Here is a 56264-nt window from a genome sequence, read left to right as displayed (position 1 = left end):
ACCCCCGGCAGCCCTTCCGCGCCGGACGTGACGGTCCTGGGGGCCGGGATCGTCGGCATCTGCTCGGCACTCTCCCTGGCCGAGCGGGGCCTCAGGGTCCGGCTGATCGACCGCGACGCGCCGGGCCAGGCAACCTCATACGGCAATGCCGGCATCATCTCGCCCTGGTCGGTGGTGCCGCAGTCGATGCCTGGCTTGTGGAAGAAAGTGCCGGGCTGGCTCCTGGACCCGCTGGGGCCGGTCTCGGTCAAGCCCGGCTACCTGCCCAAGGTCGCGCCTTGGGGCCTGCGGTTCCTGTCCGAAGGGCGCGAAGGGCGGATCCAGCAGATCTCAGATGCGATGGACACGCTGAACCGCAACTGTGTGGAGATGTACCGGCTGCATCTGGCCGGCACCGGCCACGAGGATCTGGTGCAGGACAGCTATTACGTTCATGCCTTCCGCAATGCGGAAGGTGCCGATCTGGACGCAGTCGACTACCGGATGCGCCGTGAACGCGGCGCGGAGCTGGAGCGGATTGGCGCGGCGGAACTGCGCAAACTGGAGCCGGCGCTGACGCAGGAATTCGAGGCCGCGGTCCTGATCAAGGGCCAGGCGCGGGCAACCTCGCCGGGCCGGATCGGCACTGTTCTGGCAGAGAAGTTCCAATCAATGGGCGGCGAGATCCTGGCCCAAACCGTGCGGGGCATCCTGCCCGCCGAGCGCGGCGGCTGGACCTATACCACCGACGCAGGCCAGGAATGGACGCCCAAGCTGGTCCTGGCCATGGGTGTCTGGTCCGGAGAGCTGCTTAAGCCCCTTGGCATTAAAATCCCGATGGAATCAGAGCGCGGCTACCATGTGTCTTTCAAGAACCCGGGCGTTGCGCTGAACAACTCGATCATGGATATGGACATGAAATTCGTGGCTTCCTCGATGGAGGAAGGGCTGCGGGTCGCGGGTACTGCCGAGTTTGCGGGCCTTGATCAGCCGCTCAATCAGAAACGGCTCGACGGGCTGGTGGAACTGGCCAAGGCACTTTTGCCGGACCTGCAAGCCGGCGACATGGACACCTGGTCCGGCCAGCGACCCAGCCTGCCCGACAGCTTACCCTGCATTGGCGAGGTCGAGGGCTTCCCGGACCTGATCGCCGCCTTTGGCCACAGCCATTACGGGCTGATGATGGCGCCGAAAACCGGGCGGCTGGTGGCGGATATCGTGAGCCAAACCCCGATGAACGAAGACCTCGCGCCGTTTCGCGCGCGGCGGTATGAAAGGATCAAGACATGACCATCCACCCCGGCGGGCAAAACATCTGCGGCGTCTCCATCGGCGTCCTGGCGCTGGAGAGCTATTTCCCCAAACCCCCCGGCCATATCAAGAACCCCTCCAGCCTGGGGTTTACCACGCTTTATGAAATGCTGGACGGGATCACCGTGCCGAAACTGCTGGCCAACCCCACCGGCGAAATGAAGGACCGGCTGATCGACGCCGCCAAGCGGCTGGAGGCCAAGGGTGTGCGGGCGATCACCGGTTCCTGCGGGTTCCTGGCGATTTTCCAACGGGAGATCGCGGCGGCGGTGAATGTGCCGGTGTTTGTCTCCTCACTGATCCAGGTGCCGCTGGCGCATCAGATGACCGGGCGCACGGTGGGGGTGATCACCGCCTCCGCCGGCAGCCTGACCGACGCGCATCTGCAAGGTGTCGGCGCCGAACACACCCCGATTGTGGTGCAGGGGCTGGATGACGCGGAGGAGTTCTCCACCGTGATCCTGCGCAATGAACGCACCTCGATGGATCTGGCCAAGGTCGAGGCCGAGCTGCTGGCCGCCGCCAAGGGCATGATCGCCCGCAACCCGGAGATCGGCCCAATCGTGCTGGAATGCACCGACCTGCCGCCTTATGCCCATGCGCTGCAGGCAAAGCTGAACCGGCCAGTGTTCGACATCATCACCTTGTCGGAAATGGTACATAGGGCGGCCTTGCGCGCGCCGTTTGGCGGCTTCATCACCTAACCTCGAATTAGGTCACCAGCCCGTCACGCAAGTGGCAGGCACGCGTCCGCCCGCCCCACGGCGGGCGCGTTCCGCTCCCGCCCAGGCGAAAGCGTATCGTGAAAAACTACCGTGTCCCACAGCGGTAATTGGCTTTCACCCACCATTCTCCCACAGAGATTTCCGGCTCTCAGCCCCTAAATCTTTTGCATGTGATGCGCAGCTCTGGCCCTTAATCTGACGCGGAAACGCAATTTCCGCCTGATAGGACCGTCATGAGCCAGATCACCGAAACCCTGCTAGAACAAATCCGGGACCGCTTTGCCCAGGTCGACAGCTGCCCGCAGCAGGGCAGCCGCATCTTCTTTGAAAACGCCGGCGGCGCGCTGACGCTGAAATCGGTGGTCGACACCTCGGCCCAATATGCCGCCATCGCCGACAACCAGGGCCGCGACAACCCCGGCAGCCATGAGCTGGTGCGGGTGATCACCAAGGCCAAGGACGACATGCGCGTCTTCATGAACGCCCCTGGTGGCCAGTTCTTTGCCGGCGAAAGCGGCACCGAACTGCTGTTCCGCCTGATCATGAACGCTTGCCTCGGCTCGGCCGAGGGCGGCACCGTTCTGGGCTCGACGCTGGAACACCCGGCCACCCGCTCTGCTTGCGCCCGCTGGGCCGGGGTGGCGCGGCAGAAGCATGTGCTGATCGAACATGACAACGCCAGCGGCACCCTGACTGCCGATGCCTATGCCAAGGCCGTGACCCCGGATACCGTGGTCGCGACCATCGTCCATACCTCGCCAGTCACCGGCATGGGCGTGGACCTGGCCGCCTGCGCCGCCGCCATCCGCGAGGTGGCGCCGGACTGCCTGATTATTGTCGACGGCATCCAGCACGCCGCCCACGGGCGCATCGACCTCGAGGCCTACGGCGTCGACGGCTATGTGATCTCCCCCTACAAGATGTTTTCGCGCCATGGCTACGGGCTGGCCTGGATCTCGGACCGGCTGACGCATGTGCCGCATAACGCGCTGATCGACGGGCCGGAGGACAACTGGGAGATGGGCACCCGCGACACCGGCAGCTATGCGACGCTCTCCGATGTGGCGGATTACCTGGAGTGGCTGGGCGGTGAGGTCAGCGGTGCCACGGACCGGCGCGCGAAATTCGTGGCGGCGGGCGAGGCGATCCACGCGCACGAAAAGGCCCTGACCGATGCGATGATCCATGGCACCGGCAACCTGCCCGGTCTGGCCGAGATGGAGGGCGTGACCATCCTGGGCGGCGCGGACAACCCCGCGCGCGAGGGGCTGGTGTCGCTAACCGTGGACGGTGTGCCCTCGGTGGATGTGGTGAAGCGGCTGAACGAACAGGGCATCCGCACCCATCTGCGCAAGGCGGACCATTACTCCGGCAATATCCTGACGCCCCTGGGCATGGACAGCTGCGTCCGTGTCTCCATGTGCCACTACAACAGCATCGGCGAAGTGGCGAAATTCCTCGGCGTGATGAAAGAAATCACTGGGTAACTATGCGTTCTCCGTACCGCTCAGGCCTAAGCCGGTGTTCGAACGAGAGACTTACTGTTTGAATTCGCAGTGGCGCTCACAGATAGTACTGTGGGCGCCGCATACTTTACTTTTACTGCCCACGGTGACTAACGTCCTGCATGAAGTAAAAGAGCATTTTTTTAACGTTGCTGTTTATTGCAACCCTTGGGGCTTTTGCCAGCTTAAAAGCGATGATCTCAGTAGCTTTGTTCGATGGGCTGCCTGGCACAGAAGAAAAGTTCCGCCATCCGAATTGGCACCCTTTTGCGATGGATGGCGATGCAGGCCGGATTGTTGGTTAGATCTACAATCGCTGTCAGCAGCTTTGCTTTTTCTTCTCTATCGAGGCCACTTAAAAACTGCCGTTTTTGCCCACACCTACCTTGTAAGTCATCGATTTGAATTGGATCATTTCTGCACAAAACCAGCCGGGGCGGCTTTTTGCCACTTTCCACGGAATTATCTTCTATCAAAAGTTCCAAAAGGTGCCGCCCGAAGGCGGCAATCTGGATTGTGCATATGTTGGCAGGTCGGATTTCCCAGGATTTCGGCAGGTCGGCCCTTCGAAAAAGAATCGCGCCCAGGGTCTTCGGGTCGAAAGCCGGCTCAACTTCTTGAGCAGCCAGAATTTGTTTCAACTGCCTTTCCTTGCATTTCGCCTCGATCAGAAGATCCTTGCAGGCCACGTACTTGCTGCCGAAGCAGGCCATGGCTTCAGGCGTGACCCGCTGCTCGGCCTCACCCGGTACGGAAACCGTTTCCAGAACAGCTTCGCCTTTTTTGCCGCAATCAGCCGCCTACCCAATACCCTGTATTATAAATGCACAGCTTACAGTCATTCCAGGCCGGCCGCGAGATGTAAGAGCCTTGATCTCTTTCGGATCGACCAGCAGGCTGCCATCGCGCAACGGGGTCAAGATCCCCCCTTCCAAAAGCGCTGCAACCATATTTTTGGATGCATTGAACATTTGGTGCAGCAGGGTAACCGCAACCGCCCGTTTCACTTCCTCTGAGACGGTTTTACCGGCCTCACAGTTCACCAGGACGTGGGAACCAGGCAGCTCTGCGTCGGCTTATGTGATCAAGCCTTTGTTCAGAACAGCATTTTTCAAAGTGGCACCATGCACGCCTTCTGAAGCGGCCAAGGAGGCAATGGCACTCCGGAGCGGATTCACCACGACCGTTCCAAGCAGCCGGGCAACCTGCACGTCCATGCTGTCCAGAATATGCTCTCGAAGGGTGTCTCTTAAAGAGCCAGGGTCTTTTGGCAGCTTTTAGGACCCGAGCCAAGAGTACAACGTGCCATACGCCCGCATTCGCCGCAGGGGCCATCCGCCGGCATCCGGGCACGTTCCAATAGCTGCTTCAATGCGTTCCTGACACCGTTCTCCCCGTCGGCTGCATATCTCCAGCCTGCATGCCCTGCCGCATCTCAGCCCAGCCCCCTTCAGTACGGAGGCCGGCGGCTGCAAGGCTCTGACTCGGGGATTTCAGCCGCATTTCACTGCAGCCGAAAACACGCGCGAGCCCTGCTCTCATTTGATTGACCGTTGCCATGCTGCTGCCTCTGCCTGTGGTTGGAAGTTTTCCAGCCACCACGCCTCATGCCGTCAGTATTTTCCGGAAATATTTTTCCGTTAAGTTTGACGTGGCCTGTTCAGCCCTTCCAAGTAGGTGAGGCCGACCAATCTGCATCGGCAAAAGCAGTGTCCTAAAGAACCAGACCCACGCTCACAGGGCACCATGTTCCTCAAGCCGCATCGAGCCCCGACTTCTTCAGCGGTCTGCTAGATCTTTTCCACGAGCATGCCGGCAAGGCCAAGACCGTTTCCAGCTCCAATCATCAGCACACGGTCATGCTTGCGAAGCACTTGCTTCCGGTCGAGCTCCCACAGGCCCAGAAACTGGTCAGCGGTCCCCGTATGCCCGATGCTGCGGCCGAAGCCCCACAGATCCTGCCGCGCCAGATCCGCAAAGGCGCCTGCGTACAACTGGGCGCTCAATCCGGCGCCGACATTGGGATAGATCACATAGTCCGCGGGACGCGATTCAAGGTCTGCACTGTCCAGCAGCCTGCGGCGCAACCGCTGCAAGGCCGGGATGAACAGCGCGTTGAACCCGTCCCGGCCATACGCCTCCAGATACGCTTTCTTGGCGGATTTGACATCGTGGTCACCCGGCCCCTCCGGCTCTGGCCTGGCGGCCCGGTACATCGGTTCAAGCGCCGGTTCGGACTCCAGCTCCAGGCTTACAATCCGGTAGGAACCAGGATCAGCACTCAGACGCAGCGCAAATGCGGCGTCACCATAGAGCGTTCCCAGGTCCGAATTGAACCGGTCGAACGCCGAACCCGAAAACCGGTCCGCGCCAAGAACCAGCTGGTCGCCCGGCAGCCCGCACCGGATCAAATCATAAGCCAGCGAAACCGCTGTGAACCCGCCATTGCACCCCTGGTTCACCGACATGGCACGGGTGCGGCTGTCCAGCTCCAGCACCCGGTGCAAATAGCTGGCCGGCGGCCACAGCAGCTTGTGGCCATGCCGGTGAATGCTGCAGAGGTACAGCGAATTGATGGCGTTTGCATCCTCTGGGCGCAGCAGCCGCCGCGCCGCCCCCCCCGCCATTTCCGGCGGGCTCAGATGCTGTTCGATACAAACCGAGGTGAACCCGTCCGTAGCGGCCCGGGCCGCGTCATAGCAGCCCTGCGAAATGGCCTCCTCCACGGTGAAAACGGTGTCCGGCAGCCAGGCGCTCACGCCGGAGACATAGACCTCTGCTGTCATGCTGCCACCTTGCGGACTTGATCCAGCGCCTGAGCGGCATCGGCAATGATATCGTCCTCATGCTCGCAGCCGACACTGAGACGCACCAGATCGCCGGGGATGCCGCCAAGCTTCTTCTCCGCCTTGCTGAGCTGGGAATGGGTCGAAATCGAAGGGATAGTTGCTGTGCTCTTGATGCGCCCCAGATCATTTGCCCGCCAGAAGATCTGCAGCCCGTCAAGAAAGGCCCGGGCCGCCGGAATGCCGCCGCGCATACGCACCGACATTAGATAGCCAAAGCAGTTCTGCTGCCCGCCCGGCTCCATTTCACTGTCCACCAGCACCATGTCACGCCGGGCGATCTCATGGCCGGGCATGTCCGGCAACCCGGGATAGAAGGTCTCTGCGACCGCCGGATGCGCCGCCAGCACCTCCGCCAGCCGCCGGGCTGAACGCCCCATGGTCTGCATCCGGCTGCGCAGGCTGCGCAGATCCGCAAGGCTTTGCAGAGCGTTGAACGGGCTGAGGATGACCCCGGTGTCGCGCTGCGGCCCGCGCTTGAGGAACCCGGCAAAGTCGTCGCGCATCTCCTGCCGCGGGTGCGGGCAGCAGATACCGGGCCGCGACACCACGGCACCGGCAATGCTCAGCCCGCTCGCCGACATGGATTTGCTGACCGAATGCACCACGATATCGGCCCCCAGGACCAGCGGCCGTATCACTGCCGGGCTGGACAGGGTGGCATCCACCATCAGCGGCACGCCCTGGGCCGCGGTGATGCGCGCCAGCGCGGGGATGTCAGTCATGCGCAGCAGCGGGTTGCACGGCACCTCGCACAGCGCGAACCGGGTGTTGCCGTCAATCGCGCGCTCCCATTCGCCCAGATCCAGCGTGTCCTGGATCCAGCGCAGCTCAATCCCGCGGTCCTGCTGGAACCGTTCCCGGAACAGCATGAAGCTGCCGCCATAGCAGGCCGCGGGCAGCACGATGTTCGCCATGGGCCGGGCCGGGTCATCGGCAACCAGCGCGGTGGCCGCCATGAACAGCGCCGCCATGCCAGAGGAGAACACCGTGGCGGTGGCGCTGAACCCGCCGCCATAGGCCTCAAGCGCCGCGATTGTGGTCTCCAGCTGGCGCACGGTCGGATTGTCGATCCGGGTATAGACCCAGCCGTCCGCCTCGCCGCTCAGCGCCTGCCGCATGTGTTCGGAAGAGGCGAAATGCTGGGCAGGCGACAGATAGGCCGGCTCGCAGATCGCACCTTCGTTTGCCAGCGCCGACGGCTCGCCATAGCCGCCGCGCACCGCGATTGTATCAAAACGCATGTTGAAAGGCCCTTCCGCCTATTGGGCCGCAACGCCGCCCGCCACGCCGGCAGCCGCATCGTGATCCTGCTGCAGCAGCGCATTGGCGATGGTCTGCGCCCTCGGCGCCAGCAGCGACAGGGAACCCGCATCCCCCATGCCGTGGGTCGCTTCGCACAGCCCGTTCAGCACCAGTGCGCCGGCGCCGGCATATTTGGGCTGCAGCTGCGCGCGGTAAGAGCGGTCCACCTGAACGCAGCCTTCCTCGTCCAGCGCAAGCTGCGCCTGCACCCCTTCCAGAATGCCCGGTACCCGTACCGATCGGCTGTCGCTGCCGATATTGCGGAACCCGGTCGCCAGCACCACCCCGTCAAACACCTCGCTGCGGGTTTCGCCGGTCTCGCCGTCGCGGACTGTCAGACGGACCCCCTCTGCAGCCTCTTCGGCGCCAAGAATATCGGTCAGCCGGTTGATGGTGATCCGGTTCACCCCGTGCATCCGGTCATAGTACAGCTGGCGGTAAAGCTCTTCGAGCACATCCATGTCGCAGGCGCCGTAATTGGTACGGTAGACATCCCGGTCGATCCGCCCCTTCAGCTCCTTTCCGGCCCCGAAATACATGTCGGTGAAGGACGGGAAGTAGATCTCGCTCATGAACGGATTGGTGTCCTTCAGCGGGAAGGCAAAGCGGCGCATGAAGCTCTGCAGTTCCAGGCGCGGCTCATGTTTGGACAGATGCAGCAGAATTTCCACCGCGCTTTGGCTGCTGCCGACAACAGCGAACTTCCGGGCACCCTTGTTCAGCAGCGCCTTATGCGCGCTGTTGTAGCGGCTGAGGTGGAACACCCGTCCGGAGGCAGTCAGCTTGTCAAAGGCAGGCGGGATATACGGCTCCCGGCCGGTGCCCACCACGACATGGCGGGCAAAGACGGGGTCGCCCGATTGCATGTCGATCCGGTAGACATGCTGGTGCGCCTCGTCCAGCATGGTGATCCGCTCCACCCCGCATCCGGTCTGCAAATTGCCGGACAGCTGCTCTGCAGCCCAGCCGACATAGGCGGCAAAGTCCGGCCGCATCGGCATCAGCAGATCCATGTTCAGATGGCTCAGCAGCTTTCCGCTGCTGTGCAGGTAATTCATGAACGTGTATTTGCTGCGCGGCGACCGGAGCGTGGCCAGATCCCGGTGCGGGATGTTCTGAATATTCGAATGAATGTCCAGCGCGTTTTCAAACAGCATTTCCTGCTGCCAGACCGGATTGGGCGACTTATCCAGGAACACTGCATTCGGATACAGGCCTTCTTCGTCAAACAGCGCTGCCAGCGCGATATTTGCAGGGCCAAAGCCGATACCGGCGACATCAAAAGTTTTTGCCATTTCAGGACTCATTTCTGTCTGGGCAAAGCAGGTCCGCCCTGCCTTGCGTTGAAAAAATCTTTAAAAAATAAAGGAGTTATGCCGGTTCCAGCTCCGGCGCATGAGGCTGGGCGGTACAATCCTTTCCCCCCAGCACCGCACTCAGCGCCTGCCGGACAATCGCAAACCCTTCGTCCAGTTGTTCCGGCCTGAGCGTCAGCGGCGGCAGGAACTTCAGCACTTCGTCATGCGGCCCGCAGCGTTCGATAATCAGGCCACGGCGAACGCAATCCGCCTGCACCGCCGCCGCCTGGCTGTCAGCGGCGAACTCCAGCCCCATCATCATCCCGCGCCCTTTGACACGCAGGCCAAAGCTCTCAGCCAGCTGTGCGCAGTGGCGCTGCATTTCAGTACACCGTTCTGCCAAGGCCAGAGCAAATTCAGGATCCGCCCAGAAATGCTCCAGCGCAGCAGCAGCGGTGACAAAGGCGTGGCTGTTGCCGCGGAAGGTGCCGTTGTGCTCGCCCGGCTCCCAGCAATCCAGTTCCGGCTTCAGCAGCAGCAGCGACATCGGCAGCCCGTAGCCGGACAGCGCCTTGGCCAGGCAAACCATATCCGGAACGATGCCCAGCGGCTCGAACGAGAAGAATGTGCCGGTCCTGCCGCATCCCGCCTGGATGTCATCAACAATCAGCAGCGCCCCGTGCTTGCGCGCTATCTCCTGGAGGCGCCGGAGCCAGGCTGCGGATGCGGTTTGCAGACCGCCCTCGCCCTGCACCAGCTCCACCACAAAGGCCGCAGGCGCATCAATGCCGCTGCTTGGGTCATCCAGCAGCCGGCCGATATAATCCGCGGTGTCCAGCCCGTTGCCAAGATAGCCTTCATAGGGCATCCGGCTCACCTGCTGCAGCAAGGCCGCCGAACCGGAACGGTGATGGCTGCTGCCGGTCAGCGACAGCGCCCCCAGCGAACAGCCGTGAAACCCGTTGGTAAAGCTGATGACGTTGCTGCGCCCGGTCGCCTTGCGGGCCAGCTTGATTGCAGCCTCCACACAGTTGGCCCCGGTGGGGCCAGGAAACTGCAGCAGATAATCCAGCCCCCGCGGTGCCAGCACAATGCGCTCGAACCGCTCAAGGAACACCGACCGCGCGGTAGAGTTCAGATCCAGCGACATGGATAATCCGTCACGCGCCACATAGTCGATCAGCGCCGCCTTGAGCACCGGGTGGTTGTGGCCGTAATTCAGCGACCCGCAGCCTGCGAGAAAATCCAGATGCCTGCCACCGGTTTCGTCGAACATCTCAGCGCCTGCCGCCCGGTCAAATGTACTCCCGAACGCCCTGTTGTAGCTGCGCACATTTGATTCCATTGCCCTGTTTCCAATCATTTCCCCTGCGCTCCAAAATCGCAAAAACGTGATAAACCCTCCGCTTTCCTAGGCGGGAGCTTTTGGGAATTCCGGCCAAGTTCACGATAGATTAAGACACTTTCTAGCGGATTAATTAACCAATTAAACAGCTAAGAGGTTAGTTTCAGGATCCATTCATTCCGCAGCCGGGAACAGCAATATCCCAGCCCGCGGGCAGCAGGTTTTCTGCATTGGCCGTTCTGACAGCAACTTTGGCCGCCATTGCCAATCGGGCGCATTAACTTTGGAAAAGATCCCCCAGGCCGCCTTCACAGGCAGGCCAATTCCGGACCAACTGGCGGCAGCGTGACAGCTGCCGCTTTTTTCAGCCGGAGTCCGCGTCCGCCGCGTCCTTTTGAACCGCCTTCATGCACTGGCGCATAACATCGACCGAGGAAAAACCTGCCAGTGCCGCGATCCGTTTCTGGCTGTAATCGGTGTTCTTCATGTAAAACGCCGCCCGTGCGGCTCTTATTTCCCGCACCATCGCCGCCGGGGTCTTGCCCAGGGCGGACTTGAACTTCCGCGTGAAGCTGCGGGTGCTCATGTTGCAGCGCTCCGCCATACGGTTCACGTCATGATTGGCGGCCGGGTTGGTGCGTATGTACATGACCAGCTCGTTGAGCTTTTCCTCAAGTGTCGGCACATTGCGCAGGAATTCCGAGATCTGCTCCAAATGCCCCGGCCGCGCCATGTAAAGAACAAGGTTCCGGGCCACCTGCTGAGAAATGTCCGGTCCGAAATCTTCTGCGACGACGGCCAGCGCCATGTCAATCCCGGTGGCCACCCCGGCTGAGGTCCATATGTTGTCCTCAGTGTGGTAAATCACGTCGGTCAGGACGGTTATTCCGGGAAACAGGCGCCGGAAGTTGCCAATCTCGGCCCAATGCGTCGTGCATTTGCGGTTATCCAGGATACCCGCCTCCGCCAGCACAAAGGCTCCGGTGCATATGGACATGATGCGGATCTTCTTGCCATTGGCGCGCTGAACCAGCCGCCGCAAACCCGGATCCCGCATCGCCTGCGGCGTGCCCTTGCTGCCGCCCGGGATCAGCAGCGTGTCCACCCCTTGCAGATCCTCAGAGTCGATGCTGCCGTGCGCCTGGATCGCGATACAGCCGTTTGTCGCAACCGGCCCGCCGCCCGGCGAGATCAGCGAGACATCATACCCCAGCTCCGGCGGCAGCAGCTTGTTTGCGCCTTCAAAAACCGTCACCGGGCCGGAAATATCCAGCACCTGGGAATCGGAAAACATGACCACTTTGATCTTCCTGCGTTCCTGAGCCGCCATCCGCCTGCCCCCCTTTCCGCTTGCCTTTGGTTCCGCATAGCAAATTGTGACGCCACGTAACGTCTCTTTTGCGGCGCCATAGCGCAACTTTACCATCAGTAGAGAGAGTTTCTTCGAAATCCCCTCAGGTTGCAGGTCTCCGCTGGCGTCAGCGATCCGCGGTCTGGCCGGAATCACCGTGCCGTTGACATAAAATCCAGTGCCTGAAGCTGTATCCTCTCTGCATTTAAACCTGTGGACGGACCCATGCAGCTGATCAAAAGCCCAAACTTCCTGCTCGTGCTTCTTGGCGCAACAGTTCTGACGATTCCGATGCCGATGCTCATCATCCTCGGCGGGCTGGCAGGCCTGCAGCTGTCGCCGGGCGAAGGCCTGGCCACGCTGCCTGTATCGGTCCAGCTGCTGGCCGGACTGTTCACCGCAACGCCAATGTCCATTCTGATGGGCGCGCGCGGACGCAAGGCCGGGTTCCTGCTGGCCGCGCTGTTTGCGGTGCTGGGCGGGGCGCTTGCGGCCTACAGTCTGATCAACGGGTTGTTTGTGCTGCTGTGCCTTGCCCACGCGCTGCTTGGCGCTGCGGTTGTCAGCTTCGGGCTGTTCCGCTTTGCCGCGGCAGAGCTGGTTGACGCCCCGCACCAGGCCAAGGCGATCTCCCTCACGCTTGGCTCCGGGCTGGTCGCCGCGCTGCTGGCGCCCGAGGTTTTCCGCCTGTTCAAGGATGCGCTGGCCCCGGTCCCGCTGGCGGGCGCCTATCTGGCGGTCTCCGCCATTGCCCTGGCCGGCATGCTGCCAATTGCGGCCGCCCGCTTCGCACCACCGCAGACCAAGGCCGCAAAAGACACTTCCCCTGGCAGGTCCGCGCCGCTCTGGCACCGCCCGCGGCTGCTGTGGGCGATGCTGTGCGGGGTCGGCAGCTTCGCCGGCATGATGCTGCTGATGACACCCACCCCGCTGGCGATGGTCGGCTGCGGGTTCAGCGACGTTCAGGCCGGCGATGTCATCCGCTGGCACGTGGTCGCCATGTTTGCCCCCAGCTTCTTCACCGGCTCCTTGATTACGCGCTTTGGGGCCAATACAATCGTCGTCACCGGCGCTGTCCTGCTAGCCCTCTCTGGCCTGGCCGCCCTTGCCGGGATTGAACTAGTGCATTTCTACGTATCCCTGATCCTGCTTGGGGTGGGCTGGAACTTCGGCTTCGTCGGCGCAACGACGCTGCTGAACTCTGAGCTTCTGGACAGCGAAAAATCCCTGTTCCAGGGCATCAACGACACCGGCATCGCGCTTGGCGCGGCGCTCGCCTCCTTCAGCTCCGGCCTGATGATCGCTTCCGTTGGCTGGGCGATGATCGCAGCGGTTCTGCTGGGCTTCGCAGCCGTGGTTGCCTTCTCCAGCTTCAAACAGCGCCAGGCGGTGTCAAACACCTCGACTCTCGTGCAACACTAAACTCACAGGACTTTGCCATGGCTTTGGATGCCACCCATGCCCCCGCCGGGCTTACCCAGGCTGTTACCCGGTATTTCGACGCGCTCTACTATTGCGACACAGACCTGCTGCAGCGGGTCTTTCACCCCGCTGCCAGCCTGTTCGACGCCGATGACGGCCGTATCTTTGCTGACCCAATCAGCTGCTACAGCGACACCATTCTGCGCCGGTCTCCGCCCGCCTCCCTGAACGCCCCGCGCGAGGACGAAATCCTGTTCGTGGATATGCTGTCAGACGCCGCCGCAACCGTGAAAGTGCGGGTCAGGATCCACAACAACCGGTTCTCCGACCATCTGATGTTTGCTCATGACGGCTCCGAATGGCGGATCGTCGCCAAGCTGTGGCACCTGGATGAGGTCGCCGCAGACAGCTGACGCGCAGGCGGAACCGGGCACCGCGCACCCGGTTCCGTTCACTGGTTTACGGGCGCTGATATTTGATGAAGGGCGTTTCCACGCCAATGCGCTCATACAGCTGCCGGGCCTGGCTGTTGAAATGCTGCGTCATCCAGTAGACGCCGCTGGCGCCTGCGCCATCCGCCGCCGCGTAAACCCCCTCGATGAGCCGCCGGCCAAGCCCCTGCCCCCGCGATTGCGGGTCCACATAGAGATCCTGCAGATAACAGACCGGTGATGGTTTCCAGCAATGGGCGTGATACAGGAAATGCACCAGCCCTGCGAGCGGCTGCGCCCCCTCGCCGCCGTCAGCGGATGCCAGCACCAGCGCCGACGGCTCCCAGGCATCCCCCGACATCAGCCGTGCAAAAGTTCCCTTGTAGATATCCTCGCCCAGCACGGTCCCGTAAAACGCCAGATATGCGGTCCATAGCCGCGACCATTCCGCCCTGTCGCCTTCCCGCAGCGGGCGCAGTTCCAGATCTTTTGCTGTCATGTCTTCTGTTCCTTTTGTGTTTCCTGGCCCTGCCCGCCTCAAGCCGCCGCAAGCACGCTCTCGCAGGTGGCCTGCACCGTTTGGATCCCGATTGCACACAGTGCCTTCGGGAAAATGGAGGAAAGAACCCGGCCAGGTTTGAGCTTCAGTCCTGCTCAATACGGCCATTTCAGTCAACAAGTGGCGCTGATCACCAAGGGGGAAACGTGTCCCCGCAACAGGTATAACGTGACAATCACCTAAGTCATTGTTTTAAAACAGAACCACCGGCCGAAGATCGGCCGGTGGAAAACAACCTCGTGTCGGAATGGCAGAAAACCCCCATCAATGGCAGTTATTTCACGGGTCCGACACCAACTTGATCTTGGACATAGTCGGCCCTTTACCGCCCGCCTCCGATGACCCAACAAATCCGGGGCCATTGGGTCTGAATTCTTCACGGGTCATCCAGCCGCGCCGCCGATAGGGTCGCCGGGAAGAAATTGACGGCCCGCCCCGGCCTGCAGGGCGCGCTGTTTCAGGCACGCAGGCAAGGGAATATGACGCATGAAAACCCATGCACAGGCAGTTGTCATCGGCGGCGGGCTGGTCGGCTGCTCGATCCTCTACCACCTGGCCAAGCTTGGCTGGACCGACGTGGTGCTGCTGGAGCGCGACGAGCTGACGGCCGGCTCCACCTGGCACGCGGCGGCCAACATCCACGGGCTGCACGACAACAACAACGTGACCCGTATCCAGCACTATACGATGAACCTGTATAAGGAGCTGGAGAAGGAAACCGGTCAGGGCTGCGGCGTGTTCCAGCCGGGCTCGCTGTATCTGGCCAAGACCGAAGAGCGCGAGCACCAGCTGCGCCTGCAGGAGGCCAAGGCGAAATACTATGGCCTGAACTTCCACGAGGTCAGCCGCGAGCAGGCCAAGGAATTGCACCCGCTGGCGCAGTTCGACGACATCCGCTGCATCATGTATGAACCCGACGGCGGCAACGTCGATCCCTCGGGCGTGACCATGGCCTATGCCGCCGGGGCCCGCGCCATGGGTGCCCAGGTCGAACGCTTCTGCCCGGTGATCGGCACCGAACAGCAGCCGGACGGCTCTTGGATCGTGAAGACCGAAAAGGGCGACATCCACACCCAGTGGGTGGTGAACGCAGGCGGCCTCTGGGGCCGCGAGGTGGCGGCGATGGCCGGCCTCACCCTGCCGCTGCAGCCGACCGAGCACCAGTATTTCGTGACTGAGACCATCGACGAGGTCGCCAACCTGGGCCGCCGCCTGCCCTCGATCGCAGACCGCGACGGCGAGTATTATTTCCGCCAGGAGGGCAATGGCTTCCTGATCGGCGCCTATGAAAAGGACATGCGGTTCTGGGCCGAAAACGGCACCCCCCTGGATTTTGCCCACGAACTGTTCCCCGACGATCTGGACCGGATCATGGAGAACGTAATCCGCGCCACCGAACGTGTTCCCTGCGCCGAGACCGCAGGCGTCAAGCGGGTGATCAACGGCCCGATGATCTGGTCGCCGGATTCCAACGCCATCTGGGGCCCGGTGCCGGAGCTGAAGAACTATTTCTGCTGCACCGGCATCATCCCCGGCTTCTCGCAGTCCGGCGGCCTCGGCCTGCTGGCGGCGCAGTGGATGATCGAGGGCGAGCCGCAATACGACATGTTCGCCTGGGATCTGGCACGCTTCGGCGACTGGGCCGACAAGAAGTTCACAAAGGCCCGCGTCGAGGACCAGTACGCGCACCGCTTTGCCATCCATTTCCCGAACGAGGAACGCAGCGCCGGCCGCCCGGCCCGCGTGCGCCCCACCTATGAGATGCAAAAAGAAATGGGCTGCGTCTTCGGCCTCAACTGCGGCTGGGAACATCCTCTGTGGTTCTCCGGCGTGCCCGGCACCACCGACACCAACAGCTTCACCCGCCAGAACTGGTGGGAACCGGTTGGCCGCGAAGTGAACATGCTGCGCGAAAACGTCGGCGTCATCGACATCTCGAACTTCGCAAACTACGTGATCAAGGGTGCGGGCGCCTATGACTGGCTGGATCAGCTGGTGGCCAACAAGGTGCCGACCGAGGTGGGCCGCAGCTGCCTGACCCCGCTGATTTCCGTGCGCGGCGGTGTGGCTGGTGACTTTACCATCACCAAGGTCGCAGATGACGAATACATGATGGTCGGCTCCGGCATGGCGGAACGCTATCACCAGCGTTTCTTCAACATGGTTGAGCTGCCGGAAGGCACCACTTTCGAGGTCGCCACCAACCGTATCGCAGGCTTCAACGTGGCCGGCCCGAAATCGCGCGACATGCTGCAGCGGATGACCAATGCGGACTTGTCGAACGAGAACTTCCGCTTCATGCGCTCGCGCACCATCGACGTGGCTGGCGTGGAATGCCTGGCGATCCGCGTGTCCTTCACCGGCGATCTGGGCTGGGAGCTGCATTGCGCCGAAGAGGACCAGGTCAAGCTCTACTCCGCGCTGCTGGCAGCCGCCGCAGAGTTCGACGGCGGCCCGGTCGGCGGCCGTGCGCTTGGCTCCCTGCGGATCGAGAAGGGCTACGGCTCCTGGGGCCGCGAGTACAGCCAGGAGTACTGGCCGCAGGAGGTTGGCCTGGCCGGTCTTATCAAGCTGGACAAGGATTTCCTCAACAAGGAAGCCTACCTCAAGATCAAGGACAACGCCCCGCGCGAAATGCTGGTCGGGTTCGAGATCGACGCCGTGAACAACGCCGATGCATCGGGCGGCGAACCGATCTTCACCACCGACGGCAAGCCGGTGGGCCGGGTCACCTCGGGCGCCTATGGCTATTCGGTCGGCAAATCGCTGGCGCTGGGATATGCCAATCCCGAAACCGCCAAGCCGGGGGATGAAGTCGAGGTCTATATCCTGGGCAAGCCGCACAAGGCGCGCATTCTGGAATCCGCCGCCTTCGACCCTTCGGGCGCACGCCTGCGGGCCTGAACTTCAATTGAACCTAATCAACACGCAGCCCCGGCCCGACGGCCGGGGCTGCCGTGCTTTGGCCCGTCGGTAAGGCTGACTATATTAACAGCCAGGGGAGCACAGCATGACCGAAAAGATCGAAATCATCCACTGCGATACACTGCCGTCAGAGCAGGAGTTGAACGGCATTTTAACCCAGTACTACGATCTCATCGTCCAGAGGATGGGCAGCATGGGGTTCACCATCGACCCGGCTGCCCCGCAAAGCGCGCTGGCGGAGTTCTGGGCCAACGCCGGCGATTACCTGCCCCCGAACGGCTGCCTGCTGCTGGCGCGGGATGAAACAGGGCAAATCATTGGATGCGGCATGCTGAAACGGCTGGACCCGGAAACCGGAGAGCTGAAACGGGTCTTTGTTGTCGAGGCCGCGCGCGGCACCGGGACCGGGCGGCGACTGATCGAAGCGCGCGAGGATGCGGCACGTGCCATGGGCCTCAAACGGCTGGTGGCCGACACGCTGACACCTAATGTCGAAATGCGCAGCCTCTATCCCAAACTGGGCTTTACAGAACTTAAGACACCGCTGGAGACAACCACCTATCTCGACCAGCCAATGCTGCGCCCGCATCTGCATTTCTTTGTGAAAAACATCGGGTAGCACAGCACGTGTCCCGGCACGCGGGCATCAGAGCGGCTGCATTCCCTTGCTCAGCCATTCGGCAAATGCAGCCTCATCCACATCGCCGGTGGCCAGATCCTCCATCATCCGCACCCCCTCAACAGGGTCAGGACGGAACTGAAAACCGTTCAGGCGCAGAAAGGTGACGGCGGTCACAAAAGCCGTGCGTTTGTTGCCATCCACAAAAGCATGCGCCTTGGCGATGCCAAAGGCATAGGCCGCCGCAACCTCCGCCACACCCGCGTCAGAATAGGCCGCCAGGTTCATTGCCCGGGCACAGCCCATCTCCAAGAGCGCCTTGTCACGCATCCCCGCCGCGCCGCCGTGGCGGGCAATCTGGCGGTCATGTATGACAGTAACAGCTGCCAGCGGCACCCATGTGTAACGGCTCACGCCAGCGCCTGCAGCAGATCCCGGTTCTCATCCATCACAATTTCGGCCGCGGCCAGCGCCTCAGCCACCGAGGGGTCATGCGCCATCACCCTCAGGCTGCCGTCATCGCCGCGCACCACAAACAGCGTGTCGCCTTCCTTGGCGTCCAGCATCGTCAGCATCTCTGTCGTCAGCGTGATAACGGCAGAATTTCCAACTTTCCTGATCTTGGTCTCAATCATGGGCAGGCCTCGCGTATATATCTTCGTATATACGCTGGAAGCCGCGGAATTTCAATGCCCGCCTCGTTCTGCGTCAGAGTTCCATATCCGCCGCCGCTTTCAGCAGCCAGGCCTTGAAATGCTTGACCGAAGGCGTGGCGGCCTTGTCCTTGAAGGTGGCGAAATAGGTCCAGGGGCAGTCGAGGTCGAAATCAAACGGCTCCACCAGCCGCCCGTCCGCCACATGCGCCCGCACCAACGATTTCGGCAGCACCACGCAGCCAAGCGATTGCACTGCAAACTCCAGCCCCATGTTGGAGGAGTTGGTCTGCAGTCCGCCCTTATGCTCAATCCCCGTAAGCCCGTAATGCTTGGCGATTTTCTCCCAATAGATCGGGCGGCCCAGGATGTGGATCAGCTTGGCATCGGCCAGCTGCTCGGGCCGGGTCACCGGCTCGCCGCCAACCCGGTAGTCCGGCGAGCACACCAGCGCCAGCTTCTCGTCCCACAGCTTCACCGCCGGGCCCATCACATCATCCACGTGGTTGATGGTGATCGAAATGTCCGAGACATTGGTCTCCACATCCACCCAGATGGTGCTGTGGATGGTCAGATCGATATCCGGGTGGGTCTTGGTGAAGTCTTCAACCACATTGATCAGCCATTTCTCCGCCAGGCTGACCGGGCAGGAGATCACCACCTCCCGCTTGTGGCTTTGCGAGATCAGCAGCTGCGTAGCTGAATCAATCTCCTGCAGCGCATGGCGCACGGACGGCAGATAGGCTTCCCCCACATCGGTCAGCGACAGCGACCGCGGGTGGCGCACAAACAGCGGTCGGCCGATGAACTCCTCCAGGCTGCGCACATGGTTGGAGACCGCCGACTGGGTGCAATTCAGCTCATCCGCCGCCGAGGTAAAGCTCAGATACCGCGCGGCGGCCTCAAACGAACGGAGAAAGGTCAGATGGGGGAGATTCTTCATCATGGGTCCGGCAGCGGTTTCGGGGGCCATGTTCCCATGCTTTGGATTGGCCCGCAATTCCCAATGGTTAGCGGCCCGCAATTGTCAGAAAACGACGTCTATCACCGCTTTCACGAAATAATCCAAGGCTATGACCCGCTTTAATTTGTGTGTCACTTGCGGCCTCTCCCCCTACCCTGACGCGTGAAAACTGCCCCTGAACGCCTCAGCGAGAGAGCCGCCATGACCGCCACCTTCGACCGCGCCGCCGATTTCACCTTTGACCTCGCCCCCGGCGACCTGCCGGAAACCACCCGCGAGGCGGCGGCGCTGATGTTCCTCGATACCATCGGCATCACCATCGGCGCAGGCCCCATGGAGGCCGGCCGCATCGCCCGCGAAACCGCAGTGGCGCTTTACGGCTGCGGCGAGGAAGGCCTGGCTGCGCGGATGATGTTCGACGGCCGCAAGGTCAGCGTCGCCGGCGCCGCCTATGCCTCGGCCACTGCCACCGACAACCTGGACGGCCACGACGGCTATTACCCGACCAAGGGCCACATCGGCGTGGTGGTGATCCCGGCGATTGCGGCATTGGCGGAAACCGTGCCGGATTTTTCCGGCCCCGAGGCGCTGGCCATCACCACGCTGGGGTATGAGCTGGCAGGCCGCGCCGCGCTGTCGCTGCACAACACCGTCAGCGACTACCACACTTCCGGCGCCTGGAACGCGCTGGGGGTCGCCGCCATGGCCGCCCGGATGCGCGGCCTTTCCCGTGATCAGCTGCGTCAGGCGCTGGGAATCGCCGAATACCACGGCCCCCGCAGCCAGATGATGCGCGAGATCGCCAACCCCTCGATGCTGCATGACGGCTCCGGCTGGGGCGCGATGGTGGGCATGTCCTCGGCAATCCTGGCCGAAAAGGGCTTCACCGGCGCCCCCGCCATCACCCTCGAGGAAGACCGGGTGGCGGAATACTGGGAGGACCTGGGCAGCTTCTGGCAGATGGAGCACCAGTATGTGAAGCCCTACCCGATCTGCCGCTGGGCCCATGCCCCGATCGACGCGGTGCGCCAGGTGATGCTCGACAACAACCTGGCCCACGAGCAGATCGCCAAGATCCACATCAACACCTTCCACGAAAGCGCCTGCCTCTACCCGGGCATCCCAACCACCACCAGCCAGGCGCAGTACTCGCTGCCCTTCGCGGTTGCGACCCAGGCCGCTTATGGCCGCATCGGGGTTGAGCACATCTCGGGCGAAGGCCTGAACGATCCGCTGGTCGCCTCGATCCACGAGCGTATCTCGGTGTCCGAGGCCGCCCGCCACTCGGTCCGTTTCCCGATGTGCCGGGTTGCCGATGTGGTGGTCACCCTGACCGACGGCCGGGTGATCGAAAGCGGCGACGTCCATGCCCGCGGCGGCCCCGAGGCGCCGCTCAGCCGCGATCAGGTGGTCCAGAAATTCATGGAGTTCGCTTCGCCGTCCTTGGGTGAATCGCGCGCCGGCGAAATCCGCGACGCGGTGCTGGGTTTCACCAGCGAAGGCAGCAAGTTCTCTGATCTCGGCCGCCTGATCTACGACGCGCCTGCCAACTGATAACAACAGCGCCCGGGCAACGGGCGCGGCATTTGAAGGACCGGCTATGCCCCTCCGGCTATTGAAATACGGGTTGTCCAAGGACTACCCGGTCACCGGCGATATTCCGGCGACCCCCGATCTTAAACCCTCATATGACGTGGTCATCGTCGGCGGCGGCGGCCATGGCCTCGCCTGCGCCCACTACCTGTCGAAATACCACGGCATCACCAATGTGGCGGTGCTGGAAAAGGGCTATCTGGCCGGCGGCAACACCGCCCGCAACACCACCACCATCCGCTCCAACTACATCACCAAGGAGGGCATCGCCTTCTACAAGGAAGGCGTGCAGCTTTACGAGGAGATGAGCGGGGAGCTGGACTTCAACGTGATGTTCAGCCAGCGCGGCCAGCTGACTCTGGCGCATACCGAGGCGACCCTGCGCTCCTTCCATCTGCGCGCCGAGATGGGCAAACACGCAGGGACGAACATCGAGGTGGTCGACGCCCAAACCGTCAAGGAACTGTCGCCGCATCTGAACATGGACGAAGGCGGCCCGCTGGAGATCATCGGCGGCCTCTGGCACTCCGACGGCGGCACCGCCCGCCATGATGCGGTGGCCTGGGGCTATGCCGCACAAGCGTCGCGCCGGGGTGTCGAGATCCACCAGCGCACCGAGGTTGAAGGCTTCGACATTGAGGCTGGAAACATCACCAAAGTCCGCACCAACCGCGGCACCATCAGCGCAGGGCAAGTAATGATCGCCGTCGGCGGTATGAACTACGACATGGCGCTGAAGGCCGGTGTCGAGCTGCCGATCCGCTGCTTCCCCTTGCAGGCGATGGTCACCCAGCCGCTGAAACCCTGGCTGCACACGCTGGTCAGCTCCGTCTCCTTGCACACCTATCTGGTGCAGTCTTCACGCGGCGAGATCGTGATCGGCGGCGGCTCAGACCCTTATCAGCTTTATTCCACCCGCTCGACGCTCGACATGAAGGAGCACCTGGCCGAGGGCGCCACCCATCTGTTCCCCTTCCTGCACGGGGTGCGGCTGCTGCGTCAGTGGGCGGGCATCACTGACATGACCCCGGACTATTCGCCGATCATGGGCGCCAGCCCCCTGAAGAACCTCTGGCTCGACTGCGGCTGGGGCACCTGGGGGTTCAAGGCCACGCCGGTGGCCGGCAAATACATGGCCCAGACCATCGCCAATCAGAAGGTCGCGCCGATCCTCGAACCCTTCACCATGGAGCGCTTTGCCACATTCGATCTGCTCAACGAAATGGGCGCCACGGCTGCGAGTCACTGATATGAAGATCCTGACCTGCCCGATGAACGGGCCCCGCAACATCAACGAATTCCAAAGCTTCGGTCCGCTGAAGGCCAACCCGGATCCGGAGACAACGTCGGATCAGGACTGGGCCCGCCACCTGTTCCGCGCCGACAACACACGTGGTGTGATCGTCGAATGGTGGCGCCATGTGCCGTCCAACTACTTCTTCCTGGCCGAACGCAACGCCACCACAAACGAGGTGATCCGCACTTTCGACCCGGCTGAGCTGGAGGCCACCCAATGACCCGCCTTCCCGCTCCCTATGGCTCCCGGATCAACCGCGCGAAACCGGTACGGTTCTCCTTTGAAAACAAACCTTTCGAAGGTTTCGAAGGCGATGTGATCGCCTCCGCCCTGGCGGCAGGCGGCCAATGGATGCTGTCGCGGTCCTTCAAGTACCACCGCCCGCGCGGGCTGATGTCGATGGCAGGCGCCGAGGCCGACACGCTGGTGCAGCTGCCATCTGATCCCAACGCCCAGGCCGACCTGACCCCGGTCACCAAGGGACTGCGGGTGACTGCCCAGAACGTGAACGGTTCACTGGCGAACGACCGCGACGCCTTCATGGACAAGCTCGGCCGCTTCATGCCGGTCGGCTTCTACTACCGCACCTTCATGGGGCCTTCCCGCTCCAGCTGGCTGAAACTGTGGGAGCCGCTGATCCGCAAGAAGGCGGGCCTCGGCGTCATCGACCTGAACGCGCCGCATCAGGACTACGAGAAGGCCAACCTCTACTGCGACGTGCTGGTGGTGGGCGGCGGCCATGCCGGCCTGACCGCCGCGATCGAGGCTGCGCAGGGCGGCGCCGACGTGATCCTGGCCGAGATGGAGCCTGAACTCGGCGGCGCCCTGACCTACCGGCGCGGCAGCGATGCGCTGCTGCAGGACCTGCTGGATCAAGCCGGCAAGCTCCCCAACCTCCGCTTGATGGCCTCCACCACGGTGAACGGCTGGTTCGAGGACAACTGGCTGCCGCTGATCCAGGGGCGCAAACTTTTCAAGACCCGCGCGCAGGAGGTGATCCTGGCCACCGGCTGCATCGAGCAGCCCGCGATCTTCCGCAACAACGACCTGCCCGGCGTGATGCTTGGAAGCGCAGCCCAGAGGCTGATGCGGCATTACGCGGTCAAACCCGGCAGCCGCGCCGCAGTGATGGCCGCCAACCCCGACGGCTACCGCGTGGCGCTGGACCTGCTGGAGGCCGGCGTCAACGTCGCTCTCCTCGCCGACCCGCGCCCCGGCGGCAGCGGCGGCGACCTGGCCGGCGAACTCCGCGCCAAAGGCGTCCGCATTGTCCAAGGCCAGTTCGAGGAAGCCCGTGGCAAATCCCATGTCTCTGCGGTCAAAGTGGCCGGCGAATGGATACCCTGCGATCTTGCCGTGGTCTCGGCCGGCTACGCCCCGATGTGGCAGCTGCCCTGCCACGCCGGCGCCAAGCTCGGCTATGACGAGAACACCGCGCAATTCTCACTGACCCTGCCGGATGCGCCGATTGGTGCAGCGGGCGGCGTAACCGGCCTCTTCAGCGAAGACGCCGTCACTGCCAGCGCGCAGGCCGCTGCCCAAACCGCCCTCGCCCGCCTGGGCAAGGACAGCCGCGACATCGCCCCCATCCCGGACACAGAAGCGGCGCTCGCCAATTTCGAACTCCCCATCAGCGCCCACCCCAAGGGCAAGGACTTCATCGACCGCGACGAAGACTTGCAGGTCAAGGATCTGCAGAACGCGGTCAAGGAAGGCTACAGCGAGCTGGAACTGGTCAAGCGTTTCTCCACCGTCGGCATGGGCCCCTCGCAGGGCCGCCACTCGGCGCTGGCAACCGCCCGCACTGTGGCCAAGGCGACAAACCGCAAGGTGGCAGAGGTCGGTGTCACCACTGCCCGGCCTCCGTTTGCGCCGGAAACGCTGGGCGTGCTCTCCGGCCACCACCACCCGGCCGAACGCCGCTCGGCTCTGCATCAGGAACACATCCGCCTTGGCGCCGATATGCGGCCCGTCGGAGCATGGCGCCGCCCCTATTTCTATGGCCCGAAAGAAGACGCCAAACGGCTGATCGAGGAAGAAGTCCACGCAGTCCGCAACGGTGTTGGCGTACTGGATGTCTCAACCCTCGGCGGCTTGGAAGTGCGCGGCCCCGATGCAGGTGAATTCCTCAACCGCATCTACACCATGGCCTACAAGAAACAGCCCGTAGGCCGCTGCCGCTACTGCCTGATGACCAACGAGATGGGCACGGTGATCGACGACGGCGTTGCCTACCGGATGGCCGAGGATCTGTATTACGTCACCGCCACCACCGGCGCTGTGGCGCGGGTCTATTCCGACATGCTGTTCTGGAACGCCCAGTGGCGGCTGGATGTGGATGTGCTGAACGTGACTTCCGCCTTCAGCGGCCTCAACATCACCGGCCCCAAGGCCCGCGCCGTGGTCGAGGCGCTGGAAACAGATATCGACTTCTCGCGCGACGGTTTTGCCTATCTCGACGGGCGGACCGGCACCGTGGCCGGCGTCCCGGTCCGCGCCATGCGGATCGGTTTCACCGGCGAGCTGAGCTATGAGCTGCACTGCCCCTCATCTTACGCCAAAACCCTGTGGGATGCCGTGATGCAGGCAGGTGAGGCGCACGGGCTGCGCCCCTACGGGCTGGAGGCCAGCCGCATCCTGCGTTTGGAAAAGGGCCATATCCTGATCGGCCAGGACACCGACGCGCTGACCTCACCGGATGAACTGGGCTTTGGCTGGGCGGTCTCCAAGACCAAACCGTTCTTTACCGGCAAACGCGCCATCGAGATGCGCCGCAACAAGGGGCTGCCGCGCAAGCTGGTCGGCCTCACCTTCGACGGCCCGGACATCCCGGGCGAAAGCTGCCTGGTGCTGAAGGACAACATACCCGTCGGCCACGTCACCTCGGTCCTCTGGTCGCCGACCCTCAAGACCCATATCGCGCTGGCCTACGTCCACGGTGATGACGCCGCCGAGGGCACGCCGATCACGGTGAAATGCCGCAATGGCACCCGGGTGACAACACCGGTGCGCGGCCATGCCTTCTTTGACCCCGGCAACAAACGGCAGGAGCTTTGACCATGCGCCTCTATCCGCTGGACCCGCAAGGCGCTGCCGAGGGCACCCCCCTGATCACCGGCCCCGTCAGCTTGCGCGACGACAGCCGCACGCCCCGTTTTGGCCTCAAGGGCCGCGGCAGCGTCAGCTTCCTGCAGGCGCAGGGCTTTGAGGTGCCCGGGGTGAACCGCATATCAGGCGGCGTACTGCGCCTGGGCCGCGAGGAGGCGGTGGTTCTGAACCACCCAGAGGACCTGCGCGCCCGCTGGGATGCCGCCGAAGCGCCAAAGGGCTATTATTCCTGGCGTGAGGAAACCTGGGCGATGATGCATCTGTCCGGCCCGCGCCTGTTCGACCTAATGGCCAAGATCTGCCCGGTAAACCTTGCCGAAGGCGCCTTTGCCCAAGGTGAGATCGCCCAGACCCGCGTCGGCTATGTCGAGGCGATCACTTGGCGCGACGACCGGGGCGGCCCCGGCTTCTCGGTTTTGTTCGACATCGCCGCTACCGCCTTCTTTGCCAATACTGTGGCCACCGCAGCGGGCGAGTTTGAAAGGGAGACCGCATAATGAAATCCCCTGTTGTCATCCTGCACACTGACAATCCCGCCCCGGCGCGTGCGGTGCTGGCCAAGGGCCACCCGGACCTGCAGATCCACACCTGCGACAGCTACGAGGGCCTGCCCGCCATGGTCGCCGAGACCAGTGCCGAGGTGGTCTATTCCGTGCGTTTCAACGGCACCCCCGCCTTCCCGCGCAAGGCTCTGCTCAACGCGGAAACCGTGAAATGGGTCTCGGTCGGCGGCTCCGGCACCGACCACATGAACCCCTGGGACCCGGCGGCGCTCACTGTCACCAACTCGGCCGGCGTCGCCGCCGATATGATGGCGCAATATGCGCTGGGGGCGATGTTCCATTTCACCCTCGGCCTGCCCGCCTTCCGCACCGCGCAAACCCGGCGTGAATGGCTCTCGGCGCAGGTCGAACCCATCGACGGCAAAACCGTGCTGATCATCGGCCTCGGCAAGACCGGCGAGGCCATGGCGGCACGCTCCAAGGCCCTGGGCCTCAGCACCATCGGCGTCCGCGCCCGGCCCAAGGACACCCCCAACGTGGATGAGGTCCACGGTATGGACGCCCTGCCCGGCCTCTGGATCCGCGCTGACTTCATCGTCACCTGCGTGCCGCTCCTGGACAGCACCCGCGGCATCGTCGGTGCGGAGGCCTTCGCCGCAATGAAAAACACCGCAGTAATCATCGACGTCTCCCGCGGCGGCGTGATCGACGAGGACGCCCTGCTGGCAGCCCTCGGCGCAAACCGCATCCGCGGTGCGGCGCTGGATGTCTTCACCGTCGAGCCGCTGCCCGCGGAACACCCCCTCTGGGCCTATGAAAACGTCATCATCACGCCGCATTGCTCCTCGGTCTACCAGGGCTGGGACCTGAAATCGGTGGAGATGTTCTCACAAAACCTGATGCGCTACCGCAAGGGCGAAGCGCTGAGCAATATCGTCAATCCTGAAAGGGGATACTGAACCCATGGCACGTGAACGGCGCAGCGGCGGACGCCGCGGAAAATCCACCCGTTCCGGCGGCAGCATCGAACAGCTGCCTTGGACCCAGGTGAAAAACACCTACCCGGCGTATGAGCTGCTGAACCCCGACCAGATGGACCAGCTGCACGCCACCTCAATGCGGATCCTGTCAGAGGCCGGCATAAGGGTGATGGGCGACAATGTCATGGACATCTTCGAAGGTGCGGGCGCCATCGTCGACCGGGACACCAAGACCATCCGCATGGATGAAAGCCTCGTGATGGAAGCGCTGAAGACGGTGCCGCGCACCTTCACCCTGACCGCGCGCAACCGGGCCAAGCAGATCACCATGGGCGGCAACAACGTGAACTTCGGCCTGGTGGCAGGCCCGCCCAACGTGCACGACTGCATCAATGGCCGCCGCCAGGGCAACCTCACCGACTATCAGAACTTCATCAAGCTGGCGCATCACTTCAACGCCATCCACCTGATCGGCAACCAGGTGACCGCACCGCTGGAGCTGCCCGCCAACAACCGCCATCTGGACACCTATCTGGCGAACCTGACCTATTCGGACCTGTCCTTCCACTGCACCGCCATCGGCCGCGGCCGGGCAATTGACGGCATCAACATGATGGCCATCACCCGCGGCCAGACGCCGGAGGAGATGAACGGCGATCCGGGCGTGATCACCATCATCTCGGTCAACTCGCCGCGGCTGTTCGATGATGCGATGGGTGACGGGCTGATAGCCATGGCCGAGCACGGCCAGCCGGTCTCGGTCACGCCGTTCACCCTGATGGGGGCGATGACCCCGGTGACCTTGCCCGCCGCCCTGGCGCAACAGAATGCCGAGGCGCTGTTTGGCGTGGTGCTGACCCAGCTGGTCAACCCCGGCACGCCGGTGATGTACGGCTCGTTTACCTCCAACGTCGACATGCGCTCCGGCGCGCCGGCCTTCGGCACGCCCGAGAACGCCAAGGCCAACATCGCCGGCGGCCAGCTGGCGCGGCGTTACGGCATCCCTTACCGGACCTCCAACGCCAATGCCTCTAACGCGGTCGACTTGCAGGCGGCTTATGAGACCATGATGGCGAGCTGGGGCGCGGTACTGGGCGGCGCCAATATCGTGTACCACGCGGCCGGCTGGCTGGAGGGCGGGCTGACCGCGTCATATGAGAAATTCATCATGGATGTGGAGATCATCCAGAACATGATCGAGTTTCTGAAGCCGATGAAGTTCGACGAGGATGAGCTGGGCTTTGACGCGATCCAATCGGTGCCCACCGGCGGCCATTTCTTTGGCGCCGAACACACGATGGCGCGGTACGAAACAGCGTTTTACCGGCCGATGCTGTCGGATTGGCAGAACTACGAGAACTGGGAAGCGGCAGGCGCCAAGGATGCGCTGCAGCGGGCCACCGGCCTCTGGCAGCAAGCGCTGCAGGATTACGAGGAACCGGCCATGGACCCAGGCGTAAAGGAAGAGCTAGAGGCCTATGTGGCCAAGCGCAAAGAAGAAATCGGCTCGGACGAACCTTGAGCGGGCAGGAGCGAGGGGCCAGCCCCTCGCGCTCCCCGGGGTATTTCAGACCAGAAAGAAGCAGAACCCGGCGCCCATTCAGGTGCCGGGTTTCTCATTGGAGGATTTACAGAAGATCGAACAGCCGGCCCGGCACATTGCCTTGCCGGGGCAACCCAAGCGCCCGCATAACGGCAAACATCATCGCCTGATTGGAGGTGACCACCGGCTTGCCAAGCGCCGCCTCGATCCGGTCAACCGCCTCGACCGAGCGCATGTCGGTGCAGCTGAGCACAATGGCCTGCGCCTCCGGGTTGTCTGCCTGGCAAGCCAGGTCAAAGACCTCATCCGGAGTCAGCTCGCCCTGGCCATAGTTGCCCAGCTCGCGGCCCACATCGGCGCATTTCACCGTGGCAATCTGGTTCTGGGCCAGGAAGTCCATCGCCTGTTCGTTGATCTCCCCCAGATAAGGCGAGGAAAAGCCCACCTTGGTTGCGCCCAGGGCCTTGACCGCGGCAACCAGCGCGCCGGCAGCAGTGAAAGTGAGCGCGCCGGAGCCCGCCTTGATGTCCCGTGCCAGCTGCTCGTCGAACCCCGGCCCATGGGTCAGCGTCGCGGAGGTGCAGCCGTAAAGCACCACGTCGGGGCGCACGCCGGAGATCATCCTGAGGTCATGGCTTATGTCGGACGCCCCCAGCCCCGCCATCTGGTCGGAGCCGGGGATCTCGTCCACATCATAGCCGCCCATACGCTGGAAATGCACCGTGGTATCGGGTGCCCGCATCAGCATCATGTCCGGTTCCAGGTTGGTGTTGGTGAAAGGCACCAGCACGCCGATCTTGGCGCGGGTGCGGGTCTCGTAGTTGAACCCCCGGGTCATTTCAGCACTCCTTTCAGCACCGCCAGGGCGCGGTCCATGATCTCCTGGCTGCAGATGGTGGCGCGCAGGCAGTCATGCAGGCCATAGCCGCCCATGCCGCGCATCAGCAGTTTTTCCGCCCGCAGCGCGGTGTCAGCCGCTTGCGCCTGCTCCACCGAGGCAAAACGCATCAGCACAAAGTTGGTATGGCTCTGCGGCACCTCCAGCCCCAGCGCCCGGCAGCCTTCGGCAAAGCCACCGCGGATGGCGGCGGTTTTCGCCACCACGTCCTGCATATGCGCCTGATCGCGCATCGCCGCCGCCGCCATGGCCTGCGACGATATCGAGATATTGTTGGGATTCAATAGCTTACGCACTTCGCCGGCAATCTGAGGCGGGAAATAGCCCCAGCCGGCCCGCGCGCCCGCCAGCCCATAGGCCTTGGAGAGCGTGCGCATCACCACGGTATCGCCGCGTTCCACCAGAGCAAAGATTTCGCCCGGATCGTTTTGCGCATCGGCGAACTCGGCATAGGCCTGATCCACCACCAGCAGCACATCCCCAGGCAGCCCCTGACGCAAGCGCAGGATTTCGGCGTTGGGGATCAGCGTCCCCGTCGGGTTGCCCGGGTTGCAGACAAAGACAATGCGGGTCTCAGGCGTCACCGCCGCCAGGACATCATCCACCGACACCGTCAGATCCCGCTCCCGCGCCTTGACGTAATCCGCCTGCACCTGGGCCGAGGCCGAGGACACAAAGGCATAGCCATAGTCCGTCCCCAGAACCCGGTCACCCGGACCGGCAAAAGCACGGATCAGGCAGCCGATCAGCTCCATCGAGCCGGCGCCGCACAGCACCTTGGCCGGGTCCAGCCCGTGCACCTCCGCCACCGCTGCCCGCAGATCCGGCCACTCCGGGTCGGGGTAGAGCGGCATCTGCTCCAGCACCATCTTGCCCGCCGCAATCGCCGCCGGGCTGGCGGCAAAGGCGCTTTCGTTCTGGGCGAGGGAAATGACCCCCTCGCCGCCGAGATCCGCCAGCGCATAAGGCGCCATGGCGGCAACATGGGGAACCGCGCGGATCATTTGACACCTCCATAGGCGCTTGCGCCCTCTTGCGTCACCAGCCCGCGTTTCAGGTCCAGCGCCAGGGCGTCCGGGTCGCGTTCCGATGGATCGCCAAAGCCGCCACCACCGGGGGTTTCAAAGATCAGGTAGTCACCTGCCTCCACCCGCAATTCGCCCTTGCCGGGGATGTCCTGTTCGCCGTCCCGGAAGCGGATGCGGCCCGGCGCGCCGGGCTGCCCCCCCATGCGGCCAAGCGCCGGGAACTTCAGACGCTCCACCGACAGGAACACGATGAAGGGCGCATCGTTGGAGGCCGTCATCTCGATCCGCTGGCCAAGGCCGCCACGGTATTTTCCAGCCCCGCCGCTATCGGGCCGCAGCTCGCGCCGCCACATGACAACTGGGGCCACCGCTTCGGTGATTTCCACCTGCGAGCCATAGACGCCAGACGGATAGGCCGTCGCCGACAACCCGTCCGCATGCGGCCGCGCACCGGTGCCGCCGTTGTGGACCGGCTCGATGGCAAACTCCCGGCCGCCGTCGCGGGCCACCTCCGGCGCGTGGCGCATCGGCAGGTCGAACATGCAGGACGCCCCTTCCGCGGGAACCTGATCCGGCAGCGCCTGATGCAGGCACCCGAGCACCAGATCCGGCGTCACCTGACCCAGCGTGTGGCGCATCGCCACCGGCACCGGGCGCTGCGCGTTCAGGATGCAACCCTTGGGGCCATCCACGGTGAACAGCTCCAAGCTGCCGGCATTGTTGGGAATATCCGGCCCCACGATGCAGCGCAGTGCAAACACTGTGTAAGCAGTGGCATAGTTCAAAGGCACATTGATACCCTTCCTGGAACAGCCCGACGTACCGGTGAAATCCACATGCATGCCGTCCTTGGTGACGGTCAGCGTGGCGTGCAGCTCCAGCTCATTCTCATAACCGTCCATCTTGAGGACGTTCTTGTAGACACCTTCGGGCACCTCGGCGATGGCTTCCAGCGTGCCGCGGCGGGAGGTGTCGATGATGTAGGATCCCAGCGCGTCCAGATCGTCGATGCGGAACTCCTCCATCATGTCCACCAGACGAGTCACGCCCGCCTCGCAGCAGGCAATCAGCGCATAGATGTCGCCCTCATTGGCAATCGGCTCGCGGCTGTTGGCGCGGATGATATCCATCAGAAGCGCATTGGGCTCGCCTTCTTCGACCAGCTTGCAGGGCGGAATCAAGAGCCCCTCGTCATAGATGTCAGAGCCTTCCGGCCCCATGCCAAGGCCGCCCAGATCCACCAGATGCGATGTGCAGGAGGTAAAGCCCACCACCTTGCCGTCCTTGAATGCCGGCATCATCAAGAGGAAGTCGTTCAGATGCCCCGAAGCCAGCCAGGGATCGTTGGTCATATAGATGTCCCCGGGCTTCATGGTCTGCACCGGGAAGCGTTCGCGCAGGTGCATCACGGCTTCGGCCATGGTGTTGATATGGCCGGGCGTGCCGGTCACCGCCTGGGCCAGCATCCGCCCCTGCACGTCAAAGATACCGGCGGAAATGTCGCCGCATTCGCGCACGATGGGGCTGAAGGCGGCGCGGATCAGGGTCTGCCCCTGCTCCTCGACCACCGCCAGCAGGCGGTTCCACATGACTTGCAGGCGGGCCGGCGAAAGGGCCGGCGAATGGGTCTGTGAAAGATCGGCAGCCATCATGCGTCTCCTTTTTGGTCTTGGATCAGGACAAGGTTCCCAATTGCATCCACATGGGCAGAGAAGTCCGCCGACACCAGCGTCGTGGTTTGCGGCTCAGTGATCAGCGCCGGTCCGCAGACACGGTCGCCGGGGTTCAAACTGTCGCGCGGCACAAAAGCTGCCTGTTTGGCGGTGCCGTCCACGTCGCAGGTGATCGGACGGTGCGCAGCAGGCACGATGGTCTTCAGCTCCGGCGTCTCCGGCACTGCCGTGACCGCGGCATCCGGCGTTGCCACCCGCACCGCCCAGTTCAGGATCTCGATCTTCATCCCCGGCACCGGGCGCGAGAACTGCTTGGCATACTCCGTTTCAAACGCCGCAGTCAGCGGCCCCAGATCCTCAGCCGTCAGATCGCGGTCCGGCAGGGTGATCTCAATCTCATGCCCCTGCCCGTTATAGCGCATGAAGGCGGTGCGCTGGACCTCTGTCGCAGCATCACCCGCGCCCTGCGCCACCACCGATTTCGCCTCGTCGATCATCTGGGCGAACAGGCTGTTGATTTGCCCCATATCCATGGTTTCCAGCAGGGAATAGCGCGAGCGCACAATTTCAAAGCTGACCGGAGCAAACAGGAAGCCCACGGCCGAACCCACACCCGGGTTCGGCGGGATCACGATGCGGGACACCCCGGCGGAGCGCGCCACCCGGCTGGCATGCAGCGGGCCGTTGCCGCCAAAGGCGATCATCGTGCGCGGGCCAAGGTCCTTGCCCGATTCCACTGCGTGCATCCGCCCGGCGCTGGCCATGCTCTCATCCACGATGCGGCTGACACCATCCGCCGCGCCAACACCATCCAGATCCAGCCGCGTGCCGATCACCCGGCTCAGCGCTTCCTTGGAGGCCTCCGGATCAATCTTGATATGCCCCTCGGCAAAGGTATCCGGCACGATATAACCCAGCGTGATGTCGCTGTCGGTCACCGTCGGCTCGGTGCCGCCGCGCCCGAACGCCACCGGCCCAGGCTCGGACCCTGCCGACTTCGGCCCCACGGTCAGACGCCCCAGCCGGTCCACCCCGGCGATGGAACCGCCGCCGGCACCGATCTCAATCATCTCGATCACCGGTATGCGCACCGGCATACCAGAGCCCTTTATGAACCGCGCCGCGCGGGCGATTTCGAACTGGCGCGAGGTCTGCGGGCGGGCATTGTCGATCAGGCACAGCTTGGCGGTGGTGCCGCCAACGTCAAAGGACAGCACCTCGTCCAGCCCGGCCCGCACCGCGATACGCGCAGCAAGGATGGCACCGCCGGCAGGGCCCGACTCCACCAGCCGGATCGGAAACCGCGCCGCGGTCTGAATGGTGCACATGCCGCCGCCCGCTGTCATCATCAGGATCGGGCAGGTCACGCCTTCCGCCGCAAACCGCTCGGCAAACCGCGCCAGGTACGTCTCCATCAGCGGCTGGATATAGGCGTTCGCCACCGTGGTGCACAGCCGGTCAAACTCCCGCGCCTCGGGGCTGACTTCCGAGGAGATCGACACCGTCAGGCCCGGACGCCGCGCCGCCAAGGTATCGCGCAGCCAGCGCTCATGATCCGGGTTGGCATAAGAATGCATCAGGCAGATTGCCACCGCATCGGCGCCACAGGCATCCAGCTCCGCAATCAGCGCCTCAACCGCGCTGTCCTCCATGCCGATCAGTACCTCGCCTTCCGCCGACATGCGTTCGCGGATGGTCAGCGAGCGCTCGCGCGGCACCAGGAGGTCGGGCTTTTCCAGATTGATGTCATACTGCGAATAGCGCCGCTCGTAGGCGATTTCCAGAATGTCCCGGAACCCCTCGGTCGTCACCGTCGCCACCGTCGCTCCGCGCCGCTCGATCAGCGCGTTGGTGGCCAGCGTGGTGCCATGGATAAATCCCGTCACCTCACCCAAGCTGCGCCCCGATTGCGCCATCACCCGCGCCGCGCCTTCCATCGCGCCGTCTGCCGGGTTCTGATGCGTGGTCAGGGTCTTGGTCGAGGCCAGAATTCTGTCTTCCCCGGCCACCAGCACGGTGTCGGTAAAGGTGCCGCCAATATCAATGGCAAGGCGCAGCGCTGTTGATGCTGTCATCTATCATTCCAAAGTCTGTCATTGAGGATCTGCCAAAGGCCCGCAAACGGGCGGCAGTCTCAGACAGTGACCAGGTTGCACCCTGTGGCGCGGCGGTCCATGCGTTTGGGAATGAATGCGTGTTTCATGCCCGCATCCTGCGGCGGCGCCGGCGGGGCAGCTTTGCGGATAGCGACATGAAAACTGCCTGATAACGGCATCAATGCGGCGCCCTGCGACTCCGCCAAGGCCCCCGGCCAGGCAGCACACCCGGCCGAAAACCTTTGTTTTCCTATCCGAAATGCAGGGTTTTCACTTCCTGGTAATCCTCCAGCCCCAGCATGCCGCCCTCGCGCCCGTTGCCGGACTGCTTGTATCCGCCAAAGGGCGAGCCATAGTTGAAGCCGCCGCCATTGATATGCACCGCACCGGCGCGCAGGCGGGCGGCCACCCGCTCGGCCCGCTCCGGATCGCCGGTCTGCAGATAGGCCGCCAGGCCATAAGGCGTGTCATTGGCGATGCGGATGGCGTCTTCCTCATCCTCAAACGGGATGATCACCAGGACCGGGCCAAAAATCTCCTGCTGGGCAATCGCCATATCGTTGGTCACGTCAGCAAAGACTGTCGGGCGCACATACCAGCCCTTGTCCAGCCCCTCGGGCCGGCCCAGCCCGCCGGCCAGAACCCTGGCGCCTTCGTCGATCCCTTTCTGGATCATGGTCTGCACCCGGTCGAACTGAATGCGGTCGAACATCGGGCCGATGTGATCGCCTTCCTGGCCCGGGTCGCCCACCGCCTGGCCCTCCGCCGCGGCTCTGGCAATCTCCAGCACCCGGTCATAGCAGCTGCGCTCCACCAGCATCCGGGTCGGCGCGTCGCAGCTCTGGCCGGTGTTATACATGCACTCCAGCACCGAGGCGGTGACCTTCTCCTCCAGATCGGCATCGGCAAACACCAGGTTCGGGGATTTGCCGCCCAGCTCCAGCGTCACCCGCTTCACGGTGTCGGCAGCGTCCTTGGACACCGCGATCCCCGCCCGTGTCGACCCGGTAAAGGACATCATGTCCACATCAGGATGCCGCGACAGCCCCGCACCCACCGTCGGGCCGTCGCCATGGATCAGGTTGAACACACCCGCCGGATAGCCCGCGTCATGGATCATCTGCGCGTAAACGGCGGCAGACATCGGCGTGTGCTCCGAGGGCTTCAGCACGCAAGTCGAACCGGTGGCCAGCGCCGGCAGCACCTTCAGCGCAATCTGGTTCACCGGCCAGTTCCAAGGGGTGATCAGCCCGCAAACCCCGATCGGCTCGCGTACCAGGATGTCGCCATTGGGCAGCGTCTCGCGCAATTCCTGCGCCTTCAGCGCCTCCAGAATCCCCTCCAGATGGCCAATACCCGAATCGGCCTGGGCGTCGCGCGCCATGGAAATCGGCGCGCCCATCTCGGCGCTCATCGCCTGCGCCAGCTCTTCGCGCCGCGCATTGCTGATCTCCAGCAGCTTTTCCAGCAGCGCAATCCGTTCCTCCCGCGAGGTCTGCGAGAAGCTCTCGAACGCGGCCTTGGCCGCTGCCACCGCATTGTTCACATCCGTTTCGTCACCAAGAATAATGGTGCCCGTCTGTGCTTCAGTTGCCGGGTTCAGAACCGGGAATTCGCGGCTGGAGTGAGGCGTCACCCAGGCGCCGCCGATATAGAATTTCTGCAGATCCATCAGGGGCTTCTCTCTGTTTGGCTGGTGATTTCGTTGCTCGTTTCGCAGTGACCTTCAAGGACGTTTCCCCGGCCCCCTGCTCCGGCTTCGGTGCTGGAAACAGTGGACCGCGGCAATCCCCCGGTCAAGCGTGGTGCATGGCGCCGCCGGCCTCCTCATGTCCTTGCCCGGCGCCCGTTCTGACGCCGCAGCATGACCGTCTTGCAACCGCCAAGATGCGTCAAAAGCGGCAGGTTGCAGGCAAATTGCGAAACCGCCAGCCTGTGGGTTGCGCGCATCAGTGCCAGGCGAAGGCCGCAAATACGTCAGGAATAGGGTCGCCCGGCTGCCCGCAGTCGTCTACGCTCCTCCCAAAGCCCGGCACGCAGAATAACCGGGCGCCGAGAGGCAAGACATGAGCAGATCTAATTGGACAGCCCGTTCCGTGCTGCTGGCCGGGACATTCCTGTGCAGCTGCACCGTTGTCGGTGTGGACTATCACCGCCCTGATTTCGCGGTGCCGCCCGCCTATTACCAGTCCCGCAACTATGCAACGGTGCAGGGCGCAACAGAGGCCTGGTGGCAGGGGCTGAATGACGCCACCCTGAACCGGCTTGTCGACGCCGGGCTGGCCCAGAACCTCAGCCTCAAGGCAGCCCGCGAACGGCTGAGGGCAGCCGAGGCGCTGCGCCGCGGCAGCGGCCGCCCGCAGCAGGTCAGCGGTGATCTGGAAGGCAGTTCAATCTTCTCGCGCCGCGAATCGCAGAACGGCTCCACCAGCACCGACACCGCCGAAATCGGCGCCACCTATGTGTTCGACCTGTTCGGCGAGTTCCAGCGCCGCTCGGAACGCGCCGTCGCCGACCGGGACGCGCAGTTCTATCAGCTCGCCACCAGCCGGCTCGCCGTCATCGACGCGATCACCCGCACCTATATTCAGGCCCGTTTCTTCCAGCGCGGTGCCGCTGTCACCCGCAACACCATACGCCTGCGGGAACAAATCCTGCGAACCGTGGAAGATCTGCAGGCGGCCCGGGCTGTTCTCGCGCTTGATGTTGAGCGCACCAAGCTGCAGGTCGCCAGCGCCAAGGCCGACCTGCCGGAATTCCTGGCCAGCTACGAAACCTCTGTTTTTGCATTGGCCACGCTGCTGGACCGCGACGCCTCCGAAGTCTTTTCGCTGATGCAGGGCAGCTACAGCCAGCCCTACCCCGCGACCCAGCCCGAACTCGGCGTGCCGGCGGCCCTGCTGCGCAACCGCCCGGATGTTCTGCTGGCCGAAGCGCAGATGCGCAGTGCAACAGCCGATATCGGGGTCACCGAAGCAGAGCTTTATCCCTCGCTGGAAATCACCGGAACCGTGCAGGCAACCCGCGGCGTGCCGGATCTGTACCAGATCGGCCCCTCCGTGAACCTTCCCTTGTTCAACCGCCCCGTCCTGCGCGCCTTCCATGAACAGGCAATCGCAGAAGCCAAGGCCACAGAATACGACTACCGCTCTGCCGTGCGCAGTGCGGTGGAAGAAGTTCAGTCCCAGCAAAGCGCCCTGCGTGCGGCACGCCAGCGTACCGCAGCCCAGGTCCGGGCTGTCAACCTGGGCACCAAGGTTGCGGATCTGGCCCGGGAAACCTTCAAGGCGAATGAAATTACCCTGTTCGATCTGCTGAACACCGAAGAGGCCCTGCGCAGCAATGAGCTGAACCTGATCTCCGCCCGCCGGGATCTGGCGCTGGCCTGGGCGAACCTGCAGATCTCGCTGGGCAAGGGCTGGGCGCCGGACCAGACCCCGGCAAGCGCTGCAGCCGCCGCCGCATCAGAATAGAGAGTTCCAGCAGCCGGAGGCCGGAAAAGGAAGCCGTTTTTCAAGCTGAAATCCGCGCCGGATTTCAGCCCGCGAACAGCGGTCAGGCCTGCGATTCGCGCTCCATCTGCTCGACCATCTTGCGGGCGCGCTTGCACTGCAGCTTGTCGCGCAGCGGGCTGTCGGGGTCGATGTCCTTGGAGCAGACCACGCATTTGTCGGCGCCTGAGATCGCATTCAGGCCGCCACAGCTGCCCTTGATCTTCTTGCCCATCAAAATGACCCCCAGCGACATGCCCAGGGTGACGATCAGCAAGAGGATGAAAGCCAGAAGAAAGGTACTCATGTTTAGTCCCTCGCGGTCCCGCTCAATACGCGGCGTCAGTTTGCGGTCAGCGCCTCAAAGGCACTGCTTGCCGCTGTCATATAGGCATCCGGCCCGGCTTGCACGTCCCGATCAATGAAAAACACGGCAAGTTTATGCTCCTCCGCAAGCTTCAGCCCTTCTTTGCGGCCCAAAACCAGCATTGCGGTGGCCCAGGCATCCGCCAGCATCGCGTTTTCCGCAATCACCGTGACTGAGGTGGTGGCATGGGTCACCGGCCGCCCCGCAACCGGGTCGAGGATGTGGGAATAACGCTTGCCCTCATGCTCGAAGTAATTGCGGTAATCGCCCGAGGTCGCCAGCCCGTGATTGCTCACCGGCACGATCAGCTGCACCGTCTGCGCCGCCGCATCCGGTTTTTCGATACCGATGCGCCAGGCCTCGCCTTTGGCGTTTTCACCCTTGGTCACCAGATCGCCGCCGATCTCCACCATGTAATGCTCGACTCCAAACCCCTGCAGCGCCTCCGCCACCGCATCCACGCCATAGCCCTTGGCGATGGCCGACAGGTTGATGCCGGTCTCCGGCGCGGATTTTTTCAGGGTGCCCGCCTCGGCATCCAGCACCAGCAGCCGCGCCTGCCCGACGCCTTCCAGCGCCTTGGCAATGGCGGCGTCAGAGGGCACCGGGTCCTCCGGCTTGCGCGGGCCAAAGCCCCACAGCTCAATCAGCGGGCCAAGGGTCACATCGAACTTGCCGCTGGTCTTGGCGTGCACATCCCCCGCCGCCGCCAGCACATGGGCAAATTCCGGCGACACCCGCACCGGCGCAGTGCTGCGTTCAGCCGAGAAGGTGGAAACCTCCGAGGCTGGATCCCAGTTCGACATCTTGGCATTGACCGCGGCCAAGGTGCCCTCCACGGCGGCCCCCAGCGCCTCCTGGTCCAGCTCCTCGCCGATGGCAATCACGCTGTAAGTGGTGCCCATGGTTTCACCGGTCAGCCGCACCTCTTCCGGCTCAGAACCAAACCAGCAGCCGGACACGGCCAGCACCGCGGGCAGGGTCAGGGCAATCAGGAACTTTCTGGGCATCAGGCTGGGCATTCGGCAACCTCCGGCAGCAAAACTGGCGCAGCTATGCCCCTGCCCTGTGCCAGAGTCAAACGGAGCGCCGGGGCAAGCCTCAGAACTTCAGCGGCAGAAAAGCCAGCGCCAGCAGGCCAACCGCCGCAGGCAGCCCGTAAAGCCAGGCCCGCAACCGCGCGTTCGGCGCCTCGGACTTCCAGTTCTGCCGGTACAGATGGCCGCAGACCACCACCAGGAACACGGTCAGCGCGCCGGTTACAGGGGTCAGGTAGAGGCTTTCGAACATGTTGTTTTTCCGCTGTTGTTAGCGCTCGCGTCATTTCGCCCCTTCCCGGATCATAATCCGCCGCTAAGATGGGGGTATGACCTGATGCAGGATACAGGAGGAGACCCCGCGCATGGCACCGTTCTCATACCAGCCTCCCACCCGGGGCGACAAGGCCGGGCAGGAAAGCCACAGCCAATCGCCCGAGTCGAATTTGTCGCACGGCCAGTCCACTGTCGCCAGTCTGCTGGACACCAAGGGCGATGCGATCTTTGCGATCCGCCCGAACGATACGGTCGGCCACGCGGTCGAGGCCTTGAAGGAGAAACGCATCGGCGCGCTGGTGGTCACCGACCAGAACGGCGCGTTGCAGGGCATCCTGTCGGAACGCGACATCGTGCGCCGCCTGGCTGACACCCCTGGCCACACCCTGCCCCAGCTGGTCGAGGAGATCATGACCCGTGAGGTCAAGACCTGCGCCCCTGACGACCTGCTGATCGACGTGGCCAAAGTGATGAACGAGGGCCGCTTCCGCCACCTGCCGGTGCTGAAGGACGGCAAGCTGGCGGGCATGATCACCGTCGGCGACGTGGTGAATTTCCGCCTGAAGGAGCTGGAATACGAAGCCCTGCGCATGAAGCAGATGATCGTCGGCTAGGCCTAAACCACATGGTCCGCCTTCGGGCGGATCACCTCTGGCAGCAGGTTTTGCTGCATCTTGCCGCCATTCACGCCTGATCCAGCAAAACTCCGTTTTGGGCCCATTCAGGCCAAAGCCGCGAAGGTTTCTGGCGGCCGCTATGGTGATAACACCTGACGGCTACAGCTGAACATAATGCCCTGAAGAAGTGCCGTAAGGTGCAATTCAGGACGTGTCTGCCAACAGCACACACGCCGCAGTGGCCGCAAGAAATTCGCGTGTTATTCAATTCCACCGGTCAAATCCTGCGCAAGCATCAGCGCATTGCCATCAAGATCGTAGAAAGTCGCGGTTTTGACCATGCCCTCGACAACATCCGTCTCGCCATCAAATTTGACTTTGGCCTGCTCCAGTTTTTTCCGGGCCGTGTCCAGATCAGCGATCCCAAAGACTGGCACGCAATTGCCGGGTGCTGGCTTGGTGTGCTCGCCAAGGCCGATGGCAACACCGGGCGTGTTCGTCCGAAGCTCGGACCAGCCCGCTTCATCGGCATGGTAGAGCAGCTCAAATCCCAACATGGATTCGTACCACTTTGCGCTCGCATGGCGATCCTTGACCGACATTGCGATGGTGATGGTTTGGTCGACTGCAACGAGTGACATGGGCTTTCCTTATGTCTTAAAATATACTAACTATACTTTATGGACATTAAAGCGTTTGTCAACATCACATCAAAGGCTTGGGCGATGCCCATACTCGCGTGCCTGCATTCGGGTGTCGCCGGGCGGCAGGCGCCCCTATTGGCTGCGACCGGTGCAGGCAGAACCGCCTTCGCGCAAAGCATGGATCACCTGATTGAAATTGGATTGATTGAACGAAATCCTGGGTATGGCCATCCGCTGCGTCCAGAATTCCGCCTTACACAGCTGGGGATTGCAGCGGCGGCCATTGCCCATAAGATCCACGTAGTTTCGGAAGAAGAAGATCAACCTTTGCTGCGCCGGTCATGGACTTTGCCGATTCTGACATCGCTCCACACACCAAGCCATTTCAGCGACATCAAGCGAAACCTGCCGGCGATAACAGATCGTGCGTTGTCGCAATCATTGAAATCCATGGAGGCAAGAAACTGGGTGTGCCGCAGCGTAGATGGCGTCGCCCGCCCGCCCAGGCCTATCTATTGTGCGGTGAACACTGGCGGCCAGATCAGCCAGCTCATCGCGCCTGAAATTAGCTTCATTTAGAAAAACGGCCGCTAGTTGAAAGATGACCAAAGTCAGCAAAGGCTGCATTCTATTTCCAGCATGTCCCGTTCTGAAGATCTGGCTCGCCTCTGATTAGCCTGGCAGCCTGCGATCCAGGGGCCAGTAAGTTCTGCCCTGGAAACCAGCGCATGGCCTCTTCAGCCCGGCGCCTGATGGTCACGGAAACGGGCCGCCGCCGGTCTTTTGCAAGCGTTCCAGAAACACCTCCAGATCCCCTGCGCTGTCCAGCGGTTCCATCGCCTGTTTGATTGCCGCACCGTAGATCTGCCACATCTCCAGCCGCAGCGCCGCGCCGGCCTCTGTCAGATGCAGCAGCTTGCCGCGGCGGTCCCGTTCGAACACGGTTTCGCGCACCAGACCCTGTTTCACCATCTGCGCCAGAATGCGCGACAGGTTGGATTGCTCGAACAGCAGGTTGCGGGTCAGCTCATAGGCCCGCACGCCGTCCTCGCCCGCCATTTCGATCCCCCACAGCACGTCGTACCAGCGCAACGGCGGCAGGCCTGCCGCGCGCAGCTTGGCCTCCATGTCGCGGTGCGTCTGCCGGTGGGCGCGGTTCAGCAGGATCCAGATTGCGGTTTCGCGTGGGCTGGGGGTCATCACGTCTTCACGAATTGGTGAACAAGAGAGCGGTTCCGCCGTTGCCAGTGGATGCTCAGAAATAGATGTCATAGCATCCATCCCGGATCAATCGCATCCTTACGTAACAAGAGCCGTTCCCGGCCCAACCCCATCCGACAGGAAGACTGCCATGATGATCAGGATTGCCTCTCTCGCCGCCGCTGCGCTGCTGGCCGCCCCCGCCGCCTTTGCCGCCACCACCTACAAGACCGACCAGGGCCATACCGAAGTCAAGTTCAGCTGGAGCCACGCCGGCGTCTCGATGCAGAGCGGCGAGTTTACCGACGCCCAGGGCACGCTGGTTCTGGATCCGGAAAACCCCGAAGCCTCCACCCTGAATGTCACCATCAAGGCGGACAGCGTCGCCACCGGGTTCGGGCCGCTGGACGATCACCTGTCCAGCGCCGATTTCCTGGAGGTCGCCACCTACCCTGAGATCACCTTTGTCAGCACCGGTATCGAGAAGACCGGCGACAAGACCGCCAAGGTGACCGGCGATCTGACCATTCACGGCACCACCCAGTCCGTGGTGCTGGATACCACCATGACCCACCTCGGCCCGCACCCGCTGGGCGGCGCGATCGAATACTACCAGGGCGACTGGGCAGCGTTTGAGGCCTCCACCACCATCGACCACCAGGCGTTCGGCGTCGGCGGCTTCTCCACCGGGCCGATCACCATCAATATCGTCAGCGAGCTGAAAGCGGAGTAATTGCTGCACAGCCGGTGCACGGGGGGTGTACAGGGGGTGCACGCATGGCACCCCCCTCCCCAGCCCGCTCATGAGAACAGAAAAAGCCCCGGATGTTTCCATCCGGGGCTTTTGATTTTCCGCTCTGCGCTCCGGCTCAGCCGCCGAAGTCGTCCAGCATGATGTCCTCGCGATCCACGCCCAGATCCAGCAGCATGTTGATCACCGACTGGTTCATGATCGGCGGGCCGCACATGTAGAACTCGCAGTCTTCCGGCGCCGGGTGGTTCTTGAGGTATTCCTCGAACAGCACGTTATGGATAAAGCCGGTGTAGCCTTTCCAGTCGTCCTCAGGTTGCGCGTCGGACAGGGCCACGTGCCAGTCGAAGTTGTCGAACTCCTCGGCCAGCTGGTCGAAGTCCTCGACAAAGAACATCTCCTTCTTCGAACGCGCACCGTACCAGAAGCTGATCTTGCGGTCGCGGTTCTGCAGCCGCTTCAGCTGGTCAAAGATGTGGCTGCGCATCGGCGCCATGCCGGCACCGCCGCCGATGAAGACCATTTCCTTCTGGGTGTCGCGGGCAAAGAACTCGCCGAACGGGCCAGAAATGGTGACTTCATCACCCGGCTTCAAGTTGAAGATATAGGACGACATCTTACCGGCCGGAATGTCGCTGGAGCCCGGCGGCGGCGAGGCAACACGGACGTTGAGCATGATAATGCCCTTTTCATCCGGGTAGTTAGCCATCGAATAGGCGCGCTCAACCGGCTCGTCCACGACGGATTTATACTGCCACAGGTTAAAGCGGTCCCAGTCCTCGCGGTACTCGTCCTGCACATCGAAATCGGTGTAGGACAGCTGGTGCGCGGGCGCCTCAATCTGGATGTAGCCGCCGGCGCGGAAGTTCACATCCTCACCTTCGGGCAGTTCCAGAACCAGCGCCTTGATGAAGGTCGCCACGTTGTCGTTCGAGCGTACCTTGCAGCGCCATTTCTTGACGCCGAAGACTTCCTCGGGAACTTCAACTTCCATGTCCTGCTTGACCGCAACCTGACAGGACAGCCGGTCGCCGCAAGACGCCTCGCGCTTGGTGATGTGGCTTTCCTCGGTCGGCAGGATCGAGCCGCCGCCGGAATGCACACGCACCCGGCACTGGGCGCAGGTGCCCCCGCCGCCGCAGGCGGAAGGGACGAACAGTTTTTCGGCCGCCAGTGTTTGCAAGAGCTTGCCGCCTGCAGGCACCGAGATGGTTTTTTCACCGTTGATGGTGATGTTGACATTGCCGGTCGAGACCAGGCGGGAGCGGGCGGCCAGAATGATGGCCACCAGCGCCAGCACGATCAACGTGAACAGGACAACGCCGAGCGAAAAAGTTTCCATAACTTCGTAACGCTCCCTTACAGTTTGACGCCGCTGAAGGACATGAAGGCCATCGCCATCAGACCCGCGGTGATAAAGGTGATGCCCAGGCCCTGCAGCCCGTCCGGCACGTCGGAATACTTCAGCTTCTCGCGCACGCCTGCCATCGCGGTGATCGCCAGCGCCCAGCCAAAGCCGGAGGAGAGGCCGTAAGTGGTTGCTTCCGCAAAGTTGTAATCGCGCTCCACCATGAACAGCGAACCGCCCAGGATCGCACAGTTCACCGTGATCAGCGGCAGGAAGACCCCCAGCGCGTTGTAAAGCGGCGGGAAATACTTATCCAGGATCATCTCCAGGATCTGCACCATCGCCGCGATCACCCCGATATAGGAGATCAGGCCGAGGAAGGTCAGATCCACATCCGGGAAGCCCGCCCAGGCCAGCGCGCCCGGCTTCAGCAGGTAGGTCAGCAGCAGGTTGTTGGTCGGCACGGTGATGGCCTGCACCAGCATCACCGAAATCCCCAGACCAAGTGCTGTGGAGATCTTCTTGGACACCGCAATAAAAGTACACATGCCCAGGAAGAAGGAGAGCGCCAGGTTCTCGACAAAGATGGCCTTGACGGCGAGTGAAATCAGCCCTTCCATCAGTGCGCCTCCACGGATTGGATTTTATATTCACGCTCTTCCACCTGCTGGGGTTTCCAGGTGCGGAAGGCCCAGATCAGCAGGCCGATGACAAAGAACGCCGAGGGCGGCAGCAGCAGCATGCCGTTCGGGACATACCAGCCGCCGTTGTTCACGGTCTCCAGAATGGTGATGCCGAACAGGGAGCCGGAGCCGAACAGCTCGCGGATCACGCCCACCAGCATCAGGATCAGGCCGTAGCCCAGGCCGTTGCCGATGCCGTCGATGAACGAGGCCACCGGCGGGTTGCTCATGGCAAAGGCTTCGGCGCGGCCCATCACGATACAGTTGGTGATGATCAGACCCACAAAGACCGACAGGGTTTTTGAGATCTCAAAGGCGTAGGCCTTCAGCACCTGGTCCACCAGGATCACCAGCGAGGCGATGATCACCATCTGCACGATGATCCGGATCGAGCTGGGGATCTGGTTCCGCAGGATCGAGATGAACATCGACGAGAACGCGGTCACAAAGGTCACCGCCAGGGTCATCACAAAGGCCACTTGCAGCGAAGAGGTCACCGCCAGCGCCGAGCAGATGCCCAGAACCTGCAGAGTGATCGGGTTGTTGTCGACCAATGGGTCGACCAGCATTTCTTTCTTGGTCTGCGCCATCAGAGCTCTCCCGCTTTAAGGGCGGCCAGGAAGGGTGCGTAGCCCTCTTCGCCCATCCAGAATTTCACCAGGTTATCGACACCCACCGAGGTCAGCGTGGCACCGGCCAGCGCGTCGATGTGGTGGTCGGGTCCGGCCGGACCTTGCGCCTTGGCAACGGTGATCTGCAGGGTGCCCTCGGCATCATGCAATTTCTTGCCGCTCCACAGGGATTTCCAGCGCGGGTTGTCCACCTCGGCGCCCAGGCCCGGGGTTTCGCCGTGCTGATAGAACTGCAGGCCAAAGATGTCGTTGCCGTTCTCCTCTACCGCGATGAAGCCATAGAGGGTCGACCACAGGCCGTAGCCGTGAACCGGCAGGATCACCTTGTCCAGTTCGCCCGCTTCGTCACGCAGCAGATAGACGGTCTTGTAACGCGACTGGCGGCCGATGCCCGCGGGATCCACATCCAGCGCGCGGCTCAGCTCCGGGTCCTGCGCGGCGGCGCGGTCGTCAAAGCTGGCGGCGTCGAACTGATCAGTGAACTGGCCGGTCTGCAGGTCCAGCACCTGCGGCTCAAACGCCTTGAAGGCTTCGGCCACGTCCTGGCCAGGCTCATAAAGGCCCGCCACCTGCAGAACGTTCAGCTGCTTATCAAGCTTCTTGTTGATCTCCTGCACCGGGCGCAGTGACACGGCGGCGGTGGACACGATCATCGAGGCCAGCAGACAGACGCCAACCGCGATCACCAGGGTCTTGCCGACCGAGTCCGGGGACGCGGCGAGGAAGCGGCCAATGAGGCCTTTGCTTTGGGTCTCAGCCATGGCGGCGCGCCCTCCGTTTGATGTTGGCCTGCACGACGAAGTAGTCGATCAGCGGTGCAAAGACGTTGCCGAACAGGATGGCCAGCATCATGCCTTCGGGGAAGGCCGGGTTCAGCACCCGGATCAGCACCACCATCACACCGATCAGCGCGCCATAGATGTAGCGGCCCGCGTTGGTGTGCGACGCCGAAACCGGCTCGGTCACCATGAACACCAGGCCAAAGGCATAGCCGCCCAGAACCAGATGCCAGTACCAGGGCATGGCAAACATCGGGTTGGTGTCGGAACCAATTACGTTCAAGAGCAGCGAAAAGCCGATCATGCCGCCCAGGCAGCCCGCGATCAGGCGCCAGTTGGCAATTTTGGTCGCCAGCAGGAATACCAGACCGATGGCACAAGCCAGAGTCGAGGTCTCGCCAAAGCTGCCCTGAATGGTGCCATAGAAAGCATCGGACCATTCAATGCCCTTGGCCGCCAGCGCCTGCACGCCTTCAGCTGCGGATACACCCAGCGCAGTTGCGCCGGAGAAGCCGTCAACCGGAGTCCAGACACTATCGCCCGACATGTTTGCCGGATAGGCGAAATACAGAAACGCACGGCCCGTCAGCGCCGGGTTCAGGAAGTTCTTGCCGGTGCCGCCAAAGACTTCCTTGCCGATCACCACGCCAAAGATGATGCCAAGCGCCACCTGCCACAGCGGCGTCGAGGCCGGCATGATCAGGGTGTAAAGCATCGAGGTGACCAGGAAGCCTTCGTTGACTTCATGGCCGCGCACGGTGGCAAAGATGACCTCGAAAATACCGCCCGCAACCAGCGTCACGATGTAGATCGGCAGGAAATACAAGAACCCATGGGCAATATTCGCCAGCGGGTTGGCCGCATCCAGCGACACACCCAGCGTGTTCAGGATGGCAATCCGCCAGCCGGTGGCGGCATCGGCACCAAGTGCGGCAATCGCCGAGTTCGCCTGGTAGCCGGTGTTCCACATGCCCCACAGGATGCAGGGGATGGTGGCAATCACCACATAGGTCATGATCCGCTTCATATCCACGTATGAGCGGGCATGCGGCGCCACGGTGGTGACGGTTTTCGGGGTATACAGGAAGGACTCCACCATCTCGTAGACGGGGAAGTACTTCTCGTACTTGCCGCCCTTCTCGAAATGGGGCTCGATCCTGTCAAAGAAGCTGCGCAATCCCATCCGGCTCAGCCCTCCTTTTCAATCTTGGCCAGGCAGTCGCGCAGCGCCAGCCCGTATTCGTACTTGGCCGGGCAGGCAAAGCCGACGAGGCCCATGTCCTCTTCGTCCAGCTCCAGCGCTCCCAGTGCCTGTGCGGTGTCGGTGTCCTTGACCAGCAGCGCGCGCAGCAGTTGCGTCGGCAGATAGTCCTGCGGCATCAGCTGCTCAAAGGTGCCTGTGGGCACCATCGCACGGCGGCCGCCGTTCAGGTTGCTGGTCAGGCCGAACAGCTTGCTGGTCAGGGCCGAGCCCAGCACCGGCTGAACCGCGTATTTGCTGCCCATCGGGCGGATCCAGCCCAGCGGGATCTGCTCGCGGTCTTCCTTGATGAGGGCAACCTGACGTGCAAACCGGCCGAGGTAAGCAACCGGGCCAGCCGCCTGGCGGCCCGACAGGATCGAACCAGAGATCACACGGACGGGGCCGTCTTCGGAAATCTCGCCGCGGGTCAGCTCATCGGTGGAGGCGCCCATCACGGTCCGAACCAGCCGCGGCGACCGCGCAGCGGGACCACCCAGCGCAACCACAACGGACGGGTCCAGGTGGCCGGTCTGCAGCAGACGGCCAATGGCGATCACATCCTGATAGGAAATCGTCCAGACCTGATCCTCGGCGCGCACCGGGTTCAGGAAGTGGATGTGGGTGCCAGCCAGCCCGGAGGGGTGCGGGCCGGAGAAAGCAGCCGCCTCAACGCCCGCAAGGTTCGCGCCCGGAATGCTGTCGCCAGTCTTCTGGCACAGGTAGGTGGTGCCCTCGGTCAGCAGCGTCAGCGCCTTCAGGCCGGCCTCGAACGCCTCAGCAGCGTCGTTGATGATCAGCGCGGCATCGGCGGCCAGCGGCTCGCTGTCCATCGCGGTGACAAAAATCGCGCCCGGCTTGGAGCCCGGCACCGGCATCTTGGAATAGGGACGTGTGCGGAAAGAGGTCCACAGACCGGCCGCGCACAGCTTCTCGGTCAGCCCTTCGGCAGTATCGGCATTGCCGGTGGCGGAGAAGTCGATGCCCCTGTCTTCGGCATCAGATACCGCGATCACCACGCTTTGCAGCACCCGGCGGGCGCCGCGGTTGATCGCCACGACCTTGCCGGTCATCGGCGCCACCATCATCGCGGCCTCGGCATCTTTGTGGCAGAACAGCGGAGTGCCGCGTTCGACCTCCTCGCCTTCCTGCACCAGCATACGGGGTTTCAGACCCAGATAGTCGGGGCCCAGCACCGCCACCGAAGTGATGGCCGGGCCAGGGTGAATGACCTGTTCCGGTGCGCCTGTCACCGGCAGATCCAGCCCCTTCCTCAAGTTAAATGTTTTCATGTTTGCGCTACGTCCTTCCGAGGCCGATTCCCGTGGCGGTTCTTATCTGTTTCCGGCGGCGGAGACAAAGAAAACGCGGGTCAGCGGTCGCTTTTGACTCTTTACCAGCCGGGTCCGGCCCTGTTTGATCGGGCGCACTCGAATCAAATTTGCCGCCGAATGGCAAGGGCGCCGCCCCGCCTCCCGGGTAAATTCCTCCGTGATCGCAGCTTCTAAGCCAGAATGCCGCATCCGGGGGCTGTTAATACGTCAGATCCAGCCCGCGGAACCGGCAACCAAAGCTCCGGCCTGTGGACAAAACACCCCGGCAAACCTGGGTCTGCCGGGGCGAGTCAGTTTGATGGCGCTAACGTTTGCGACGCTGGGAATATGATTCGCGGCAGCTGCCGCATTTTACGATGCTGTCATGCTTCCCAGACCGCCTGCGGCGCGCCCATCAGGTCCCGGTCGACAGTGATCCCCAGCCCCGGCGCGTCCGGCACCAGCACGCCGCCGTCCTGAACAGGCGCATCGAATTCCGCCGTTTGCAGCGTCACCATATCGCGGCAGTCCAGAATGCAGCGCAAAGACCGCTCCGGCACCGTGGTGCCCAAATGGGCGATGGCAGAGAACGCCACCACGGACCCCACCGTATCCTGCACGCTGACCGTCGCACCCGCCGCCAGGCACATGTCCCGGTGCCGCCGCCCATGGGTCAGCCCGCCCGCCTTGGAGATCTTGAGGCCGATGCCATCGGCCACGTCCTCCGCCAGCATCAGGGCGATGTCCTCATCCTGCTGCACCAGCTCATCCAGGATGATCGGCACAGTGCAGCGCTTGCGCAGCGATAGGGTCTCGCGCCAGGTCTTGCAGGGCGCCTCCAGCACAAAATCCAGCCCCTCCGGCAGCATCCGCAGCATCCTGAGCGCAGTTTCCGGCGTCAGCCCGCCATTGGCATCGACCAGGAAGAACTCGCCCGGCTGGCGGTCGGCCAGCGACGCACGGATGCGCTCGGCGTCCAGCGCCGGGCCGCCTTCGCTGTCCAGCGCGCCGATCTTCACCGAATGGCCCAGATACCCCATCTCCCGGTGCTGCGCGACGCGGGCGCGCATGTCTTCCGGGCTGCCCGCATAGATTGATGAGATCACCGGCAGGCGTTTGCCGGTGGAGCCGCCCAGAAGTTCGCAAACCGGCATATTCACTGACTTGCCGAACAGATCCCAGCAGGCGAGGTCGATGGCCGATTTGGCATGGTTGTGGCCCAGCAGCGCCTCATCCATCGCCTCGTTGATGCGGTCCATCTGCCGCGGGTCGCGGCCCAGCAGGTAGGGCGCAATCTCGGCAATCCCGGCGCGCGCGCCCAGGGCATGGGAGGCGATATAGGTGGAGCCGAACGGCGTGCTCTCGCCCCAGCCTTCCAGCCCCGTATCCGTGGTGATGCGCACGAAGGACGCATCAAAGCTGCGGTACTCCCGACCGCCCGACAGCATGTAGACGCCGCCCGAGTACGGCAGGTCCAGTTGATACAGCTCGATCTTCTTGATCTTCATGGCGCCACGTCCGGGATCATCAGCACCAGCTTGCCGGTGTGGGCCTTGCTCAGGAAATCCTCCTGCGCGGTCGCAATCTCGCTCAGCGGATAGGTCTTGGCGACCAGCGGGCGGATTTCGCCCGCCTCGATGTAGGAGACCAGATTGGCGAAAACCTCATCCTCTTGGAAGGTGCAGCCCATCAGGGTCAGATCCTTCAGATAGAGCGTGCGCACGTCGATCTCGGAAATCGGACCGGCGATGGCGCCAGCGGTGGTGTAACGCCCGCCTCGGCGCAACACGTCCAGAAAAGACGGCCACTGCGGACCCGCCACCAGATCGACCACCACGTCGATGGAGCCTTCGCCCAGTTCCTTGACCAGATCGGCGTTGCGATCGACAACCCGGTCGGCGCCAAGCGCCAGAACCTCATCCGCCTTGGCGGCAGAGGACAGCGCAATCACGGTGGCGCCGCGGCGTTTCGCCAGTTGCACGGCGGCAGAGCCGACGCCGCCGGAGGCACCGGAGATCAGCACGGTCTCAGCCCCCAAGCCAACCCGGTGCAGCATGTTTTCAGCCGTGGAATAGGCGCAGGGGATCGAGGCCAGCTCCGCGTCGGACCAGTCGCAATTCACCGCGTGGGTTTCGCGCGCAGGTGCCACTGCGAACTGGGCAAAGCCGCCGTCGCATTCGCTGCCGAAGGTCCAGCATTCATAGGGGCGGTAATCGACGTAAGTCCGCAGCATGTTGCGCACCAAGACCCGCTCGCCGATGCGGGCAGGATCGACCCCTTCCCCCACGGCTGCAATATGGCCGCAGGCATCCGCGCCTTGAATGCGGGGAAACTCCAGCGGTTTGCCAGACCAGCTGGCGTCGTCGTCGTTGACGCTGTCAAATCCGGTGGCGCCGCCCGCGTTGGTGTCGGCATCCACCGCCTTGGAGTACCAGCCGATGCGGGTGTTGATGTCGGTGTTGTTGATGCCGGCCGCCGCGACGCGGATCAGCACCTCGCCTGGGCCGGGCTGCGGCACATCGACGTCCGTGCGGTAGTCCAGTTTCTCGATACCGCCATGGCCAGTCAGCAGGACCGCCGCCATTTTATTGGGGATCATGATTGCCTCTCCCTTTGGAAAATAGATTGGCCGGCCCTCCCCTGCCGGCCAAAACAGGCCGCTGCCCTTGCGGGGGCAGCAGCCTGAAACATGTATCAGAGCTCCAGCGGATGCGCCCGGCCCCGCGCCGCCAGGCGGCGGTTCAGCTTTTTGGCTTCCGGCAGCCCGGCCTCCAGCGCAAAGACAAAGGCATGGGTCAGGAAGAAACAGGCGGCGTCGATGTCGCCTGCTTCCTCGGCCCGGTCACCGGCCAGCGTGTAGAGCCGGACCAGCACGGTGTGGTCGTTGTCCTCATGCGCCTTGAGCAGCGCGCGGTCGAGGTCGTCGCGGTCCATGGCTCAGCCCTTCAGCGAGATCGCGATGTTCTTGGTGCGCACATAATTATAAAGCGCTTCCAGCCCCTTTTCACGGCCGAAACCGGATTTTCCGACCCCGCCGAACGGGGTGGAGATGCCGCCCGCGAACCATTCGTTCACAAAGACCTGCCCGGCGCGCAAACGGTTCGCCACGCGATGTGCCCGCGCCAGATCGCGGGTGAAGACGCCGGCGACCAGCCCGAACTCGGTGCCGTTGGCCATGGCGATTGCCTCGGCTTCGGTGTCGAAGGGTGTGAAGCAGGTGACGGGGCCAAAGATCTCCTCCTGTGCGACGCGGGACGCAGGTTCCACATCGGCCAGAATTGTGGGAGCCATGAAATAGCCCTCCCGCTCCAGCCGGGCGCCGCCCGAAGCCGCGCGGGCGCCGCTTTGGCGGGCGGTGGCGGTCAGGGTTTCGATGCCGTCAAGTTGCTTGGCCGAAATCACCGGCGTGAGGCCGGGGTTTTCCAAGCCATGCCCAACGCTGAGGCCGTTTGCCAGCGCGGCGGCGCGTTCGACGGCCTCGTCATAGATCGAGCGATGCACCAGCACTCGCGACATGGCAGAGCAGACCTGGCCCGCATTATAGAAGATGCCGCTTTGCAAGGAGGACATCAGCGTGTCGAGGTTGGTGTCCTCAAAGGCCACCGCTGCCGATTTGCCGCCCAGCTCCATCAGCGCGGGCGTCACCGGGTTGGCAGCCGCGCGCAGGATCGCCTGGCCGGTCGGGACCGAGCCGGTGAACACGATCTGATCGACGGCGGAGCTTTCCACCAGCCGCGCGCCGAGGTCTGCACCGATACCGTTCAAAATGGAGACTGTTCCCGCAGGGACATCCGCGCGTTCCAGTGCGACGCCAAGCATCGCCAGCGCCATCGGATCCAGCTCCGGCGATTTGATGATCACGGAGTTGCCAGCCGCCATGGCCGGTGCCAGCGAACGCGCGGCAATCGACACCGGGAAGTTCCACGGCACGATCTGGGCGGAGACGCCATAGGGCTCATAAACGGTGTAATCAGCGTAATCGGGGCCGAGCGGGATCGACTTGCCTTCGATCTTGTCAGCCATGCCGCCGTAGTATTCGAAATACTGCGCGGCTTCCTCGAATTCATCATGCGCAGCGCTGAGGCTCTTGCCGCTTTCGCGGCACAACAGCTCAGCGCCTTCTTCGGCGATGCCGCGGATTTCAGCGGCGATGCGCTGCATCAGCTGGCCGCGCTTAGAGGGCTGCATCGCAGCCAGGTCGCCGCGCTCGAAACTCGCCCGCGCCGCTTCCAGCGCTTTCGCCAGGGTTTCCTCGCCTGCCAGTGCGCAGTCTGCCACGTGTTCGGCATTACCGGGATCTTCGACAGCCATGCGGCTGCCGCCGTCGCCTTCGACCCATTTGCCGGCCAGGAAGTTCCTGGCCAGCCCGCCGTTCAGAAAAGAACTCATGCCTCGCGGCCCTTGGTCACCTGATCGGCCACCCAGGCGTGGAAATTGTGGGTCGGGCCGTCCATCGCCGGGGAGAACCGGCCGCCGTCGAACAGCTCGCCGTGGCGGCCCTTCTGCATGCCTTCGACCACAAAGACGTCTTCCTCGAACACGGTCTTCCACAGCTTGGCGTTCTCGGTGCGCAGATCTTCCAGCTCCGGCGTGTCGTCGGAAGATTTGGAATAGTAGAGTTCGATATGCTCGACGGTGTTTTCGGTATCAACCGGCTCCAGGATGATCGCAAAGGCGTGGTCGCGCTGAACACCCAGCAGGACGTTCGGGTAGACGGCCACATATTCGCCGCCCTCGTCCCACTTGCTGCTGAGGCCTTCGAAATCCGGGAACAGCTCGCCGTTTTCGCCCTTCAGCTGGCGGTAGACCAGAGTGCCCTGGCCGGAGTAGTGGCCCGGCACTTCGATGTTGTAGTGGTCTTCCAGGCGGGAATAGCTGTTCAGCCCCGGGTGCACCCACGGCAGGTGGTAGCTTTCGCAGTAGTTTTCAACCGCCAGCTTCCAGTTGGTTTTGACTTCCAGCTTGAAGCCGGAGCCTTCGCCGCCGTGATGCACCGGGGTTTCAAATTCCTTCCAGCGCTCCAGCAGGGTGGCGTGGGCTTCTTCGAATTCGGGTGCAGTGCCGTCGACGTTCACAAAGACCACGTCGCGCCAGACGTAGGAACGGATGCGCACCAGGCCCAGCTCGTCCAGCTTGATGTCTTCATGCTTGTTGTTGCCGGGGCCGCCCACATGCGGGGTGGAGACCAGGCGGCCGTCGAGGCCATAACACCAGCTGTGATAGGCGCAGCGGATGGCGCCGCGGATCTTGCCGGCCTTCTCGACCAGGATCATGCCGCGGTGGCGGCAGGTGTTCTGGAAAACGCCGATCTCGCCGTCCTTGTCGCGCACGATCAACAGCGGCATGCCGAGGAAATCCACCGGTTTGGCATAGCCCGGCTCCGGCACGTCCTTGCCAAAGCCGATGCCGGACCAGTTCTTGAACAGAACCGAGCGTTTCTCTTCGGCAAAAACGGCGGGGTCGATGTAATGGGCGTTCGGCAGGCCGTTTGCGACGTTGACCGGAGCCATAACCGGGGCAAGCGTGTCATGCTTGTTCATCTGGGTCTCTCCAAGGCAGGAAAAAGATGTGCGGATTTTGCGCCATTGAAGGGAGACGGCAGATTCACTCAATATCAGGAATTTTCACGCTGAGATTAGCTGAGCTCACCCGACCCCTGACGGACCTCGTCAATCACCCAATTGCGAAGCAAACGGGCGGTTTCCGACAATTCCGCGTCCGGACGGCCCACCAGGTGGAAGCCATGAGGTGCGGCCAGAACATGCGGCCCGATCGGCACCAGCTGGCCAGTGGTCAGCAAGGGTGTCAGCAGCCGCTGCCACCCCAGCGCCAGACCCACCCCGTCCTGCGCCGCCTGCAGCGCCACCGAATAGTTGTTCACCCGCACCCCCGGCGCGATGGGCCCGTCATAACCCAGCTGCAAAAACCAGTCGGCCCAGGTGGTCCAGCTTCTATCGTCCGACTCCAGATGCAAAAGCCGCTGCTGCGCCAATTCCTCCAGAGCGCAGCCGGTCAGCCTGTCTGCCAGCTCCGCGTTCCCAACTGGCACCAGGTGATCGCGGTAAAGCTCAGCCTGTTCCAGCCTGGTATCCCGCTCGCGCCCATAGCGAATGTAAAAGTCCACATCCGGCATGCTGCGCAGGGGCCGGTCGTTAACGATCTGATTGACGTTCACATCCGGGTGCCTGCCCCAGAACCGTACCACTGAGGGCGACAGCCACAGCGACGCAACGGCGGAGGTGGAGCCGATCGTGACGGTACCGCCGGTGCGGCGGTCGCGTATGGTCTTGAGGCTGAGCGAAATCTTGGAAAACGAGGAGGCCAGGGTTTCAAACAGCGCCTCGCCCTCCTCTGTCAGCTCAACCCCGCGGTGCTTGCGCTGAAACAGCGGCGCCTGCAGCTCCGCCTCCAGCGCCTTGACCTGGTGGCTGACTGCACCTGGGGTCACCGACAGCTCCTGTGCCGCGTTCTTGAAGCTCAGATGCCGGGCCGCGGCCTCAAAGGCAGCCAAGGTGGTGAGTGGCGGCAGGTTGTAATGGCGGCGGGACATTGGCGGCTCCTGGCCTGTGGCTGGGATGAACGGGCTTCATTTCAATATGGGAAATACAGCTTTGAAAGCCAGCAGAGATTGCACCGGGCGCCCGCCGTTTTCATGCAATGAAAACGGCCATGAAAAATCGATTTTTCATGGCCGGAAACCGCGCCGGTTTCCGGCGGCCTCAGCTGATCCGGCCGCGCTGCAGCATCGGCGTCACGTTGAAGGCAGCGCGGTAAACGCGGGAGAAATGGCCCGGGCTGTCGAAACCGCAGGCCAGCGCCACCTCTGTCACCGAGGATTCGGTCTGGATCAGCAGGTTGCGGGCGCGCTCCAGCCGCATTTCCATAAAATACTTCTTGGGCGAAGTGTTCAGGTATTTGCCGAACAGCCGCTCCAGCTGGCGGGTGGAGATACCGATGTCGTCGGCAATCACCGTGGGAGAGACCGGATCGCTGATGTGGTCGTGCATCATCTGGATAGCGCGGGCCAGATGGGTGTTGCGCATGCCGTTGCGCGATTGCAGCGAGACCTTCTGTTCAGCGGTTGCATTGCGCACCGCGTTATAGACCATCTGATCGGCCACCGCGACGGCCAGGTCATAGCCGTGGTCGCGCTCAATCAGGTGCAGCATCAGGTCGGCCGTGGCCGTGCCGCCAGAGGCGGTCATGTGTTTTTCGTCCGCCACGAAGACGCTGCGCACTAGGTTCACCTCCGGAAACGCCTCCATGAAGCTGTCGTGGTATTCCCAGTGGATCGCCGCCTGCATGCCTTTCAGAAATCCGGCCTCCGCCAGCACCCAGGCGCCGGAGCACAGCGCACCAACCGAAATGCCGCGCGCCTTTTCACGGCGCAAAGCGGCCAGCAGGGGTTTGGTCACATGATTGCGCATGTGGATGCCCGACAGTGCAAACAGCTGGTCGCATTTCGGGATCGCGTCAAAGCCGTAGTGCACCAGGGTCACCGAGCCGTTGGAACAGACTGCGGTCTCGCCGTTTTCCGATCCGAAGGACCAATCATACAGATCCTTGCCGCTGACCAGATTGGCGATGCGCAAGGGCTCCACCGCGCAGGAGAAGGCGAGATGGGAGAATTCCTCCACCAGGAGAAAGGCAAAATGCTGTGTCTTGGTCATGGTTTGCCCCAGAAATGAAACGGACTGCGCGGAGAAAGCCCCGCGCAGTCCAGTGAGTCGGGTCTATCCCCTATTACTTGGCTGCAGCGCGGGCCGCGTCCAGCCATCCGTCATAGGCGGCGCGGTTGGCGTCGATCCATTCGGCCACATGGCGGTCGATGTCTTCCGAGCTGTCCTCGCCATCCGCCACCTTCTTGTTCTGGATGGAGATGTCGTTGATGTTGATCTGCGCCACTTCGAACAGTTTTGCAGCTGCCGG

The 56264-nt window shown here is 63.0% G+C and carries 53 protein-coding genes (2 of these 53 running past the window's edge); 19 read left to right on the top strand and 34 right to left on the bottom strand.

Annotated elements, in window-relative coordinates; genetic code table 11:
• The 3 genes from ACXAHG_RS08525 to ACXAHG_RS08515 form a co-directional block, all read left to right on the top strand.
• Positions 1-1269, top strand: the 3' portion of a protein-coding gene (locus ACXAHG_RS08525) for an NAD(P)/FAD-dependent oxidoreductase (protein ID WP_475056822.1). Its footprint begins 15 nt before the window's first position; 1269 of the gene's 1284 nt are visible here — the last part of the coding sequence; its start codon lies beyond the left edge, outside the window; the stop codon is at positions 1267-1269.
• Positions 1266-1994, top strand: a complete 729-nt coding sequence (locus ACXAHG_RS08520) for an aspartate/glutamate racemase family protein (RefSeq protein ID WP_475038978.1) — start codon at positions 1266-1268, stop codon at positions 1992-1994. Before ACXAHG_RS08525 ends, ACXAHG_RS08520 begins: the two co-directional genes overlap by 4 nt.
• 254 nt (positions 1995-2248) lie before the next feature.
• Positions 2249-3502 carry an aminotransferase class V-fold PLP-dependent enzyme gene (locus ACXAHG_RS08515; RefSeq protein ID WP_475056821.1) on the top strand — a complete coding sequence of 418 codons (1254 nt, stop codon included), beginning with the start codon at positions 2249-2251 and terminating at the stop codon, positions 3500-3502.
• 218 nt (positions 3503-3720) lie between these two features.
• Here ACXAHG_RS08515 and ACXAHG_RS08510 read toward each other — a convergent pair whose 3' ends face one another.
• Positions 3721-4161, bottom strand: coding sequence for a hypothetical protein (locus ACXAHG_RS08510; RefSeq protein ID WP_475056819.1), 441 nt, complete (start codon positions 4159-4161; stop codon positions 3721-3723).
• On the opposite strand from ACXAHG_RS08510, the gene ACXAHG_RS08505 reads away from it, so the two are divergent.
• Positions 4153-4536: a hypothetical protein gene (locus tag ACXAHG_RS08505; RefSeq protein WP_475056817.1), complete on the top strand. Its 384-nt coding sequence runs from the start codon at positions 4153-4155 to the stop codon at positions 4534-4536. The genes ACXAHG_RS08510 and ACXAHG_RS08505 overlap by 9 nt on opposite strands.
• A gap of 774 nt (positions 4537-5310) precedes the next feature.
• Here the strand turns inward: ACXAHG_RS08505 and ACXAHG_RS08500 are convergent.
• From ACXAHG_RS08500 to ACXAHG_RS08480, 5 genes are all read right to left on the bottom strand, one after another.
• Entirely contained in the window at positions 5311-6306 is a 996-nt protein-coding gene (locus tag ACXAHG_RS08500; RefSeq protein WP_475056816.1) for a ketoacyl-ACP synthase III family protein, read from the bottom strand.
• Positions 6303-7610 (bottom strand): trans-sulfuration enzyme family protein, encoded by a 1308-nt coding sequence (locus ACXAHG_RS08495; protein WP_475038984.1) that lies wholly within the window; start codon positions 7608-7610, stop codon positions 6303-6305. Before ACXAHG_RS08495 ends, ACXAHG_RS08500 begins: the two co-directional genes overlap by 4 nt.
• Before the next feature lie 18 nt (positions 7611-7628).
• Positions 7629-8966 carry a SidA/IucD/PvdA family monooxygenase gene (locus ACXAHG_RS08490; protein ID WP_475056814.1) on the bottom strand — a complete coding sequence of 446 codons (1338 nt, stop codon included), beginning with the start codon at positions 8964-8966 and terminating at the stop codon, positions 7629-7631.
• Between the two features lie 76 nt (positions 8967-9042).
• On the bottom strand, positions 9043-10314 hold the full coding sequence (gene ectB / locus ACXAHG_RS08485; protein ID WP_475056812.1) for a diaminobutyrate--2-oxoglutarate transaminase: 1272 nt from the start codon (positions 10312-10314) through the stop codon (positions 9043-9045).
• A gap of 364 nt (positions 10315-10678) precedes the next feature.
• Positions 10679-11644, bottom strand: a complete 966-nt coding sequence (locus tag ACXAHG_RS08480) for a GlxA family transcriptional regulator (protein ID WP_475056811.1) — start codon at positions 11642-11644, stop codon at positions 10679-10681.
• A gap of 246 nt (positions 11645-11890) precedes the next feature.
• Between ACXAHG_RS08480 and ACXAHG_RS08475 the strand changes: the two genes are divergently transcribed.
• Positions 11891-13087 (top strand): MFS transporter, encoded by a 1197-nt coding sequence (locus tag ACXAHG_RS08475; RefSeq protein WP_475056810.1) that lies wholly within the window; start codon positions 11891-11893, stop codon positions 13085-13087.
• A 17-nt stretch (positions 13088-13104) separates the two neighbouring features.
• The gene (locus tag ACXAHG_RS08470) at positions 13105-13500 is read left to right on the top strand and encodes a nuclear transport factor 2 family protein (protein WP_475056809.1); all 396 of its coding nucleotides are present in this window, start codon (positions 13105-13107) and stop codon (positions 13498-13500) included.
• 46 nt (positions 13501-13546) lie between these two features.
• Here the strand turns inward: ACXAHG_RS08470 and ACXAHG_RS08465 are convergent, their stop codons facing one another.
• Positions 13547-14017 (bottom strand): GNAT family N-acetyltransferase, encoded by a 471-nt coding sequence (locus tag ACXAHG_RS08465; RefSeq protein ID WP_475056808.1) that lies wholly within the window; start codon positions 14015-14017, stop codon positions 13547-13549.
• Between the two features lie 546 nt (positions 14018-14563).
• On the opposite strand from ACXAHG_RS08465, the gene ACXAHG_RS08460 reads away from it, so the two are divergent.
• Together ACXAHG_RS08460 and ACXAHG_RS08455 are read left to right on the top strand one after the other, a co-directional pair.
• Positions 14564-16981 carry a GcvT family protein gene (locus ACXAHG_RS08460; protein WP_475038992.1) on the top strand — a complete coding sequence of 806 codons (2418 nt, stop codon included), beginning with the start codon at positions 14564-14566 and terminating at the stop codon, positions 16979-16981.
• 106 nt (positions 16982-17087) lie between these two features.
• Positions 17088-17621 carry a GNAT family N-acetyltransferase gene (locus ACXAHG_RS08455; protein WP_475056806.1) on the top strand — a complete coding sequence of 178 codons (534 nt, stop codon included), beginning with the start codon at positions 17088-17090 and terminating at the stop codon, positions 17619-17621.
• Positions 17622-17648: 27 nt separating this feature from the next.
• Here the strand turns inward: ACXAHG_RS08455 and ACXAHG_RS08450 are convergent, their stop codons facing one another.
• From ACXAHG_RS08450 to ACXAHG_RS08440, 3 genes are all read right to left on the bottom strand, one after another.
• Positions 17649-18035, bottom strand: coding sequence for a type II toxin-antitoxin system death-on-curing family toxin (locus ACXAHG_RS08450; protein ID WP_475056805.1), 387 nt, complete (start codon positions 18033-18035; stop codon positions 17649-17651).
• Positions 18032-18256 carry an AbrB/MazE/SpoVT family DNA-binding domain-containing protein gene (locus ACXAHG_RS08445; RefSeq protein WP_024092785.1) on the bottom strand — a complete coding sequence of 75 codons (225 nt, stop codon included), beginning with the start codon at positions 18254-18256 and terminating at the stop codon, positions 18032-18034. Before ACXAHG_RS08445 ends, ACXAHG_RS08450 begins: the two co-directional genes overlap by 4 nt.
• A 73-nt stretch (positions 18257-18329) precedes the next feature.
• Positions 18330-19217 carry a LysR substrate-binding domain-containing protein gene (locus tag ACXAHG_RS08440; RefSeq protein WP_475038997.1) on the bottom strand — a complete coding sequence of 296 codons (888 nt, stop codon included), beginning with the start codon at positions 19215-19217 and terminating at the stop codon, positions 18330-18332.
• Between the two features lie 222 nt (positions 19218-19439).
• Here ACXAHG_RS08440 and ACXAHG_RS08435 point away from each other — a divergent pair, with 222 nt between their 5' ends.
• Genes ACXAHG_RS08435 through ACXAHG_RS08405 form a run of 7 tightly spaced genes read left to right on the top strand, consistent with a single transcriptional unit; the run spans position 19440 to position 28241 of the window.
• Complete coding sequence (locus tag ACXAHG_RS08435; RefSeq protein ID WP_475056804.1) at positions 19440-20792, top strand: MmgE/PrpD family protein; 1353 nt, start codon at positions 19440-19442, stop codon at positions 20790-20792.
• Positions 20793-20838: 46 nt separating this feature from the next.
• Positions 20839-22080, top strand: a complete 1242-nt coding sequence (locus ACXAHG_RS08430) for an FAD-dependent oxidoreductase (RefSeq protein ID WP_475056802.1) — start codon at positions 20839-20841, stop codon at positions 22078-22080.
• 1 nt (position 22081) lies between these two features.
• Positions 22082-22348, top strand: a complete 267-nt coding sequence (locus tag ACXAHG_RS08425) for a sarcosine oxidase subunit delta (protein ID WP_475039003.1) — start codon at positions 22082-22084, stop codon at positions 22346-22348.
• The gene (locus ACXAHG_RS08420) at positions 22345-25185 is read left to right on the top strand and encodes a 2Fe-2S iron-sulfur cluster-binding protein (protein WP_475056801.1); all 2841 of its coding nucleotides are present in this window, start codon (positions 22345-22347) and stop codon (positions 25183-25185) included. Before ACXAHG_RS08425 ends, ACXAHG_RS08420 begins: the two co-directional genes overlap by 4 nt.
• A 2-nt stretch (positions 25186-25187) precedes the next feature.
• Positions 25188-25733, top strand: coding sequence for a hypothetical protein (locus ACXAHG_RS08415; RefSeq protein WP_475039007.1), 546 nt, complete (start codon positions 25188-25190; stop codon positions 25731-25733).
• Entirely contained in the window at positions 25733-26698 is a 966-nt protein-coding gene (locus ACXAHG_RS08410) for a D-2-hydroxyacid dehydrogenase (RefSeq protein WP_475039009.1), read from the top strand. Before ACXAHG_RS08415 ends, ACXAHG_RS08410 begins: the two co-directional genes overlap by 1 nt.
• A 4-nt stretch (positions 26699-26702) precedes the next feature.
• Positions 26703-28241, top strand: coding sequence for a trimethylamine methyltransferase family protein (locus ACXAHG_RS08405; protein WP_475039010.1), 1539 nt, complete (start codon positions 26703-26705; stop codon positions 28239-28241).
• A 106-nt stretch (positions 28242-28347) separates the two neighbouring features.
• Here ACXAHG_RS08405 and ACXAHG_RS08400 read toward each other — a convergent pair whose 3' ends face one another.
• The 5 genes from ACXAHG_RS08400 to ACXAHG_RS08380 all read right to left on the bottom strand — a co-directional run bounded on the left by ACXAHG_RS08400 (position 28348) and on the right by ACXAHG_RS08380 (position 35629).
• Positions 28348-29100, bottom strand: coding sequence for a maleate cis-trans isomerase family protein (locus ACXAHG_RS08400; RefSeq protein ID WP_475056799.1), 753 nt, complete (start codon positions 29098-29100; stop codon positions 28348-28350).
• Positions 29097-30164, bottom strand: a complete 1068-nt coding sequence (locus tag ACXAHG_RS08395; RefSeq protein WP_475056798.1) for a pyridoxal phosphate-dependent aminotransferase — start codon at positions 30162-30164, stop codon at positions 29097-29099. The genes ACXAHG_RS08400 and ACXAHG_RS08395 overlap by 4 nt, the downstream gene beginning before the upstream one ends.
• Positions 30161-31837: a hydantoinase B/oxoprolinase family protein gene (locus ACXAHG_RS08390; RefSeq protein WP_475056796.1), complete on the bottom strand. Its 1677-nt coding sequence runs from the start codon at positions 31835-31837 to the stop codon at positions 30161-30163. The genes ACXAHG_RS08395 and ACXAHG_RS08390 overlap by 4 nt, the downstream gene beginning before the upstream one ends.
• Positions 31837-33936 (bottom strand): hydantoinase/oxoprolinase family protein, encoded by a 2100-nt coding sequence (locus tag ACXAHG_RS08385; RefSeq protein ID WP_475056794.1) that lies wholly within the window; start codon positions 33934-33936, stop codon positions 31837-31839. The genes ACXAHG_RS08390 and ACXAHG_RS08385 overlap by 1 nt, the downstream gene beginning before the upstream one ends.
• Positions 33937-34207: 271 nt before the next feature.
• Complete coding sequence (locus ACXAHG_RS08380; protein WP_475056792.1) at positions 34208-35629, bottom strand: aldehyde dehydrogenase family protein; 1422 nt, start codon at positions 35627-35629, stop codon at positions 34208-34210.
• 394 nt (positions 35630-36023) lie between these two features.
• Between ACXAHG_RS08380 and ACXAHG_RS08375 the strand changes: the two genes are divergently transcribed.
• Positions 36024-37430: an efflux transporter outer membrane subunit gene (locus ACXAHG_RS08375; RefSeq protein WP_475056791.1), complete on the top strand. Its 1407-nt coding sequence runs from the start codon at positions 36024-36026 to the stop codon at positions 37428-37430.
• 82 nt (positions 37431-37512) lie between these two features.
• Here the strand turns inward: ACXAHG_RS08375 and nqrM are convergent, their stop codons facing one another.
• From nqrM to ACXAHG_RS08360, 3 genes are all read right to left on the bottom strand, one after another.
• Positions 37513-37755, bottom strand: a complete 243-nt coding sequence (gene nqrM / locus ACXAHG_RS08370) for a (Na+)-NQR maturation NqrM (RefSeq protein ID WP_475056789.1) — start codon at positions 37753-37755, stop codon at positions 37513-37515.
• A 35-nt stretch (positions 37756-37790) separates the two neighbouring features.
• Positions 37791-38837 (bottom strand): FAD:protein FMN transferase, encoded by a 1047-nt coding sequence (locus ACXAHG_RS08365; protein ID WP_475056787.1) that lies wholly within the window; start codon positions 38835-38837, stop codon positions 37791-37793.
• A gap of 79 nt (positions 38838-38916) precedes the next feature.
• A complete protein-coding gene (locus tag ACXAHG_RS08360; protein WP_475039023.1) occupies positions 38917-39105 on the bottom strand; it encodes a hypothetical protein in 189 nt (62 codons plus the stop codon).
• Between the two features lie 112 nt (positions 39106-39217).
• On the opposite strand from ACXAHG_RS08360, the gene ACXAHG_RS08355 reads away from it, so the two are divergent.
• Positions 39218-39742, top strand: a complete 525-nt coding sequence (locus ACXAHG_RS08355; RefSeq protein WP_475056786.1) for a CBS domain-containing protein — start codon at positions 39218-39220, stop codon at positions 39740-39742.
• Between the two features lie 263 nt (positions 39743-40005).
• Here the strand turns inward: ACXAHG_RS08355 and ACXAHG_RS08350 are convergent, their stop codons facing one another.
• Complete coding sequence (locus ACXAHG_RS08350; RefSeq protein WP_475056785.1) at positions 40006-40386, bottom strand: VOC family protein; 381 nt, start codon at positions 40384-40386, stop codon at positions 40006-40008.
• Between the two features lie 39 nt (positions 40387-40425).
• On the opposite strand from ACXAHG_RS08350, the gene ACXAHG_RS08345 reads away from it, so the two are divergent.
• The gene (locus tag ACXAHG_RS08345; protein WP_475056784.1) at positions 40426-40968 is read left to right on the top strand and encodes a winged helix-turn-helix transcriptional regulator; all 543 of its coding nucleotides are present in this window, start codon (positions 40426-40428) and stop codon (positions 40966-40968) included.
• Positions 40969-41145: 177 nt separating this feature from the next.
• On the opposite strand, the gene ACXAHG_RS08340 is transcribed toward ACXAHG_RS08345, so the two are convergent.
• Positions 41146-41589 (bottom strand): MarR family winged helix-turn-helix transcriptional regulator, encoded by a 444-nt coding sequence (locus ACXAHG_RS08340; protein WP_475039030.1) that lies wholly within the window; start codon positions 41587-41589, stop codon positions 41146-41148.
• Between the two features lie 151 nt (positions 41590-41740).
• Between ACXAHG_RS08340 and ACXAHG_RS08335 the strand changes: the two genes are divergently transcribed.
• The gene (locus ACXAHG_RS08335) at positions 41741-42322 is read left to right on the top strand and encodes a YceI family protein (protein ID WP_475056782.1); all 582 of its coding nucleotides are present in this window, start codon (positions 41741-41743) and stop codon (positions 42320-42322) included.
• A gap of 136 nt (positions 42323-42458) precedes the next feature.
• On the opposite strand, the gene nqrF is transcribed toward ACXAHG_RS08335, so the two are convergent.
• The 14 genes from nqrF to proX form a co-directional block, all read right to left on the bottom strand.
• A complete protein-coding gene (nqrF, locus tag ACXAHG_RS08330) occupies positions 42459-43682 on the bottom strand; it encodes an NADH:ubiquinone reductase (Na(+)-transporting) subunit F (RefSeq protein WP_475056781.1) in 1224 nt (407 codons plus the stop codon).
• Between the two features lie 17 nt (positions 43683-43699).
• Entirely contained in the window at positions 43700-44308 is a 609-nt protein-coding gene (nqrE, locus tag ACXAHG_RS08325; protein WP_019296950.1) for an NADH:ubiquinone reductase (Na(+)-transporting) subunit E, read from the bottom strand.
• Positions 44308-44961: an NADH:ubiquinone reductase (Na(+)-transporting) subunit D gene (locus tag ACXAHG_RS08320; protein ID WP_039132586.1), complete on the bottom strand. Its 654-nt coding sequence runs from the start codon at positions 44959-44961 to the stop codon at positions 44308-44310. The genes nqrE and ACXAHG_RS08320 overlap by 1 nt, the downstream gene beginning before the upstream one ends.
• Positions 44961-45764, bottom strand: a complete 804-nt coding sequence (locus tag ACXAHG_RS08315; RefSeq protein WP_475056780.1) for a Na(+)-translocating NADH-quinone reductase subunit C — start codon at positions 45762-45764, stop codon at positions 44961-44963. The genes ACXAHG_RS08320 and ACXAHG_RS08315 overlap by 1 nt, the downstream gene beginning before the upstream one ends.
• Complete coding sequence (locus ACXAHG_RS08310; RefSeq protein ID WP_475056778.1) at positions 45757-46965, bottom strand: NADH:ubiquinone reductase (Na(+)-transporting) subunit B; 1209 nt, start codon at positions 46963-46965, stop codon at positions 45757-45759. The genes ACXAHG_RS08315 and ACXAHG_RS08310 overlap by 8 nt, the downstream gene beginning before the upstream one ends.
• Positions 46966-46970: 5 nt before the next feature.
• The gene (locus tag ACXAHG_RS08305; RefSeq protein WP_475039037.1) at positions 46971-48314 is read right to left on the bottom strand and encodes a Na(+)-translocating NADH-quinone reductase subunit A; all 1344 of its coding nucleotides are present in this window, start codon (positions 48312-48314) and stop codon (positions 46971-46973) included.
• A 404-nt stretch (positions 48315-48718) separates the two neighbouring features.
• A complete protein-coding gene (locus ACXAHG_RS08300; RefSeq protein WP_475056777.1) occupies positions 48719-49843 on the bottom strand; it encodes a mandelate racemase/muconate lactonizing enzyme family protein in 1125 nt (374 codons plus the stop codon).
• Entirely contained in the window at positions 49840-50934 is a 1095-nt protein-coding gene (locus tag ACXAHG_RS08295; RefSeq protein ID WP_475039040.1) for an alcohol dehydrogenase family protein, read from the bottom strand. Before ACXAHG_RS08295 ends, ACXAHG_RS08300 begins: the two co-directional genes overlap by 4 nt.
• A 95-nt stretch (positions 50935-51029) precedes the next feature.
• The gene (locus tag ACXAHG_RS08290) at positions 51030-51269 is read right to left on the bottom strand and encodes a hypothetical protein (RefSeq protein ID WP_475056776.1); all 240 of its coding nucleotides are present in this window, start codon (positions 51267-51269) and stop codon (positions 51030-51032) included.
• Between the two features lie 3 nt (positions 51270-51272).
• On the bottom strand, positions 51273-52724 hold the full coding sequence (locus ACXAHG_RS08285; protein ID WP_475056775.1) for an aldehyde dehydrogenase family protein: 1452 nt from the start codon (positions 52722-52724) through the stop codon (positions 51273-51275).
• On the bottom strand, positions 52721-53875 hold the full coding sequence (locus tag ACXAHG_RS08280; protein WP_475039043.1) for an aromatic ring-hydroxylating oxygenase subunit alpha: 1155 nt from the start codon (positions 53873-53875) through the stop codon (positions 52721-52723). Before ACXAHG_RS08280 ends, ACXAHG_RS08285 begins: the two co-directional genes overlap by 4 nt.
• Before the next feature lie 95 nt (positions 53876-53970).
• Entirely contained in the window at positions 53971-54885 is a 915-nt protein-coding gene (locus ACXAHG_RS08275; protein WP_475056773.1) for a LysR substrate-binding domain-containing protein, read from the bottom strand.
• Positions 54886-55054: 169 nt separating this feature from the next.
• Positions 55055-56005: a GlxA family transcriptional regulator gene (locus ACXAHG_RS08270; protein WP_475039046.1), complete on the bottom strand. Its 951-nt coding sequence runs from the start codon at positions 56003-56005 to the stop codon at positions 55055-55057.
• A 73-nt stretch (positions 56006-56078) separates the two neighbouring features.
• Positions 56079-56264, bottom strand: the end of a protein-coding gene (proX, locus tag ACXAHG_RS08265; protein ID WP_475056771.1) for a glycine betaine/L-proline ABC transporter substrate-binding protein ProX. 804 nt of this gene lie beyond the right edge of the window; 186 of the gene's 990 nt are visible here — the last part of the coding sequence; its start codon lies beyond the right edge, outside the window; its stop codon occupies positions 56079-56081.

It is taken from the genome of Leisingera sp. ABD4_442 (assembly GCF_056160905.1).
This window is presented reverse-complemented; position numbering and strand designations above follow the sequence as displayed.

Excerpts from the sequence above, each read along its gene's own strand:
- ACXAHG_RS08520 (WP_475038978.1), top strand. The coding sequence starts at position 1,266 with ATGACCATCCACCCCGGCGGGCAAAACATCTGCGGCGTCTCCATCGGC.
- ACXAHG_RS08515 (WP_475056821.1), top strand. The coding sequence starts at position 2,249 with ATGAGCCAGATCACCGAAACCCTGCTAGAACAAATCCGGGACCGCTTT.
- ACXAHG_RS08500 (WP_475056816.1), bottom strand. The coding sequence starts at position 6,306 with ATGACAGCAGAGGTCTATGTCTCCGGCGTGAGCGCCTGGCTGCCGGAC.
- ACXAHG_RS08495 (WP_475038984.1), bottom strand. The coding sequence starts at position 7,610 with ATGCGTTTTGATACAATCGCGGTGCGCGGCGGCTATGGCGAGCCGTCG.
- ACXAHG_RS08490 (WP_475056814.1), bottom strand. The coding sequence starts at position 8,966 with ATGGCAAAAACTTTTGATGTCGCCGGTATCGGCTTTGGCCCTGCAAAT.
- ectB (WP_475056812.1), bottom strand. The coding sequence starts at position 10,314 with ATGGAATCAAATGTGCGCAGCTACAACAGGGCGTTCGGGAGTACATTT.
- ACXAHG_RS08480 (WP_475056811.1), bottom strand. The coding sequence starts at position 11,644 with ATGGCGGCTCAGGAACGCAGGAAGATCAAAGTGGTCATGTTTTCCGAT.
- ACXAHG_RS08475 (WP_475056810.1), top strand. The coding sequence starts at position 11,891 with ATGCAGCTGATCAAAAGCCCAAACTTCCTGCTCGTGCTTCTTGGCGCA.
- ACXAHG_RS08470 (WP_475056809.1), top strand. The coding sequence starts at position 13,105 with ATGGCTTTGGATGCCACCCATGCCCCCGCCGGGCTTACCCAGGCTGTT.
- ACXAHG_RS08465 (WP_475056808.1), bottom strand. The coding sequence starts at position 14,017 with ATGACAGCAAAAGATCTGGAACTGCGCCCGCTGCGGGAAGGCGACAGG.
- ACXAHG_RS08460 (WP_475038992.1), top strand. The coding sequence starts at position 14,564 with ATGAAAACCCATGCACAGGCAGTTGTCATCGGCGGCGGGCTGGTCGGC.
- ACXAHG_RS08455 (WP_475056806.1), top strand. The coding sequence starts at position 17,088 with ATGACCGAAAAGATCGAAATCATCCACTGCGATACACTGCCGTCAGAG.
- ACXAHG_RS08445 (WP_024092785.1), bottom strand. The coding sequence starts at position 18,256 with ATGATTGAGACCAAGATCAGGAAAGTTGGAAATTCTGCCGTTATCACG.
- ACXAHG_RS08440 (WP_475038997.1), bottom strand. The coding sequence starts at position 19,217 with ATGAAGAATCTCCCCCATCTGACCTTTCTCCGTTCGTTTGAGGCCGCC.
- ACXAHG_RS08435 (WP_475056804.1), top strand. The coding sequence starts at position 19,440 with ATGACCGCCACCTTCGACCGCGCCGCCGATTTCACCTTTGACCTCGCC.
- ACXAHG_RS08430 (WP_475056802.1), top strand. The coding sequence starts at position 20,839 with ATGCCCCTCCGGCTATTGAAATACGGGTTGTCCAAGGACTACCCGGTC.
- ACXAHG_RS08425 (WP_475039003.1), top strand. The coding sequence starts at position 22,082 with ATGAAGATCCTGACCTGCCCGATGAACGGGCCCCGCAACATCAACGAA.
- ACXAHG_RS08420 (WP_475056801.1), top strand. The coding sequence starts at position 22,345 with ATGACCCGCCTTCCCGCTCCCTATGGCTCCCGGATCAACCGCGCGAAA.
- ACXAHG_RS08415 (WP_475039007.1), top strand. The coding sequence starts at position 25,188 with ATGCGCCTCTATCCGCTGGACCCGCAAGGCGCTGCCGAGGGCACCCCC.
- ACXAHG_RS08410 (WP_475039009.1), top strand. The coding sequence starts at position 25,733 with ATGAAATCCCCTGTTGTCATCCTGCACACTGACAATCCCGCCCCGGCG.
- ACXAHG_RS08405 (WP_475039010.1), top strand. The coding sequence starts at position 26,703 with ATGGCACGTGAACGGCGCAGCGGCGGACGCCGCGGAAAATCCACCCGT.
- ACXAHG_RS08400 (WP_475056799.1), bottom strand. The coding sequence starts at position 29,100 with ATGACCCGGGGGTTCAACTACGAGACCCGCACCCGCGCCAAGATCGGC.
- ACXAHG_RS08395 (WP_475056798.1), bottom strand. The coding sequence starts at position 30,164 with ATGATCCGCGCGGTTCCCCATGTTGCCGCCATGGCGCCTTATGCGCTG.
- ACXAHG_RS08390 (WP_475056796.1), bottom strand. The coding sequence starts at position 31,837 with ATGGCTGCCGATCTTTCACAGACCCATTCGCCGGCCCTTTCGCCGGCC.
- ACXAHG_RS08385 (WP_475056794.1), bottom strand. The coding sequence starts at position 33,936 with ATGACAGCATCAACAGCGCTGCGCCTTGCCATTGATATTGGCGGCACC.
- ACXAHG_RS08380 (WP_475056792.1), bottom strand. The coding sequence starts at position 35,629 with ATGGATCTGCAGAAATTCTATATCGGCGGCGCCTGGGTGACGCCTCAC.
- ACXAHG_RS08375 (WP_475056791.1), top strand. The coding sequence starts at position 36,024 with ATGAGCAGATCTAATTGGACAGCCCGTTCCGTGCTGCTGGCCGGGACA.
- nqrM (WP_475056789.1), bottom strand. The coding sequence starts at position 37,755 with ATGAGTACCTTTCTTCTGGCTTTCATCCTCTTGCTGATCGTCACCCTG.
- ACXAHG_RS08365 (WP_475056787.1), bottom strand. The coding sequence starts at position 38,837 with ATGCCCAGCCTGATGCCCAGAAAGTTCCTGATTGCCCTGACCCTGCCC.
- ACXAHG_RS08360 (WP_475039023.1), bottom strand. The coding sequence starts at position 39,105 with ATGTTCGAAAGCCTCTACCTGACCCCTGTAACCGGCGCGCTGACCGTG.
- ACXAHG_RS08355 (WP_475056786.1), top strand. The coding sequence starts at position 39,218 with ATGGCACCGTTCTCATACCAGCCTCCCACCCGGGGCGACAAGGCCGGG.
- ACXAHG_RS08350 (WP_475056785.1), bottom strand. The coding sequence starts at position 40,386 with ATGTCACTCGTTGCAGTCGACCAAACCATCACCATCGCAATGTCGGTC.
- ACXAHG_RS08345 (WP_475056784.1), top strand. The coding sequence starts at position 40,426 with ATGGACATTAAAGCGTTTGTCAACATCACATCAAAGGCTTGGGCGATG.
- ACXAHG_RS08340 (WP_475039030.1), bottom strand. The coding sequence starts at position 41,589 with ATGACCCCCAGCCCACGCGAAACCGCAATCTGGATCCTGCTGAACCGC.
- ACXAHG_RS08335 (WP_475056782.1), top strand. The coding sequence starts at position 41,741 with ATGATGATCAGGATTGCCTCTCTCGCCGCCGCTGCGCTGCTGGCCGCC.
- nqrF (WP_475056781.1), bottom strand. The coding sequence starts at position 43,682 with ATGGAAACTTTTTCGCTCGGCGTTGTCCTGTTCACGTTGATCGTGCTG.
- nqrE (WP_019296950.1), bottom strand. The coding sequence starts at position 44,308 with ATGGAAGGGCTGATTTCACTCGCCGTCAAGGCCATCTTTGTCGAGAAC.
- ACXAHG_RS08320 (WP_039132586.1), bottom strand. The coding sequence starts at position 44,961 with ATGGCGCAGACCAAGAAAGAAATGCTGGTCGACCCATTGGTCGACAAC.
- ACXAHG_RS08315 (WP_475056780.1), bottom strand. The coding sequence starts at position 45,764 with ATGGCTGAGACCCAAAGCAAAGGCCTCATTGGCCGCTTCCTCGCCGCG.
- ACXAHG_RS08310 (WP_475056778.1), bottom strand. The coding sequence starts at position 46,965 with ATGGGATTGCGCAGCTTCTTTGACAGGATCGAGCCCCATTTCGAGAAG.
- ACXAHG_RS08305 (WP_475039037.1), bottom strand. The coding sequence starts at position 48,314 with ATGAAAACATTTAACTTGAGGAAGGGGCTGGATCTGCCGGTGACAGGC.
- ACXAHG_RS08300 (WP_475056777.1), bottom strand. The coding sequence starts at position 49,843 with ATGAAGATCAAGAAGATCGAGCTGTATCAACTGGACCTGCCGTACTCG.
- ACXAHG_RS08295 (WP_475039040.1), bottom strand. The coding sequence starts at position 50,934 with ATGATCCCCAATAAAATGGCGGCGGTCCTGCTGACTGGCCATGGCGGT.
- ACXAHG_RS08290 (WP_475056776.1), bottom strand. The coding sequence starts at position 51,269 with ATGGACCGCGACGACCTCGACCGCGCGCTGCTCAAGGCGCATGAGGAC.
- ACXAHG_RS08285 (WP_475056775.1), bottom strand. The coding sequence starts at position 52,724 with ATGAGTTCTTTTCTGAACGGCGGGCTGGCCAGGAACTTCCTGGCCGGC.
- ACXAHG_RS08280 (WP_475039043.1), bottom strand. The coding sequence starts at position 53,875 with ATGAACAAGCATGACACGCTTGCCCCGGTTATGGCTCCGGTCAACGTC.
- ACXAHG_RS08275 (WP_475056773.1), bottom strand. The coding sequence starts at position 54,885 with ATGTCCCGCCGCCATTACAACCTGCCGCCACTCACCACCTTGGCTGCC.
- ACXAHG_RS08270 (WP_475039046.1), bottom strand. The coding sequence starts at position 56,005 with ATGACCAAGACACAGCATTTTGCCTTTCTCCTGGTGGAGGAATTCTCC.